Here is a 55,806-nt window from a genome sequence, read left to right on the forward strand (position 1 = left end):
CAGCATGGCGCGATCGGCTTCGTAGAGGCGTTTCAGGTCCTGTGTGCGGTGGCGGCCGCTGAGCGAATCGGCGCGCACCACCGCGCCATAGCCGCAGCCATGCACGATCTTGTAGCGTGCGCCCCTGAGCAGTGCCCGCGCATAGAGGTCGTAATCCTCGCCGAGGCGCAGGGCCTCGTCGTAGCCCAGGCCATGCCGGTCGAGGAAAACGCGCCGCATCACCGGTTTCAGGAAGCCGATCTCGCCGCGCGAGGCGCCGCGCCGGGAAATATTGCCGTCGACGAAGCCCTCGACGGTGAGGAAACGCGGGGCCGCCTCGAAGCTGGGCACCTGCGGTTCGGCGCCGGATGCGCTGCGTTCGTCGATGAAGACGATATTGTCGGCGACGAAATCCCAGTCCTGCCCGTCCACCATGGCGTCGAAACGGCCGCGCAGGAAGAAATCGTCCGCATCCAGTATGGCAATGAGCGGCGCGCGTGAGTTGGCGATGGCCCGGTTCCTGGCCCGGGCCGGCCCCTGGTTGCGGTCGAACCGGATGATCTGGAGCCGGCCGCTGCCGTCATCGGCGGCCAGGGACGCTTCGGCCGTGGCATCGTCCGACGCGTCGTCCACCACGACGACCTCGCTGACGCGCATCTCGCGCAAGGCCGAGGCGACCGCCCGCGAAATCGTCGCCTGGGCGTTTCTGGCTGCGATGACGACGCAGACGGTAGAAGATGCCATGCCGGGCTCCTGCTTGCAGCATTCAAGATCGGCCGCCTCGCTGCGGCCGCCACATGCCCCTCGCCCACCGGTCGATGGGACGACCGGCGGGAGCCCATTCCCAGCTTCGCAAGGCGATTTGATGACGAGGGGCCGTCAGGCCGCAAGCCGCGTCGCGGTCAGGGCAGGCGGGAGCGTCCGACACCCGGCATGGAGGAGGTCTTGCCTTCCTGCTCTCCGCTCACTTCCGTTACAGCCCCCTTGCCGCTGGAAGCGCGGTCGCCGTGCCTTCCGGGCGCGCCGGAACGCCAGAGCATGAACAGCACCGCCATGAAATAGCCGATCTGGATGAGCACGCCGCAGATGACCGTGTTGAGGACGGTCGTCCAAGCGGATTGCGTTATCGCGTAGCTTGCAATGGCAAAGGCGAGCATTGCGATGACGAAGCCACGGAGGAACAGCGGAAATGACATGCTATGTCTCTAGGGTCGCCATAGCTGTAGTTTCTTTGCGCAAATCGCACTCCCGCCCCGCCGGGCATAGATTTAACTTGTCCATCGGCATATTCAGACTCGCTAATTTCAGGGTCTGAAGCCTCAAATTCCCCATCGCCCGTGCATTGGACAATATAAGATTTCCGGCAACTGGGCGCAACACGGTGCGCACCGCCGCCCGCATCAATGCCTGATCATCGGATCTAGCTCGGATGATCGATCCGATGCCGAATGGATTTTTCCGATCGCCGGAGCTTCGACTGCCTTTCAAAAAACCGCTTCGCTTCCACTCGCGCAAAAGCGGTATAGCGAAGATAGATATGGAAAATTTAAGCCAAGGACGACTCCGAAATTCGCATCCCGGCGTTAAAATACAAATACTCTCTACGATAATATCGAATAATACATAGTTCAGATTAATATATATGCAAATTATCCCAAAATATTTCCGGCATTTATAAAATATGACCAAAATATAGACTGGCCTGCCGAATTTTATCACAAACGCGACATATCCAGCGCCAATTGTTTGCTCGCTGCGGCGCAGCATTCAATCACATGACTAATTTCGCGGAGCAGCAAGACATGAGGTACGCCGCCAGATTGGCCAGCAGATTCTCGCCCCGATCCCGGGCGGACAGCCCTCCGGTGGTGGGTGGGCCCTTCAAGCGTGGTTTCGACATTGCCGGCGCGCTGGTCGGCATCGTGCTTTTCAGCCCGCTGCTGCTGATGCTGGCGGCGCTGGTGAAACTCTCCGACGGCGGCAGCGTGGTCTACGGCCATCGCCGCATCGGCCACAACGGCACGGTGTTCCGATGCTGGAAATTCCGCACGATGGTGGCGAACGGCGACGAGGTGCTGGCCGCGCATCTGGTCGCCAATCCACGCGACCGGGAGGAATGGAACGCAACCCGGAAGCTGCAGAACGATCCGCGCGTCACCCGGGTCGGTGCCGTGCTGCGCAAGCTCTCGCTCGACGAACTGCCGCAGATCGTCAACATATTGCGCGGCGAGATGAGCTTCGTCGGGCCCCGTCCGGTGGTGAAGGACGAGCTGGAGCTTTATGGCAAGGCCGCCGCGATCTACCTGCGGTCCCGGCCCGGGCTGACAGGGCTGTGGCAGGTGAGCGGGCGCAACGATGTGTCCTACGAAACCCGCGTGGCCTTCGACAGCCATTATGTCGAGAACTGGTCCCTGGGGGCCGACCTCAAGATCCTCGTCCGCACCGTGCCGGCCGTGTTCTCCTCGCGCGGAAGCTATTGACACCCCCGCTGTTGACCCCCGCTGGCACGGAAGTCCGCAACGCAAAAGGAGGGTGGGCCGTTGAAGTTCCTCCCCGGCATTCGTCTTTCCCCATTGTCCATCCGAAGCCTAGTCGGAGCCGCCATCCTGCTGCTGGCGGCGCTCGTCGCGCCGGCGGCGGCGGCCGACGACGACTACAGGCTGGACACGATGGACCGGCTGCGCGTGCGCGTTGCCGAATGGCAGAGCGCCGAGGGCGCCTTGCGCGACTGGACGGCCTTGAACGGCGACTATGCCGTGGGCCCCTCGGGCGACATCTCCATGCCCTTCGTCGGCCAACTGGCCGCGCGCGGCAGGACGACGGCGGAACTCGCTTCGGCCATAGGCGAGCAGCTCCAGCAGAAGCTCGGCCTGCCCGATCGGCCGGAGGCGTCGGTGGAGATCGCGGAATTCCGGCCGATCTTCATCGCCGGCGACGTGCAGACGCCGGGAAAATATCCCTATGATCCGCAACTCACCGTGCTGAAGGCGCTGAGCCTGGCGGGTGGCCTGCGCCATTCCGAATCCGGAGGGCTGGGCGGCCCGCGCGACTTCGTCAACGCCCAGGGCAACTACGGCGTGCTGGTGGCGCAGCGCGACGGCCTGCTCGCCCGCCGCGCCCGACTGGCCGCCGAAGCGCAGGGCAGGAGCGACATCCAGTTTCCCGACGAGCTGAACAAGAGCGACGGCGGGCGCAAGCTGATGAACGACGAGAAGGCGCTGATGGCGGCGCGGGACAAGCGGCTGCGGCTGCAGCTTTCCGGGCTCGACGACCTCAAGAAGCTGCTTCAGTCCGAAATCGAATCGCTCCAGCAGAAGATCGCCACGCAGAACCGCCAGCTCGATCTCGCCCGCAACGAACTGAAGAGCATCGGCAATCTGCAGCAAAAGGGGCTGGTGGTGAACCAGCGCATCCTGACGCTCGAGCAGAGCAACGCCGAGCTGGAAGGCAAGATTCTCGACATGGAAACGGCAAGCCTGCGCGCCAAGCAGGACATCGCCAAGGCGACCCAGGACGCGACCAGCCTGCAGAACGACCGCGAAACCGGGATCGCGCAGGATCGCCAGCAGACCGAATCCGACCTGAACGAGTTGAACCTGAAGATGGGCATGTATGCGGGGCTAATGACCGAAGCGCTCAGCCGGGCGCCGCAGGCGGCCGCCAGCGCGGCCTCTCCTGGCTCGACGCCGACCGTGCGCTACAGGATCGTGCGCAGCGCGAACGGCAAGTCGGCCGAAGCGGATGCGCAGGAAGACACCCCCGTTCTGCCCGGAGACGTGGTCAAGGTTGAGGTCGCCGCCCCGCAGGCGGACTCCAACTGAGACCGGCCGCGCCTTGCCGGCGCGGCGCGAACGCGCGATGAAGATTCCCAAGGCCCTTCTGGTCGATCCCGAGCGCAATCAATGGTACGGCTGCGCTGCGGTTGCGCTGTCCATCTTCGTCTTCGCCTATTCGACGCGGTTCGGACAGGTCTCCATCCTCGCCTACTATGCCTGCTGGCTGCCGCTTCTGCTGGTAGACCACCGGCGCATGCTCGACCGCTGCTGGCGCTTCGGCTGGATCATGGGCTTCGCGGCGCTCGCCTGCCTTTCCGTGTTCTGGTCGGCTGCGCCTGCGGTCACCGCGCGCGCCGGCCTGCAATTGCTCTCGCATGTCGTCTGCGCGCTGATCGCAGCGCGCACGGTCGGCGTGCGCTCCCTGTGCCGGGGCGCCGTCGCCGGCATCTGCGTCGTGCTTTTGTATTCCTTCGCGTTCGGGCAATACAATTACGATCCGCTTGACGGCACCTACAGCTTCGTCGGTGCTTTCTCGTCGAAGAACCAGATCGGGCTCTACGCCTCGCTCGGCATCTATTTCGCCTTTTCCAGCCTGTTTATCCTGCGCGAGCGCACGGCATGGCGGCTTTTGGCGCTCGTCTGCGGCACGGTTTCGGCCGTGGCGCTGGCCAAGGCACAGTCCGCCACCTCGGTCCTGGCAATCGCGGCGACCCTGGGCGTGGTCGCCTGCCTCATCTTCGCCATGCGGTTCCCGCCCCCGATCCGCAAGGGCGCGCTGGTCGCGGCTGCGATGACGGCGTTGGTCGCTGTTTTCGCGGCGGCCAATTTCGGTGCATTCGATCTCGTGCTCGGCGCATTCGGCAAGGATTCGACGCTCACCGGCCGCACCTATCTGTGGTCGCAGGGCTGGGCCGCCGCAGCGCAGGCACCGGTTTTCGGCGTCGGCTACCAGGCCTACTGGGTGCAGGGCTTTTCCGAGGCCGAGCGCCTGTGGGAAGAGTTCTACATCGGCTCGCGCAGCGGCTTCCATTTCCACAACACCTATATCGAGGTGCTGGTCGAACTGGGAGCGGCAGGGGTGGCGCTCATCGCCCTGCCCATGATCCGCGTTCCGCTCGGGTTCCTTTCGCGCCTGGCCAGCACGCGCCGGGACCCGGCCTCGCTGGTCGCGTTCGGTATCGCCTGGATGTTCCTCATACGCTCGTTCGTCGAGGTCAACGTCATCAATCCCTATGTCGTGGGCAGTTTCCTGCTCTACTATGCGGCCGGACTGCTTGCCTCGCCCATGCGCGACCGGCATGCCCTTGCCGCCGCCGCACAGCATGATCGGCTGCGAAGGGCCGCCGCATGAACAGGCTGTTCGGGGTGCAGTACCTTCGGGTGATCGCGGCGCTGGGCGTGGTGGCCTTCCATGCCGCCGAACGCGCGGGCGGCCATTTCGTGATCGGCGCCGCCGGCGTCGACATCTTCTTCGTCGTCAGCGGTTTCATCATGTGGGTCATCGCCGAGGTCCGGCATCCGTCGCCCGCCGCGTTCCTGCGCGACCGGGTCGAACGCATCGCGCCCGCCTACTGGTTCGCGACCGGCGTGATGGTGGCGGGAGGGCTTGCCGGCCTGTTCCCCAACATGCGGCTCACCGCCCTGCATGTCTTCGGCTCGCTGGCTTTCCTGCCGCACAGATCGCCCAGCGACGGGCAGATCTGGCCCGTGCTCGTGCAGGGGTGGACGCTGAACTACGAGATGTTCTTCTATGCCCTGTTTGCCCTGGCGCTGGCGCTCGCGGCAGATAGGCGCCTGCTGGTCCTGGCATGCCTGTTTGCAAGCCTGGTCGCGATCGGGCTTGTGTTTCAGCCGCAGGGCGCCCTTCTCAAGACCTATACCAGCCCGTTGCTGCTGGAGTTCCTCATGGGCTGCTGCATCGGCAGATTGTGGCTGGAGGGCAGGATGCCGCCCGCCGTGGCGGCAGGTGCGCTCGTCTTCGCCGCCGTCGCGGGCTTCGCAATCGTCGGCATCACCTATGCGGGCTTCAACGCCTTTGTACTCGGCCCGCTGGCCGGCGCGGTTCTGATCGGCGTTCTGGCATTGGAAAAATGCGGCCTCATGCCGCGCTGGGCCATGGCCGGATATCTCGGCGATGCGTCCTATTCGATCTATCTGTGGCACACGATGGCGATCTCGGTGGTTGCCAAGCTGGGCGGCCTGCTTTCCTGGTCGCCGGCGCTCGTCTTCGGGGTAGCCGTGATCTGCGGCACCGCGGTCGGGCTGGCAGCCTACGAGTTCCTGGAAAAACCCATCGCCGGTTTTCTCAAATTGCGCAGGATCGCGGCTTGAGCTGCGGCGGCGTCATCGACGACTTCAAGAATTTCGGCGGGCCGGATCCGTTCTGTGCCGAGATATGCCGGTGCCGGTTTGTTGCCTTACGTTTCCAGCCGCAGTTCCACCCGGTCGGCCGGAAAACGCGTCACGGAACAGTGCACCGGCACGCCTTGGAGATCCGCATTCACCGAGCGCGCGACCAGCACGATCGCGCCCGGCGCCAGCTTGAGGTCGCCGGTCTCGACCTCGTCGGCATGGCGGGCCTCGACCGTGGTTGAAACGCGCCGGTAATCCGCGATACCCGCAAGCGCCAATGCGTGCGTGATGGAACCGGTCTGCGAAAGCTGGTCGGCGATGTCGGGAAAGCACGCCGCGCCGAACCATAGGGTCGCGCGGGAAACCGGGATGCCGTTCGCCATCCCCAGCATCTCGATCCGCACCAGGGGAGCGCCGGCGGAAAGGCCGAGCGCCGCGGCGATCGCCGCCGGAGCGGCCTCCTGTGCGTGATGCAGGAGCTTGCTGTTCACCTCGCGGGCCTGGCCTTCCAGGCCGGCGGAAAACCGCGTCCGCTCGCTGATCGGATAGACGAGCCGGTCCGGGCTGCGCACATAGGTGCCGCGTCCTTGCTCGGAATGCAGCACACCTTCATAGGCCAGCACCGAAATCGCGGCCCGCACCGTGTGGCGATTGACGCCGAAGCGCTGCGCCAGTTCCGTTTCGGGCGGCAGCCGCCCCTGTTCGTCCGCAAGGCCCGAGCCGATGCCGCTGCGGATCCGGTCGGCAATCTGCCGCCATAGCGCAACGCCGACGCCCCGCTGCAATCGAACCGGCTGATGCATTCTTGCTTCCTCTTTCCCGCAGGCTGTCATGCCGCCGTCATGCAGACGCGGTAGCAAGAAGGCATATCATCTACTTGTCTAGATTAATAGACAAATAAGGAGCTGAGGATGCACCAGGAGCCGGATGCCTCACGCCGGGAAAGGATGGCGGTGCTGTCGCGCTGCGATGCCGCCAGCCTGCACAGGCTGTGGGGCCGGATGGGCATGGGAGCCGTCCACAAGCCGCTGCGCGGCCCCGAATCCGGACTGGTCATGCTGCGCGGCCGCATCGGCGGCACCGGCGAGCCATTCAACATCGGCGAGGCGACCGTCACCCGCGCCAGCGTCCAGCTCGAGGACGGTTCGGTCGGCCATGCCGTGGCGCTGGGGCGTGACAAGGGCAGGGCGAGCCTTGCCGCCGTCATCGACGCGTTTTGCCGTGACGCCGCGACCGCAGCCCGCATCGATGCCGAGATGATCGCGCCGCTGCGGCGCGAACTCGATGAAGCGGATGAAAAGCGGCGGGAGCAGACGGCTGCGACCCGCGTCGACTTCTTCACCATGGTGCGCGGAGAAGACTGATGCCTGCCGAAGCGATTGTCCTGGAGGGCGGATTTGCCGACCCTGTGCTGGATGCCCAGTCCTCGTTCCGCACGCTGATGGACGCGATGGCCCGGCCGGCCACCACCTTCAAGCTCCAGCCCCGTGCCAAGCCCCCCCTGCCGCTTTCGCCGGCGGCAGGCGCCATTGCCTGCACGCTGATCGACGCCGACACGCCGTTCTGGCTCGATGCCGCGCTTGAAGGCGACGCCCTGCGCGCCTGGCTGGCTTTCCACGCCGGTGCCGCGCCGGCCCCGGGGATGGCGCAGGCCGCCTTCGCCCTGATCGGCGACCCCGCCTCGATGCCGCCGCTTGAGCGCTTCGGGCAGGGCACGCAGGACTACCCCGACCGCTCCGCGACGCTGATCCTGCAGCTCGACGACCTCGAAGGCGGCGTGCCGCTGGTCTTCGAGGGACCCGGCATCGACGGCCGCGCCGTCATCGCGCCGCGCGGCCTGCCGGAGGGTTTCGCCGCGCAATGGGCCGAAAACCGCGCCCGCTTCCCGCGCGGCGTCGACCTGATCCTGACGGCGGGCGACGCCATCGCCTGCCTGCCGCGCTCGGCGCGTCTCATTCCGGCGGAGGGCTGACCCCCATGTATGTCGCAGTGAAGGGCGGCGAGGCCGCCATCGACAATGCCCATCGGCTTCTGGCGGACCGCCGCCGCGGCGACCGTTCCGTGCCGGCGCTCACCCTCGACCAGATCGCCGGACAGCTCGCGCTCGGCGTGGACAGGGTGATGGGCGAAGGCTCGCTCTACGACCGCAGGCTGGCGGCGTTGGCCATCAAGCAGGCGCGTGGCGACCTGATCGAGGCCATCTTCCTCGTGCGCGCCTATCGCACCACCCTGCCGCGCTTCGGGGCCAGCGAGCCGGTCGATACCGGTGCCATGTTGGTCGAGCGTCGCATCTCCGCCTGCTACAAGGACCTGCCGGGGGGGCAACTGCTCGGGCCGACATTCGACTACACCCACCGCCTGCTGGACGACGAACTGGAGGGCGACCCGTTCGTGGCCTGTGGCGAGACGCGGTCGGGCGCGGCCGAACAAGTCACGCGGGTGGCCGACATTCTGGGTCGGGAAGGCCTGATCGAGGACGACGCCTCGGTCGATCCCGCGGCCGAGCCGGGCGACATCAACCAGACGCCGACCTCCTTTCCGCTGCCGCGCGCCATGCGGCTGCAATCCCTGGCGCGCGGCGACGAAGGCTTCCTGCTCGCGCTCGGCTATTCCACCCAGCGCGGCTATGCGCGCTCGCATCCCTTCGCCGGCGAAATCCGCATCGGCGAGGTCGATGTCGAGATGTTCGTTCCCGAACTCGGCTTTTCGGTGCCCATCGGCCGCGTGCAGATCACCGAATGCCAGATGGTCAACCAGTTCAAGGGTTCGGCCAAGGCCCCGCCCCAGTTCACGCGCGGCTACGGGCTGGTGTTCGGCCAGTCCGAGCGCAAGGCCATGGCGATGTCGTTGTGCGACCGGGCGCTGCGCGCCGAGGAGCTGGGCGAGGACATCGTCGCCCCGCCGCAGGACCAGGAATTCGTCATCTCGCATTGCGACAACGTGCAGGCGACCGGCTTCGTGGAGCATCTGAAGCTGCCCCACTATGTCGATTTCCAGGCCGAACTCGGGCTCGTGCGCACCATGCGCGCCGAATATGAGCAACGCGCGCGGGACGCGGCGTTCGAAGCGAAGGAAGCCGCGGAATGAACGCGCATCACACACAGGCGTCCGGCTACAATTTCGCGTATCTGGACGAGCAGACCAAGCGCATGATCCGCCGCGCGATCCTGAAAGCGATCGCCGTGCCGGGCTACCAGGTGCCCTTCGCCAGCCGCGAGATGCCGATGCCCTACGGCTGGGGCACCGGCGGCGTGCAGGTGACGGCGGCGATACTGGGGCCGCACGACGTGCTCAAGGTCATCGACCAGGGCGCGGACGACACCACCAACGCCGTCTCCATCCGCAAGTTCTTCGAGCGCGTGGCCGGCGTGCGGACCACCACCCGCACGGCTGAGGCGTCCATCATCCAGACGCGCCACCGCATTCCCGAAACGCCGCTCGGACAGGGGCAGGTGCTGGTCTACCAGGTGCCAATTCCGGAGCCGCTGCGCTTCCTCGAACCGCGCGAGACCGAAACCCGCAAGATGCATGCGCTGGAGGAATACGGGCTGATGCATGTCAAGCTCTACGAGGACATCGCCCGCAACGGCCACATCGCCACCACCTACGCCTATCCCGTCAAGGTCGAGGGCCGCTACGTGATGGACCCTTCGCCGACGCCGAAATTCGACAATCCGAAGATGCACATGTCGCCTGCGCTGCAGCTTTTCGGGGCCGGGCGCGAGCGGCGCATCTATGCGGTGCCGCCGCATACAAAGGTCGTCAGCCTCGATTTCGAGGACCATCCCTTCGAAGTCCAGCGCTTCGAAAAGCCCTGCGCCCTGTGCGGCGCCGAGCAGGTCTATCTGGACGAGGTCGTGCTCGACGACCGCGGCGGACGCATGTTCGTCTGCTCCGATACCGATCATTGCGAAAGCCGACAGGCCGAGGGCCATCGCGGCGAACTGGCCGGGGAAGCCGCGTGATGACCATCGCCGCTCCCCTCCAGCATGCCGAGGCAGGCACCGGCGAGCTGCCGCTTCTGTCGGTCAGGTCGGTGACGAAGCACTATGGCGACCGCATCGGCTGCGCCGATGTCGGCTTCGACATCTGGCCGGGCGAGGTGTTGGCCATCGTCGGCGAATCCGGTTCCGGCAAGACGACGCTGCTCAACTGCATCTCCACGCGCCTCGCCCCGAGCGCGGGCACGGTTTCCTACCGCATGCGCGACGGCGTGATGCGCGACCTCGACCGCCTCGGCGAGGCGGAGCGCCGCTTCCTGCTGCGCACCGACTGGGGCTTCGTCCACCAGAACCCGGCGGACGGGCTGCGCATGACGGTTTCGGCCGGCGCCAATGTCGGCGAACGGCTGATGGCGGTGGGCGAGCGCCACTACGGCCGCATCCGCGCCACCGCCACCGACTGGCTGGGGCGGGTGGAGATCGCCGAAGACCGCATCGACGACCAGCCGCGGGCCTTTTCCGGCGGCATGCGGCAGCGCCTCCAGATCGCGCGCAACCTCGTCACCGCGCCGCGCCTCGTCTTCATGGACGAGCCGACCGGCGGGCTGGACGTCTCGGTGCAGGCGCGCCTGCTCGACCTGCTGCGCGGGCTGGTGGCCGACCTTGACCTTGCCGTCGTCATCGTCACCCACGACCTCGCCGTGGCGCGGCTTCTGTCGCACCGCATGCTGGTGATGAAGGACGGGCGCGTGGTCGAGCACGGCCTGACCGACCGCGTGCTGGACGACCCGCAGGCGCCCTACACCCAGCTTCTCGTCTCCTCGATCCTGCAAGCCTGAGGTCCGGCCATGTCTCCCGTTCTCATCGTTTCCGGCATGGCGAAGACCTTCACCATGCATCTGCGCGGCGGCGTCGAGCTGCCGGTGATCGGCGGCGCGTCCTTCGCGCTGGACCCCGGCACATGCGCCGTGCTCGGCGGCCCTTCCGGCGCCGGCAAGAGCTCGATCCTCAAGATGGTCTACGGCAACTATGCCGCCAGCGCCGGGCAGATCCTGGTGCGGCATCGCGGCCGGCAGGTCGATCTCGCCGCCGCCGCGCCGCGCACGGTGCTGGACATCCGCCGAGAGACCATCGGCTATGTCAGCCAGTTCCTGCGCGTGGTGCCGCGCGTCGGCGCGCTCGACATCGTCGCCGAGCCGCTGGTCGAGCGCGGCATGGACAGGGAAGGGGCGGCGCAGCGGGCCGGCGAGCTGCTGGCGCGCCTCAACCTGCCGCAGCGCTTGTGGAACCTGCCCCCGGCCACCTTCTCCGGCGGCGAGCAGCAGCGCGTCAACATCGCGCGCGGCTTCATCACCGATCATCCGATCCTGCTTCTGGACGAGCCGACCGCCTCGCTCGACGCCGCCAACCGTGCCGTCGTCGTCGAGATGATCGAAGAGAAGAAGCGGGCCGGCACGGCGCTGCTCGGCATCTTCCACGATGCCGACGTTCGCGGCCGGGTCGCCGACACCGTCATCGACGTCACCGGCTTCGCGCCGGCCAGAAAGGCGGCCTGACCATGCCGCGCCTGTCCGAAACGCCGCTGGTCGATCCGACCGCGCTTGTCGAGAACTGCACGCTCGGCCGCTACACCGAGGTGGCGGAATTCTGCCGTCTCGCGGAGACGGAACTCGGCGACTATTCCTACATCATGCCGAACGGCCAGACCTGGTGCGCGACCATCGGCAAGTTCGCCAACATCGCGGCTTGCGTGCGCATCAACGCGACGCATCACCCGATGGGACGCGCCACGCTCCATCACATCACCTACCGCGCCGGCGATTATTTCGACGACGCCTCGGACGAGGAAGGGTTCTTCGCCGCGCGGCGGGCCCGGCGCGTGACCATCGGCCACGATACGTGGATCGGCCACGGCGCCACCATCCTGCCCGGCGTGACCATAGGCGACGGCGCCGTGGTCGGCTCCGGCGCCGTCGTCACCAGGGACGTCGCGCCCTACACGATCGTCGCCGGCGTTCCGGCCCGGCCGATACGCGAACGGTTCCCGGCCGCGATCGCCGCGCGCATGCGGGCGCTGGCCTGGTGGGACTGGGACCATGCGCGGCTGCGCGCAGCCCTCGAGGATTTCCGCGACCTCGAGGCGGAGGCCTTCCTCGATCGCCATGAGGCGACCCCGGCCACCGTCGAGCTGTGAACCGTCACGGATCTGACATGAACCCTACATCTGGCCGTCATCCGCCGGCGCTAACCGGTCGGTGAATTCCTGGAAGCCGGGGCGCGGGACCAGAACCGGTCCGGGTCCAAACGAGGGAGCGATCTCGTGAACGCCATTTCGATACGGAACCTGTCGAAGACCTTCGGCAAGAAGCGCGCGCTCGACGATGTCAGCGTCAACATCGCCAAGGGCGAGATGGTTGCCCTGATCGGCGCATCGGGTTCGGGCAAGAGCACGCTGCTGCGCCACATCTGCGGCCTGGATACTGCCCAGCCCGGCCAGAGCCAGGTCCATATCCTTGGTCAGTCCATCCAGAGCCACGGCAAGCTGGCGCGCGGCGCCCGCCTGCTTCGCCGCAACATCGGCGTCGTGTTCCAGCAGTTCAATCTGGTCGGCCGCTTGTCCGTGCTCTCCAACGTCCTGCTCGGCAATCTCGGCGGCATCTCCGCCTGGCGCGGCACGCTCGGCCTGTTCAATGCCGAGGAAAGGCGCCTGGCGCGCGAGGCGCTGGCGCGCGTCGGCATAGCGGAGGTGGCCTGGCAGCGCGCCTCGACGCTGTCGGGCGGCCAGCAGCAGCGCGCGGCGATCGCCCGCACGCTGGTCCAGCGCTCCGAGATCCTGCTGGCCGACGAGCCGATCGCCTCGCTCGATCCTTCTTCCGCGCGCCGCGTCATGGAGGTCCTTGCCGCCGTCAACCGCGACGGCATCACCTGTGTGGTCTCGCTGCATCAGGTGGAATACGCCCGCCGCTACTGCCCGCGCACCATCGCCCTGCGCGACGGCCGCATCGTCTTCGACGGCCCGTCCGTCCAGCTCACCAACGACATGCTGGTCGAACTCTACGGCGCCAATTCCGAGGAGCTGATTTTGCCGGATGCCCCGATGCAGCCGGCAAAGACCGGCCGGGTCGCCAGGCCCCGCCTTACCCCTGCCTTTGCCTGAACCCGAACTCCAACAGGGAAGTCTTGTCATGAACGCCTTCTTCAAGTCCGCCGCGGCCGCCGCAATCGCCCTGATGCTGACCGGCACCGCCTATGCCGAGGAAATCAACTTCGGCATCATCTCCACCGAATCCCAGCAGAACCTGAAGCCGAAATGGGAGCCCTTCCTGGCCGATTTCGCCAAGGCCACCGGCCTGGAGGTGAAGCCGTTCTTCGCCTCCGACTATGCCGGCGTGATCGAGGGCATGCGCTTCGGCAAGATGCAGATGGCCTGGTACGGCAACAAGTCCGCCATGGAGGCCGTCGACCGCGCCGACGGCGAGGTCTTCACCCAGTCGGTCAATGTGGACGGCAATCCCGGCTACTGGTCGGTCATCCTGGCGCCCAAGGACAGCAAGCTCAACTCGGTCGAGGACCTGCTGAAGTGCGACAAGTCGCTCAACTTCGGCCTGGGCGACCCGAACTCCACCTCCGGCTTCCTGGTGCCGACCACGTTCGTCTTCGCCGCCAACAATGTCGACCCGAAGACCTGCTTCAAGAACGTCACCAATTCCAATCATGAGACCAACGCCATGGCGGTGGCCAACGGCCAGCTCGACGCGGCGGCCAACAACACCGAAAACCTCGCCATCCTGGAAAAGAACAATCCGGACGCCTTCGCCAAGGTGAAGGTCATCTGGAAGTCGCCGCTGATCGCGTCCGACCCGATCGTCTGGCGCAAGGATTTGCCGGAAGAGACCAAGGCCAAGATCAAGGATTTCTTCCTGAGCTACGGCACCGGCAAGACGAAGGGCGACGAGGCCACCGAGAAGAAGGTGCTCGCCGGCCTCGACTGGGCGCCGTTCAAGCCGTCGAACGACGACCAGCTCCTGCCCATCCGCATCATGGAACTGACCAAGCAGATCGCCAAGGTCCAGGCCGACGACAAGCTCTCCGAGGCCGAGAAGAAGGCCGAGATCGAGAAGCTCGAGGCCGAGAAGGCCGATTTCGAGAAGAAGCTCAAGTCGATCCAGAGCTGATCGCCCCGGCCCGCCGGGCTGATATCGCGCACTGGCCGCACTTCGAATGGGAGTGCGGCCGGCTTGCCGCAGCCGAGAAAATGTCATGACCGGAACAGCCAAATCGAACGCCGCAGGGCAGATGCGCCCGGAAGTCGAACGCGACTGGACGCGCAGCATCTGGAACGCGGTGACCTGGACGGGGCTGGCGCTCCTGCTGGCCTGGAGCTGGGCGCCCGCGGATATGTCGCGCTGGACCTTCCTGTTCAGCGACGCCGGCAACATGGCCACCTACGCCCGCGGCTTCCTGCGGCCGGACTTCGCCGAATGGCGCTACTATCTGCAGGAGATGGCGATCACCATCCAGATCGCGCTGTGGGGCACCTTCCTCGCCGCAGTGCTGGCGATCCCCTTCGGCATCCTGTCGGCGCGCAATATCGCGCCGTGGTACGTCGTCCAGCCGGTGCGCCGGCTGATGGACGCCTGCCGCTCGATCCATGAACTGGTGTTCGCCGTGCTGTTCGTGGTGGCGGTCGGCCTCGGGCCCTTCGCCGGGGTAATGGCGCTGTTCGTCCACACCACCGGAATTCTCGCCAAGCTGTTTTCGGAGGCCGTCGAGGCGATCGACGCCCGTCCGGTGGAGGCGATCCGCGCAACCGGCGCCTCGCGCCTGCAGGAAGTGGTGTTCGGCGTGGTGCCGCAGGTGCTGCCGCTGTGGATGTCCTTTGCGCTGTACCGGTTCGAATCCAACGTGCGGGCCGCAACGGTGCTCGGCGTCATCGGCGCGGGCGGCATCGGCCAGGTCCTGTTCGAGGCGATCCGCGGCTTCTACTACCCGCAGGCCTCCGCGATGCTCATCATCATGCTGCTGGCGGTCTCCCTGCTGGACCTCTTGTCCCAGCAATTGCGCAAGCTGTTCCTGTGATGCGGTACGCGCTCTACTTCACTCCGCACCACGACCATCCGCTGACCCTCGCCGCGGCTGCCTGGCTCGGCCGCGACGCCTTCAGCGGCGAGGAGACGCAACTCGCCGATATCGGGGACCTTGCTGCCGCTGACCTGTCCCGCTGGACCGCCGAACCGCGCCGATACGGATTTCACGCCACGCTCGTCGCCCCGTTCCGTCTGGAAACCGGTCTGGCGCAGGAGGATGTCCTGCGCGCCGCCGCCTCGCTTGCCGGACGTTGCGCGGCGTTCGCCATTTCGCGCCTGGAAATCGCCCGGCTTGAAAATTTCCTGGCGCTGGTGCCCGCGCAGGCGAATGCGGATGTCGAAGCGCTGGCAGATGCCGCCGTCGACCATTTGCAGCCTTTGCGCGCCCCCTTGAGCGAATGCGAGATCGCGCGCCGCAACCCCGCCCGGCTCTCGGCGCGCCAGCGCACCTATCTGGAGCGCCACGGCTATCCTTACGTGAAGGAAGAGTTCCGCTTCCACATGACGCTGAGCGGCCCGCTCGCGCCGGTCGAGGTTGGCCGGATCGAGCCGGTCCTGAAGGCGCTGCTGGCGCCGGTGCTGGCATCGCCGGTCGCCGTCGGTTCCGTCTCGCTGTTCGTCGAGCCGGCGCCCGGCGCCCCGTTCACCGTTCTTGCCACCCATCGTTTGGGCTCCGCCGGAGCCGGAAAGCATGCCTGACATGACCAGAGAAACCATCCTCACCAATGCGCGCATCGTGCTGGAAAACGAGGTCGTCGCCGGCTCCGTGCTGTTGCGCGACGGGCTGATCGCGGCCATCGACAGCGGCCGCTCCGCAACCGGCGAGGACATGGAAGGCGACTATGTGATCCCCGGCCTTGTCGAGCTTCACACCGACCATCTGGAGCAGCACTACGCGCCGCGCCCCGGCGTCCTGTGGGACAGCATCGCCGCATTGCAGGCGCATGACGCGCAGGTCGCCGGCTCCGGCATCACCACCGTCTTCGACTGCCTGCGGCTTGGCTCCGACGAGGATGGCGGCTTCAAGAAGGGTGAAATGCGCGCCATCGCCGACGCCTTGGAGACGGCCGCCGCGCAGGACAGGCTGCGCGCCAGCCATCTCATCCACCTGCGCTGCGAGGTGTCCGCCGCAGACGTGCTCGAGCATTTCGAGGATTTCCGCGAGGACCCTCACGTCAGGCTCGCCTCGCTGATGGATCACGCGCCCGGGCAGCGCCAGTTCCAGACGCTCGACCAGTACACGCTCTACTACAAGAAGAAGCGCGGCCTGAGCGACGACGATTTCGAGCAGTTCATCGCCAGGCGGCTGCGGGATTCGGCGCGCTATTCCGCACCTCACCGCAGGGCCATCGTCGAGGCCTGCACCGAGCGCGGCATCGCGCTCGCCAGCCACGACGACGCGACGCTGGAACATGTCGACGAATCGAAGGCCTTCGGCGTTCGCCTGGCCGAATTCCCGACCAGCATGGAAGCTGCCCAGGCGTCGCACGAGGCGGGCATGGCCGTGCTGATGGGGGCGCCGAACGTGGTGCGCGGCAAGTCGCATTCCGGCAATATTTCGGCCAAGGCGCTGGCCGATGCGGGCGTGCTCGACGTGCTGTCCTCCGACTACGTGCCGTTCAGCCTGATCCATGCGCCGTTCGTGCTCGCCGACGGCGAGAGCGGCATGAGCCTGCCGCAAGCCATCCGGCTGGTCAGTGCGACCCCGGCGCGCGCCGTCGGGCTCGATGACCGCGGCCGCATCGCCGAAGGCCTGCGCGCCGACGTCGTGCAGGTGCGGCGCGCCAGCGGCGTGCCCGTGGTGCGGTCGGTCTGGCGCGAGGGACGCCGCGTTGCCTGAAGCGGGCGTCCGCCAGGGCAGCGGAACCGTGCTGGTAGTCGTCGGGCCGAGCGGAGCCGGCAAGGACAGCCTCATCGGCCATGCCCGGCAGGAACTGGCGGAAGACCCGGCCGTGCTGTTCGTGCGCCGCACGGTGACCCGCACAGCCGTGGCCGCCGCGGAGGATCACGACTGTCTGTCCGTCGACGAATTTGCCGCCGCGCTCGAGGCAGGGCGTTTCGCGGTGAGCTGGGACGCGCACGGCCTGCGCTACGGCATACCGTCCTGCGTGCGCCGGCATCTGGGGCAGGGTGGCGTCGCCGTCGTCAACGGCTCGCGCGCGGCGCTGCCGGACATATGCTCCGCCTTCGGCAGGGTCACGGTCGTGCACGTCACCGCCCGGCCCGAAATCCTGGCCGCCCGCCTTGCGGGGCGCGGACGCGAATCCGAGGCCGAAATATTGCGCCGCCTGCGCCGCAGCGCCATCGACCTGCCGCATTGCCCAGAGCGGCTGGAGATCGACAACAGCGGCGCGTTCGAGGTGGCGGCCCAAGCCTTCGTGGCGGCGATCCGCAAAGCCGCGGCCGGAGGACGCATTAGGGATCGATAGCCGGTGTGATTGACGTGCTGGCGAACAGCCCCCACAATTATACCGACGCACGGGCTCGCTCGGCGGACAGCACCTTGCGGCCAGGATTCCATGAGACACCAGACAAGCCTGATCGATCGCCTGCGCGTGGAACGGCACCAGTTCAACCGTGCCGATCGTGCCGTGGCCGACGTGGTGCTGGACGACATCGAGGCGGCAACGCGCATTTCGATCAAGGACCTGTCGTCGCGGGCGCAGGTCAGCGAGCCGACCGTCATCCGCTTCTCGCGCCGCATGGGCTGCGACGGCTTTTCCGATTTCAAGATCCGTCTCGCCCAGGACTATGCCATCGGGCGCATGTACATCAAAGCTGAACGAACCACGCCGGCCGAGACAGGCAGCGACGTCGCCGACCAGGTGTATGAAGCAACCACCCAGGCGCTCGCCAGCGCCTTCGCGCAGCGCGATACCGCAGCGCTGGAAAAGGCCGCGGAGATCCTTCATCGCGGCCGGCGCATTTTCTGCTTCGGCGTGGGCGGCAGCTCGGCCAATGTCGCCCTCGAGGCCGAGAACCGGTTTTTCCGCCTGGACATGGCGGTCTCGGCAACGGCCGATTCCTACAAGCATCGGGTTATCGCGTCGACCGTGGACCCGCAGGACGTGCTGCTGATCTTTTCCGTCACGGGCCGGCCGCGCTCCCTGGTCGACGGCGCCGAGATCGCCACTTCGCTCGGGGCTTCCGTGATCGCCGTGACCGACCCTTCGAGCCCGCTGGCCGCCAAGGCGTCGATCGTCGTGCCCTTGATCGCCTTCGACGAGGAGAAGTTCTTCTACATGCCCAATCGCGGGCGCTACGGGCAACTCTTCGTCCTGGACTGCCTCGCGACGCTGGTCGGGGCCTGGCGGCGCAACACCGTCGGAAAGAAGCTCTGGCGTGCGCGCTCGAACCTGGTCTCGCTGCACGGCACGACGGACAGCCAGCCCGTCGGCGACTAGGTATTTTTACTACATTTTTCTGAGGCTATTCCGCGCCGCGGCGACTCGCATCGCCGTCGAGCGCCTTGCGACGTGTGCGGGCGCAGCCGGTTGCCCTGAATGTTGGCGAAGAAAACGCCTGAAAACGGCCGTTCCGACGCAGAAGCAACCGCTTCGCATGCGTGTGGCAGGGGTGTTGACAGGCGCGTAGGAAAACTACATCCTTGCGGGCGAAACCCTCTCCTCAGGATCGCCGGAAAATGCCGATTGCAGATAACACCATCGTATCGTTTCGCTTCGACGAGGTGGTCGTTCCCGCCCATCCGGGCGTCATCAATTCCGACAGTCTCGCCAAGCCGCTGCACATGCTGCCCGTCGGCGGCAAGGCGAGTTGGAGCGTCCAGTTCGACGAGCTTCCCAAGCTCATCCTGCGCATGACGCTGGCCGACGGCACGGTCGGCATCGGCGAATTCTACCGCGACCATGAGTGGCCGCGGATCGAGGCGATCTGCGCCAATCTCCTGGGCCAGAAGCTCACCGACTTCCCGCTGCAGAAGCTGCCGCTGCCGCTCTGCCGCGAATATGACGGTTTCGAATGCGCCATCTGGGATGCCTATGCGAAGTCGCTCGGCGTTCCCATGCATCACCTGCTGGGCGGCGCGGTGCGCGATCGCGTCGCCGTCAGCGCCTGGTCGAGCCACCGCACGATGGACGAGGTCGGTCCGTGGGTGCGCCGCTATCGCGAGCAGGGCTACGACGTCATCAAGTTCAAGTGCGACCTGGAGGACGACGTCGCCGGCTGGTGCGCCCAGATCAAGCAGCACGCGCCGGGCATGAAGGTCATCTTCGACCCGAACCAGCGCTGGGAGAATTCCGGCAATGCGCGGCCGATCATCCGCGAACTGGAGGCCGTGGGCAATGTCCTGCTGCTGGAAGACCCGCTGCCGCGCTGGATGATGCTGGATTTCGCCGAGCTGCGCCGTTTTTCCTCGATCCCGATCGTCCTTCATGTCTCGCTGCCTTACGTCTATCAGGGACAGCGGCCCTACGAAGCGATCAACGCGCTGGCGCACAACGCCGTCGACGGGTTCAATTTCAACGGCGGGCTGGCCGGCTTCCAGTCGCTCGACCACATCGCCGCCACCGCCGGGCTCTATTGCTGGCACGGCTCCGAGGTCGACCTCGGCATCCTGGAGGCCATGTATGTGCATCAGTCGGCCGCGGCGCGGAGCTGCGTGTGGCCGGGCGACATCTTCGGGCGGATGATCCGCTCGCACGACCTGCTGGAAACCCCGCTCGCTTTCGAGCCTCCGCATGTCCGCATTCCCGGCGACGGCCCGGGGCTCGGCGTCAAGCTCGACGAGGCGGCGCTCGATCGCTTCCGCGTCGGCGAACGCACCATTTCCTGACGGGGCCGAGAATGCGCTGGGAAAAACTTACAACCGCAGAGTTCGCGACGATCGACAGGTCGACGCCGGTCGTGCTCAACGTCGCCGCCATCGAGCAGCACGGCCCGCACCTCGCGATCGAGACCGACGCCGTCATCGGCGGCTATTTCCTCGACAAGGCGGAGGAGCGGCTGGGCGACGAGGTCCTCATCCTGCCGGCCGTCAAGGTCTGCTGTTCCGAGCACCACATGGAGTTCGCGGGCACGCTCAGCGTGCGCCACGAAACCTTCCTCGCCTATGTCGGCGACATTCTGGAGAGCGTGGTCAGGCACGGTTTCCGCAACATCGTCCTGTTCAACAGCCATGGCGGCAACCAGGCGGTCGGGCAGGTCCTGCTGGAAACGTTCGGGTCGCGCCATCGCGAGTGCCGCGTGGCGTTCCTCACCTGGTGGCGGCTGGCCGGGCCGGAGCTGGAGAAGATCCGCGAAAGCGGCTTTGCCGGCGTCAACCACGCATGCGAGTTCGAAACCTCGCTGATGCTCGTTGCCGCACCCGGCGACGTCCGGGTCGACAAGATCGGCCCGATGTCCTATGCGCCAACCCTGGAATGGGCGAATGCCGACATGATCCGCGCCAATCGCGGGTCGCTCTTTCGCACCATGCACGCCATGTCCAATGGAACCGGCGTCGTCGGCGATCCCTCGCTGGGAAGCGCCGAGAAGGGCGAACGCATCACGCACGCTGTGGTGGAAGAACTCGTCAGGGTCGTCCGGACGTTGTCCGCGCAGGCGTGATCGATCGCAACATCAACTGACCACAACGCAAAGGGGAAGAGGTCATGTGGGAAAGAATTACTGCGGCTGCACTTGGTGGCGCGGCCATCCTTGTCGGAGCATTTTCGCCCGCCTTCGCGCAGGAACGCGGCGGCGTCGTCAATGTCGCGACGATCGGCGAGCTGAACACGCTTGATCCGATGATCGCCACGGGCGACCTGCTCGGCATGGTCACCCAGCATTTCTTCGAAACGCTCTACACGTTCGACGCGGACTGGAACGTGACGCCGCTGCTGGCAGCGGAACTGCCGGAGGTCACCGAGGGCGGCAAGGTCCACACGATCAAGCTGCGCCAGGGCGTGACCTTCCACGACGGCACGGACATGACGGCCGAGGACGTGGTCGCCTCGCTGAAGCGCTGGTTCAGCGTCGCATCCCGCGGGCAGCTCGTGGCGGCCAAGCTCGACAAGGTCGAGGCCGTGGACGACTACACCGTGCGCATCACGCTGACCGAGCCCTTTGCGGCGCTGAACTCGCTGCTGGCCTTCAACAACTCGGCGGCCGTCATCCTGCCGTCGGAGAAGATCGCCGACACGCTGACCGAATATGTCGGCACCGGGCCCTACATGATCAAGGAACGCCGGGTCGACCAGTACCTGCAGCTCGTGCGCTTTGACGGCTATGCCGCCCGCGAGGGCGAGCCGGACGGCTTCGGCGGCGCGCGCAAGCAATATCTCGACGAAATCCGCTTCGTGCCCGTGCCGGACGCCAACACGCGCGTGGAAGGCGCCATCGCCGGCCAGTACGACTATGCCGACCTGCTTCCGGTCGAAGCCTTCGACAGGCTCCAGGGCCAGGCCAAGACCGAGCCGCTGGTGCTGGACTCCTTCGGCTGGCCGATGTTCATCATGAACAACAAGGAAGGGGTGATGACCAACCCGGGCGTGCGCAAGGCCGTGCAGGCCGCGCTCAACGCCGAGGACATGCTGGCGGCCGCCTTCGGCAAGCCGGAATTCTACAAGGTCGACGGCGCGATGTATCCGGAAGGATATCCGTGGCGCAACGATGCCGGCGTCGAAGCCTACAATCAGGGCGACCCGGAAAAGGCCATGGCGCTGGCCAAGGAGGCGGGCTACGACGGCTCTCCGATCCGCATCCTGACCAGCCGGCAGTATGAGTTCCACTACAAGATGGCGCAGGTCGCCGCCGAATACCTGAAGGCCGCCGGCTTCACCGTCGACCTCGGCGTGTTCGACTGGGCGACGCTGGTCCAGCGCCGCGCCGAGCCGGGCCTGTGGGACATCTTCATCACCCACAGCCCGTTCCTGCCCGACCCGACGCTGATCGCGCCGCTGCCGGCGTCCTATCCCGGCTGGTGGGCGAGCGAGGAGAAGGAAAAGCTCCTCGGCGCCCTCAACACCGAAGTGGAGATGGACAAGCGCCTGGCCATCTGGGCGGATCTGCAGAAGCGGATCTACGAGGAGGTGCCGTTCTACAAGGTCGGCGACTTCAGCTCGCTGTCGGCCAAGTCGCCGAAGCTGAAGGGCTTCTCCGGCTCGGCATGGCCCTACTTCTGGAACGCGTATCTCGAGCAGTAGATCCCGGGCATCGGAAGCCGGGGACGCGCGGCGTCCCCGGTTCATCTTGGCGACGAACAGGAGACGATCGATGGCACGATACGTTCTGCAGCGCTTTCTCGGCATGCTGAGCGTCATGTTCGTCGTGGTCACGATCGTCTTCGTGATCGTGCGAGTTGCGCCCGGCGATCCGGCGGCCGTCATGCTTGGACCCGACGCCACACCCGCCGACATCGAGGCGCTGCGCGTGCGGCTGGGCATTGATCAGCCGCTCGTCATGCAATATCTGTTCTTTCTCGGCCAGCTTCTGCGGGGCGATCTCGGCCAGTCCATATTCCTCGACATGTCGGTGACCAGCGCGCTTCTCGATCGCGCGGAGCCCACCACGTTCCTCACGCTGTTCTCGATCCTGATCGCCAGCGCCATCGCGCTGCCCGTCGGCATCCTGGCGGCCTATCGCAGGGGCACGTTCTTCGACCAGGCCGTCACCACATTGACCATGCTGGCGGCCAGCATCCCCAGCTTCTGGCTCGGCCTGATCCTGATACAGGCCTTTTCCGTCCGGCTGGGCTGGTTTCCCGTTGCCGGCTATGGCGGCCCGGACGCGTCCTTCCTGACGCGCCTGCACCATCTCGTCCTGCCGGCGGTGGCGCTCGGCGTCGTGTCCTCGGCGCTCATCACGCGCTTCACCCGGGCCTCGATGCTCGACGTGCTGAACGACGACTATGTGCGGACCGCCCGTTCCAAGGGCATGAGCGAATTCCGCGTCGTGCTGAAACATGCGTTCAAGAATGCGCTGATCCCCGTCCTCACCGTCATCGGGCTGACGGCCGCCCTGCTGGTTTCGGGCGCCGTGGTCACCGAGACGGTCTTCAGCCTTCCCGGCGTCGGCAATCTCGTCGTCTCGGCGGTTCTGCGGCGCGACTATCCGGTGATACAGGGCGCGCTGCTGGTCATCGCCGCGATCTATGTTCTCATCAATTTCGGCATCGACATGCTCTACCTGCTGATCGATCCGCGGGTGCGCTACTGATGGCCACGCAAGAGACACAAGCCGCACCGCGGCTTCACACGCTGATCCTCCAGCGCAAGACGCTGGCCATCGGCCTTTTCGTCCTGTTCGTCATCGCGCTCCTGGCGGTGCTCGCGCCCTGGGTCGCGCCGCATTCGCCAAGCCGCCTCTCGATCGTCAACCGGCTTCGGCCGCCGGGGGGAGCATGGCTGTTCGGGACCGACGAGTTCGGCCGGGATGTCCTCAGCCGCACGATCTATGCGGGGCAACTGTCGCTGGTCGTCGGCGCGGCGGCCACGGCGTTCGCCTGCATCGTCGGAATCACGCTCGGCATCGTCGCAGGCTTCTTCCGCAAGGCCGATGCGGTGATGTCGCGGCTGGTCGACGCGATGATGGCGTTTCCCGATATCCTGCTCGCCATCGCCCTTGTGGCCGCGCTCGGTCCTTCGCTGGCCACCGTCATCGTCGCGCTCGGCATCGTCTATGCGCCGCGCCTGGCGCGGATCGTGCGCGCCTCCACGCTGGTCATCCGCGAATTGCCCTATGTGGAGGCCGCCCGTGCGCTCGGCGTCCCGACATGGCGCATCATGACCCGGCACGTGCTGCGCAACCTCATCTCGCCGATCCTCGTGCAGGCGACGTTCATCTTCGCCTACGCCATGCTGGCCGAAGCCGGCCTTTCCTTCCTCGGTGTCGGCGTCAGCCCCGAAATCCCCACCTGGGGCACGATGATCGCCTCGGGGCGGCAATATATCGGCCAGGCGGACTGGATGACCGTCTTTCCGGGCGTCGCCATCGTTTTGACGGTGCTGTCGCTGCAGCTCGTCGGCGACGGCCTGCGCGATCTGCTGGATCCCCGGCTGCGAAAGGATCTTTGATCATGCTGGCCGAAAACCGATCGGAAGCATCGCTCGACAAGGACACGATCCTGAAGGTGGAGGATCTGCGCACCCATTTCGTCATGGGAAAGCGCACGGCCAAGTCGGTGGATGGCGTGACCCTGACGGTGAGGCGCGGCGAGACGCTGGCGGTGGTCGGCGAGTCCGGCTCCGGCAAGTCGGTGACCAGCCTGTCCGTCATGCGGCTTCTGGCCGATCCGGGCCGCATCGTCGGCGGCAGCATCCTCTACCGGATGCGCGACGGGTCGGTCGTCAACATCGCCACGCTGAGCGCCAGGCGCATGCGCCGCATACGCGGCAAGGAGATCGCGATGATCTTCCAGGAGCCGATGACATCGCTCAACCCGCTCTACACGGTGGGCGACCAGATCATGGAAATGGTGCGGCTGCACGAGCCGGTGTCGCGCAGCCAGGCCCGGGCGCGCGCCCTGGAAATGCTGGAGCTGGTCGAAATTCCGGCGGCGGCGAAGCGGCTGGACCAGTATCCGCACGAAATGTCGGGCGGAATGCGCCAGCGCGTGATGATCGCCCTGGCGCTGGCCTGCCGCCCGGCGCTGCTCATCGCCGACGAGCCCACCACGGCGCTCGATGTCACCATCCAGTCGCAGATCCTCGACCTCATGCGCCGTCTCCAGCGCGAGATCGGCATGAGCATCCTCTTCGTCACGCACAATCTCGGCGTGGTCGCCGAAACCGCCCATGAGGTGGCGGTGATGTATGCCGGGCGCGTGGTCGAGCAGGCGCGCGTGCAGGAGCTGTTCGCCCGGCCGCGGCACCCCTACACGAAGGGGCTGCTGGCCTGCATTCCCGATGCCAAGCGCGACCGGGCACCTGACGGAACCCGCCGCATGCTTGACCCGATACCCGGCAGCGTGCCGAGCGTGCTCTCGCTGCCGGCCGGCTGCTCCTTTGCCGCGCGATGCCCGCTGGTCGAACCGGCCTGCGAAATCGAGCCGCCGGCGCTGCGCGAAGCGGCTGCGAATCACCTGACACGCTGCCGGAGGCACGAACTCCTGTGAGCTCTTCCATGCATCCCCCGACAGAAAAGCCCGACGTGCTGCTGGCTGTCCGCGGACTTGAAAAGCAGTTCGCCACGAAGAGCGGCACCGTCAAGGCGGTCGACGATGTGTCCTTCGAGGTCCGGCGCGGCGAAATCCTCGGCATCGTCGGCGAATCGGGCTCGGGCAAGACGACGGCCGGCCGCGCCATCCTGCGTCTCGTGGAGCCGACTTCCGGCGAAGCGATCTTCGACGGCGTCGATCTGTTCAAGCTCTCGGAAAAGGAGCTGCGCGCCTATCGCCGGCGCTTGCAGATCATCTTCCAGGACCCCTATTCGAGCCTCAATCCGCGCATGCGCGTGGGAGACATCATCGGCGAGGCGATCGATACGCACGCGCTGGCCAAGGGCCAGGCACGCAAGGCCAGGATCGAGGAGCTGCTGGTGCGCGTCGGCCTTTCGGCAGAGCATGCACGGCGCTACCCCAATGAATTCTCGGGCGGCCAGCGGCAGCGCATCGGCATTGCGCGGGCGCTTGCGGTGGAACCGGAACTCATCATCGCCGACGAACCGGTCTCCGCCCTCGACGTCTCGGTGCAGGCGCAGGTGTTGAACCTGATCCAGCAGTTGCAGCGGGATCTGGGGCTGACGATGGTGTTCATTTCGCACGATCTGACCGTCGTGGAGTATCTCTGCGACCAGATCGTCGTGCTCTATCTCGGCAGGGTGATGGAGAAGGGGCCGGCGCAATCGCTCTACGCGGCTCCGCGCCATCCCTATACGCGCGCGCTGCTGGCCACCGCGCCCGTTCCCGATCCGGCCGCCAGGCGCGAGCGGGTCATCCTGCATGGCGACATACCGAGCCCGCTCAATCCGCCTTCGGGTTGCGTCTTCCGCACCCGCTGCCCGCATGCCATTGATGCCTGCGCGCAAACGGTGCCGGCCAGCGAAGAGGTCGGACCCGGCCACAGCGTCGCCTGCATCCGGCAGGCGGAACTCGCCAACTGAAAGGTTCCCAAGAGATGACGCCATCCGCCCGGCTCGAAGCGCTCGGTCTCGTCCTGCCGCCGCCGCCCGTGCCGGTGGCGAATTATGTTCCCTATGTCATCGACAAGGGCCTCTTGTATCTTTCGGGCCAGGGTCCGCGCGAGACCGATGGAACCCTGCGCACCGGCAAGGTCGGCGGCGATGTCGGGATCGAGCGCGCCTATGACGATGCCCGCCTGACCGGGCTGAACCTGATTGCCGTGATCCAGTCGGCGCTGGGCGACCTCGACCGCGTGGGGCGCGTCGTCAAGCTGCTCGGCATGGTGAACGCGACGCCCGACTTCGCGCACCATCCGAAAGTCATCAACGGCTGTTCCGATCTGCTGGTCGACGTCTTCGGCGACCGGGGGCGCCATGCCCGCTCCGCTGTCGGCTTCGGTTCGCTGCCGGACAACATCACCGTGGAAATCGAAGCCATCGTCGCCATCCGGGCATAGATTCGGCGTCCCGGCCCGGCGTCGTCGGCGCCGGCAGGCGAATGGCGCGAAAGCCCATCCGAAGCGCAGGGGGCCGGGGCCCCTGACGTGATATTTTAGCGATAGCTGCTGGAATATCTAACCAATTGATATGAAGGAATGTTTCCGTCGCCAGCCCAATTTCGGGGGCCGTGTTTTTCCGTGCCCGGGCTTCGGAAATTAACCTTTTGTTAACTATTTCCTCGATACACCGTAGGAACCGAAAATTAACCAAGATGAACGACGTGTTAACTCAACCCAGGCCGATCCGCCTCAAGGGGCGATCCTTCCTTGCGCTCGCGCTGACGCCGGAACTTCCCTTCGAGGACTGGCTGGCACGTCTCGATGACCTGGCCGCCCGCTCGGCCGGCTTCTTCCTGCGGCGCCCGGTTGTGCTCGACGTCGACGGGCTGGACATCGATCGCGCGCAACTGCGCGAACTGGTCGATCAGCTCGGCCGGCGCAATGTGCGAATCATGGGCATCGAAGGCGCGCGCCCCTCATGGCTCGGCGCGGATCTGCCCCCGGCCATGACCGACGGGCGTCCCGCCTCCGATTTCGAGGCGCCGGTCGCAGAGGAAAGCGACGGCATCGACGATGTCGCCAGCCTCGCGCCCTGCGAAGGGCAGCCGGCCAGGGCGGTGCCCTCCCTCGTCGTTACCGAGCCCGTGCGCTCGGGGCAGTCGCTTTTCTTCCCCGAAGGCGACGTGACCGTGGTCGGGTCGGTGGCATCCGGCGCGGAAGTCGTCGCCGGCGGGTCGATCCACATATACGGCACGCTGCGGGGCCGGGCGATGGCCGGCACGACGGGCAACGCCTCCGCGCGCATCTTCTGCCGCAAGCTCGAAGCGGAACTGATCGCCATCGACGGTTTCTACAAGACCGCCGAGGACATGGAGCCCGACCTGCGCGGCAGGGCGGTCCAGATCTGGCTCGAAGGCGAAGCGATCAAGGCAGGGACGCTCGGCTGAGCCGAGGCGTATCCGGACAAACAGGAGAGGTGAATGGGCAAGGTCATCGTGGTCACATCGGGCAAGGGCGGCGTCGGCAAGACGACGTCGTCCGCGGCGCTTGGCGCCGCCCTTGCGCAGAATGGCGAGAAGGTCGCGGTCGTGGATTTCGACGTGGGCCTGCGCAATCTCGACCTCGTCATGGGGGCCGAAAGGCGCGTGGTCTACGACCTCGTCAACGTGATCCAGGGCGAAGCCAAGCTTACGCAGGCGCTGATCCGCGACAAGCGGCTGGAGACGCTCTACCTGCTGCCGGCCTCGCAGACGCGCGACAAGGAAAACCTCACGCCGGAAGGCGTCGAGAAGGTCATCGGCGCCCTGAAGAAGGCGTTCGACTGGGTCATCTGCGACAGCCCGGCCGGCATCGAGCGCGGCGCGACGCTGGCCATGCGCCATGCCGACGTGGCCATCGTCGTCACCAACCCGGAAGTCTCGTCGGTGCGCGATTCCGACCGCATCATCGGCCTGCTCGATTCCAAGACGCTGAAGGCGGAGAACGGCGAGCGCATGGAGAAGCACCTGCTTCTCACCCGCTACGACCCGGCCCGCGCCGAGCGCGGCGACATGCTGAAGGTGGACGATGTCCTCGAAATCCTGTCGATCCCGCTGCTCGGCATCATTCCGGAAAGCACGGACGTGCTGCGCGCCTCCAATGTCGGCGCTCCCGTCACGCTGGCGGACAGCCGCAGCGCGCCGGCGGTCGCCTATTTCGACGCCGCGCGCCGGCTCAAGGGCGAAGAGCTGCCGGTCGCGATTCCGGGCGAAAAGCGGGGCTTCTTCGGCAAGATTTTCGGAAGGAAAGCGGCATGAAGTTCTTCCAGCTCTTTTCCCGGCCCCAGTCGGCCCCTGCCGCGCGCGAGCGCCTGCAGGTTCTGCTGGCCCATGAGCGCGCCTCGGTGGGCGATTCGGACCTCGTCAACAAGCTCCGCGACGAGATCATGCGCGTCATCTCCAAGCACATGAAGATCGACGACGAAAAGGTCAGCGTGAAGATGGAGCGCGGTGCGCAGGTCTCGACGCTCGCCGTCGACATCGAGATCCCGTTCGATGCAAGCAAGAAGAAGGCGGCCTGAAGGCCGCCTCACACCTGGCCGGGGCTAATCCCCGACCATGACGACCGGTTCGCAGGCGACCGGGAAATTCACCGAGCGGGCGATGAAGCACATTTCATGCGCCTTGTGGTGCAGGTCCAGGGCCTTTTGGAGGCCGTCCTGCGCCGTGATCGTCACGCGCGGACGCAGCGTCACCGCGGTGAACTGGCCAGCCCCGCCGGTCTCTTCCGCCATCACGCCTTCGGCCGCGTCCTCATAGGCGGTGACGACGATGCCGGCCTGCGCGCACAGGCCGAGATACCACAATTTGTGACAGGCCGAGAGCGAGGCGACCAGAAGCTCCTCGGGGTTCCAGCGCGCCGGATCGCCGCGGAAGGCGGGATCCGACGAGCCGTCGATCGCCGGCTTGCCCGCCGCCCGGATCTCGTGGTCGCGGCGATAGCCGCGCCAGGAGGCGGTGCCGTCTCCCGCATTGCCGGTCCACACGACCTGTACTTCGTAACGATGCTGTTTCGTGCCCAACTCGCCCTCCCGCGTGATTGCGGCCGCGTCCCGTCCCGCCTGGAGCGAAGTGTCCGGAACAGGGACGGCTTGACAGAACCTTGAGATCATATCATTGGTAAAGCGCTTTAGTAAAACGCTTTACAAGCGCTTCAACCAAGGGAGGAGGCAGCGTGAGCGACAAAGCTGCCAGCCTCAAGGACGTCGCGGGGGCCGCCGGGGTTTCGGTGACCACGGTGTCGCGCCTGCTCAACGGCTCGCTTGCCCTGCCGGAGGAAACCCGCAGGCGGATCGAGGACGCCATCCGCGACCTCAACTACCAGCCCAACCCGCACGCCCGCCGCCTCAGCCGCGGCCGCTCCGACACGATCGGCCTCGTCGTGCCCGACATCGCCAACCCCTTCTTCGCCACCTTCGTCGCCGCCGTCGAGGAGGAAGCCGACAGCCGCGGGCTCGCCGTCTCGCTGTTCGCCACCCTCAACCGCACCGGGCGCGAGGTGGCCTATCTGGAAATGATCGGGCGCAAGCATGTCGACGGGCTGATCTTCGTCACCAACCATCCCGACGACGGGCAACTCGCGGCGCTCATCAACGCGGCCGGCCGGGTGGTGGTGACGGACGAGGACGTGCCGGGCGCGGATGCGCCGAAGCTTTTCTGCGACAACGATCAGGGCGGCTATCTGGCGGGCCGTCATCTGGCCGGCCACGGCCATAGCCGGGTGCTCTTCGTCGGCTGCGTGGAGGACATGATCAGCGGCCGCCGCCGTTTCGACGGGCTGCGCCGCGCGCTGTGTGAATTCTGGCAGGCGGACATCGTGCCGGCGAGCTATCGGGGCTCCTACACGATAGAGTTCGGCCGCGAGGCGGCCCGCCGCTTCATCGCCGAGGGCATGCCGGCTACCGCCATATTCGCGACCTCGGACGAGATTACCATCGGCATGATGGAGGTGTTCCGCGCCGAGGGCGTGTCGGTTCCCGGCGATGTCTCCCTCGTCGGCTTCGACGACGTCGCGCCCTTCCATTTGTTTGCGACGCCGGTGACGGCGGTGCGCCAGCCCGTCAGCGCCATAGGCCGGCGGTCGCTGGGGCTGCTTGTGGAAACGGACTGGCAGAAGCTTGCGGCGCCCGCGCCGCAGGAACTGATGCCGGTCGAACTCGTCGTGCGGGAATCCGTTGCCCCGCCCGCGAAACGATAAGCCGGCAATGGAAAAAACCCTACGGAGGAAACCGACCATGACCTGGACTACGACACGCAGAACCTTCGCAGCCGCTCTCGGCTTCACCGCGCTCACCCTCTTCGCCGGCACGGTGTCGCCCGCCGCCGCGCAGGACCAGAAGACCTACGCGCTGGTGCAGATCAATCAGCAGGCCATCTTCTTCAACCAGATCAACGAAGGCGCCCAGAAGGCGGCCGACGCAGCCGGCGCCAAGCTGGTGATCTTCAATGCCAACAACGAGCCTTCCGCCCAGAACAGCGCGATCGAGACCTATATCCAGGAGAAGGTGAACGGTCTCATCGTCGTGGCCATCGACGTCAACGGCATCATGCCGGCGGTCAAGGAAGCAGCCGACGCCAACATCCCCGTCGTGGCCATCGACGCCATCCTGCCGGAGGGCCCGCAGAAGGCGCAGATCGGCGTGGACAACGCCAAGGCCGGCGCCGACATGGGCGCCCACTTCCTCGACTACGTGAAGGCCAACATGGACGGCAAGGCCAAGATCGGCGTCGTCGGCGCGCTCAACTCCTACATCCAGAACGTGCGCCAGAAGGGCTTCGAGGACGCCATCAAGGACAAGGACGGCATCGAGACGGTGGCCGTGGTCAACGGGCAGAACGTGCAGGACACCGCGCTCGCGGCGGCCGAGAACCTCATCACCGGCAATCCCGACATGAACGCCATCTACGCCACCGGCGAGCCGGCGCTGCTGGGCGCCATCGCCGCCGTCGAGAGCCAGGGCAAGCAGGACCAGATCAAGATCTTCGGCTGGGACCTGACCGCGCAGGCCATCTCGGGCATCGACAAGGGCTATGTCGCCGCCGTCGTCCAGCAGGACCCGGCCGGCATGGGCGAGGCCGCCGTCAAGGCGCTCGACACCCTCACCAAGGGCGGTGAGGTCGGCAAGGAAATCGCCGTGCCGGTGACCATCGTCACCAAGGACAACGTCGAACCGTACCGGGCCGTCTTCAAATGACCGGAAACCACGCAGCAATGCCTGCCGCGGCCGGGGGGATTTCCCCCCGGCCTGCCGGCGGGGAAGCCGGCAACGCCGTGCCGCGCATCTCGCTGCGCGGCATCGTCAAGACCTTCGGCTCGCATCAGGCGCTGCGCGGCGTCAACCTCGACATCTTTCCCGGGGAATGCCTGGGCCTTGTCGGCGACAACGCCGCCGGCAAGTCGACGCTGACGAAGATCATCTCCGGCACCTACATCCCCGACGGCGGCACCATCGCCATAGAGGGCCAGCCGGTGGTGCTGTCCGGCCCCGCCGACGCGCGCGCCCGGAACATCGAGATGGTGTTCCAGGACCTTTCGCTTTGCGACCATATCGACGTGGTGGGCAATCTCTACCTCGGGCGCGAGCGCACCAGGGGGCCGTTCCTCGACCACCAGGCCATGCTCGACGGCGCGCGGCACATGCTCGAGGCACTCGAGATCCGCATCCCGCGCCTGACCGCCAAGGTCGAGAAGCTGTCCGGCGGCCAGCGGCAGGCCATCGCCATCGCCCGCGCCGCCGCCTTCGAGCCCAAGGTGCTCATCATGGACGAGCCGACCTCGGCGCTCGCCGTGGCCGAAGTGGAGGCCGTGCTCGCGCTGATCAACCGCGTCAAGGCGCGCGGCGTCTCCGTCATCCTCATCACCCACCGCCTCCAGGATCTGTTCCGCGTCTGCGACCGCATCGCCGTCATGTATGAAGGCACCAAGGTCGCGGAACGCCGGATCGGGGAAACGAACCTCGAGGACATCGTGAAGCTCATCGTCGGAGAAGGCGCACAGAAATGACCGTCTACACCGAACGGGCGAAAGGCTCGGCGCTCGCCGACATCCTCGCCGAGAACGCCCAGATCCTGTCCATTGCCATCTTCTTCGTCGCCTGCATCGTCTTTTTCGCCGTCGGCTCGAGCACGTTTCTCACCACCGGCAACATTTTGAACATCCTGCGGCAGGCGGCCCCCATCCTGATCGTGGCCGTGGCCATGACGCTGGTCATCATAACCGCCGGCATCGACCTGTCGGTCGGCTCGCAGATCGCGCTGGTCAACGCGCTCGTGGCCATCCTCATCGCCGCCGGCATTCCCTGGCCCATGGCGGTGCTGGCCATGCTGGTGCTCGGCGCGCTGCTCGGGCTGGCCCAGGGCTGGTTCGTCGCCTATCAGGACGTCCCCTCCTTCATCGTCACGCTGGCGGGCCTGTCCATCCTGCGCGGCCTGGCGCTCTATCTGACCAAGGGCTATTCGATCCCCATCGAAAACGTGCCCGGCTTCTTCGTGCTGGGGCGCGGCGAACTGCTCGGCATTCCGGTCCCCGCCCTGATCGCCGTGGTTGTCGCCGTCATCGGCTATGTGGCGATCCGCTCGACGCGCTACGGGCGCCAGGTGGTGGCGGTCGGCTCCAACATGGAGGCCGCGCGCCGCGTCGGCATGCCGGCGCGCTGGATCGTCGCCTCGGTCTACATGGTGTCCGGCATCTCCTGCGCCGTCGCCGGCCTGCTGATCGCAGCGCGCCTCGGTTCCGGCTCGTCCAACGCGGCCGTCGGCTTCGAGCTGCAGGTCATCGCGGCCGTGGTGCTCGGCGGCACCTCGCTGATGGGCGGGCGCGGCACCATCCTCGGCACCGTGCTGGGCACGCTCACCATCGCGGTGATCGGCAACGGCCTCATCCTCATGCACATCTCGCCCTTCTTCACCCAGATCGTCACCGGCGCCATCATCCTGATCGCCATCTGGCTGAACACGCGCATCTTCAACGCCAAGTTCCGGCTGCCGGGCAGGGCGGGAGGCAAGGCGAAATGACCGCCGCTCCGCTCTCGCAAGCGCATGTCCGCTCGGGCAAGGTGATGACGGTCGCCGGGCTGGCCGCCGCGTCCGATCTCGGCATGACGCTGATGCACGAGCATGTGCTGAACGACTGCCTGTGCTGGTGGCACAGGCCGAAGGAGCCGGAGCGGCAATATCTGGCGGGCGGCTTCGTGTGCATGGAGATCCTGTCGGAGCTGCGCCAGGATCCCTTCGTCAACAAGCACAACATCACGCTCGACGACGAGGCGCTGGCAGTCAAGGAACTGAAGCAGTTCGCGGCGGTCGGCGGGCGCACGCTGGTCGAGCCGACCTGCCAGGGCATCGGCCGCGACCCGCTGGCCATGCGCCGCGTGTCGGCGGCCACCGGGCTGAACATCATCATGGGCGCCGGCTACTACCTCGCATCCTCCCACCCGGCGAAAGTGGCGGCGATGTCTGCAGACGACATCGCCGCCGAGATCGTGCGCGAGGCGGTGGACGGCGTGGACGGCACCGACGTCAGGATCGGGCTGATCGGCGAGATCGGCGTCTCCGCCGACTTCACCAAGAGCGAAGAGAAGTCGCTGCGGGGCGCCGCCCGCGCGCAGAAGCTGACCGGCCTGCCGCTGATGGTGCATCTGCCCGGCTGGTTCCGTTTCGGCCACAAGGTGCTCGATATCGTCGAGGAGGAGGGGGCCGAACTGCGCCACACGGTGCTGTGCCACATGAACCCCTCGCATGACGATTTCGCCTACCAGTCGTCGCTGGCGGCGCGCGGCGCCTTCATCGAATACGACATGATCGGCATGGATTTCTTCTATGCCGACCAGCAGGTGCAGTGCCCCAGCGACGACGAGGCGGCGCGCGGCATCGTGCGCCTGATCGACGCCGGCTATCTCGACCGCATCCTGCTGTCGCACGACGTCTTCCTGAAGATGATGCTCACCCAATATGGCGGCAACGGCTATGCCTTCGTGCCGAAGCACTTCCTGCCGCGGCTGAAGCGCCACGGGGTGGCGGATGCAGCGCTCGCGAGGCTGATGCACGACAATCCGCGCTCGGTGTTCGACGCCACGGCCTGAGAAAGCCCTTTCCCCCAACTACAGAAAGCGAATGTAAAAATGACAAAAAAGGTTCTTCTCGTCGGCGAAAGCTGGATCAGCTCGGCCACGCACTTCAAGGGCTTCGACCAGTTCGGCTCCGTGACCTTCCACCTCGGCGCCGAGCCGCTGGTGAAGGCGCTGAAGGGCTCCGAATACGAGCTCACCTACATGCCCGCGCACGAGGCGGCCGAGCAGTTCCCCTTCGAGATGGCGGGGCTCGATGCCTATGACGCCGTCATCCTGTCCGACATCGGCGCGAACACGCTGCTCCTGCCGCCGGAAGTCTGGCTGCGCTCGCGCACCGTGCCGAACAGGCTGAAGCTGCTCAAGGCATGGGTGGAGAAGGGCGGCGGCCTGCTGATGGTCGGCGGCTATTTCTCCTTCCAGGGCATCGACGGCAAGGCGCGCTGGCGCCGCACCCCGGTGGAGGACACGCTGCCCGTCACTTGCCTGCCCTATGACGACCGCGTCGAGATTCCCGAGGGCACGGCGGCCGAGATCGTGGCCGAGGAGCATCCGGTGATGGCCGGGCTGACCGGCCAGGCATGGCCGCCGCTGCTGGGCGTCAACGAGGTGGAACTGCGCCCGGGCGCCGAACTGGTCGCACGCCTTCCGCAGGACCAGGGCGGCTTCCCGCTGCTGGCGCTGGGCAGCCACGGCAAGGGCCGCACCGCCGCCTGGACCTCCGACATCGGCCCGCACTGGCTGTCGCCGGAATTCTGCGACTGGGAGGGCTATGGCCGTCTGTGGAAGAACATCCTCGGCTGGCTGACGACCGAACAGCGCTAGGCTTCGTCACGCTTGCGCCAGGATCGCGCTCATCTCCCCGATGCTCGGAAAGGCGCCAAGCGTGCCTTTCCGCGACACGGTGAGCGCGCTCGCCCGTGCCGCGTGCACAAGCGCCAGTTCGTCCAGCCGGGTGCCGCGCAGCGCCGCCGAGGCAAGGGCGGCGCCCATGAAGGTGTCGCCCGCGCCGGTGGTGTCCACGGCATTGGCGGATATGGCCGCCACGCGCACCGCAATGCCGCCGCTGCTCAGCAGCGCGCCGTCGGCGCCGAGCGTCAGCACCACGTCGCGCACGCCGCGCGCATGCAGCGCCGCGGCTGCCGCCTCGCCGGAAGCGCCGGTCAGCGCCAGCGCCTCGCCGACATTGAGGAAGGCTATGTCCACCAGCGGCCACAGCTCCCCGAAGCAAGGCCTGAGCGGCGAGGGATTGAAGGCGGTGACCATGCCGCGCCGGCGCGCTTCGCCGAGCAGCGCACTGGTGGTCTCCCCGCTCAGATTGCCTTGCAGCACGGCAAGGTCGCCGGGCCTCGCCTGCCCGAGAGCGGGCAGCGCATCCTCCGGCGCAAGGTTCTGCGCCGCGTCGGTGGTGGTGACTATGGCGTTTTCCCCGTCGGGCCTCGTGAATATGATGGAGAAGTCGGTGGCCCGGCCTTCGAGCCGCACCAGCCGGCATTCCAGCGGCTCCGCCTCCAGCCGCTCGGCGATGCTGCGGGCGCGGAAACCCTCGCCGACCGGGGCGATCAGCGTCGTCGGCAGGCCGCAGCGGGCCATCACCACCGCCTGGTTGGCGCCCTTGCCGCCGATGTCGGTGGAGCCGTGGCCGCCGAAGATCGAGGCGCCGGCCGTGGGCCATTGATCGACCCGGACTGTCTCGTCCACCGCCACATTGCCGATGACATAAGCGTGCATGACCACTCTACCAAAGGACCCTGAGATGCAGGAAATTTCGGACAACAGCGCGAGCGCCATAAGGGAAATATTCGGGCGCGACAAGGCGCTGATCGGCATGATCCATTGCCCCGCCTTCCCCGGCGCGCCGCGCTACCGGGGCGCGCAGATGGACACCATCTACGATGCCTGCATGCGCGATGCCGAAGCCCTGATCGAGGGCGGCATGCACGGGCTGATGATCGAGAACCATGGCGACGTGCCCTTTTCCAAGCCGCAGGACATAGGCTGCGAGACGGCCGCTTTCATGTCGGTCGTCACCGACCGCATCGCGCGCGCCATCGGCGTGCCGCTCGGCGTCAACGTGCTGGCCAACGCCCCGATCCCGGCCTTCGCCATCGCCATGGCGGGCGGCGCGAAATTCATCCGCGTCAACCAGTGGGCCAACGCCTATGTCGCCAATGAGGGGTTCATGGAAGGCCGCGCGGCCGAAGCCATGCGCTACCGTTCGGCACTTCGGGCCGAGTACATCAAGGTCTTCGCCGACAGCCATGTCAAGCATGGCAGCCACGCCATCGTCGCCGACCGCTCCATCGCCGAGCTGACGCGTGACCTCGCCTTCTTCGACGCCGACGGCATCATCGCCACCGGCCAGCGCACCGGCAATGCCGCCACCGTCGAGGAGATCGAGGAGATCGCCGCCGCCACGCATCTGCCGCTGCTCGTCGGCTCCGGCGTGGACAAGGACAATGTCGTGGAGATACTCAAGCGCACCAGCGGCGTCATCGTCGCGTCCTCGCTGAAGGTGGGCGGGGTGTGGTGGAACCCGGTCAACATCGAGCGCGTGCGCGCCTTCCGCGCCGCAGCGGAGCCGGCGCTGGGCGCCTGAGCGCAAGCCGGGCGGGATGCGGCCGGACTGGTGTCACGCCGCCCATGGAGAAGACGCGATGAGAGAAGCTTACATCGATGCCGGACGGTTCCTGGGCAGGCTGGAGGCCTTCGCCGGGATCGGCGCCACGCCAAAGGGGGGCGTCAACCGCCAGGCGCTCTCCTTGCAGGACCGCCGCGCCCGGGCTCTGCTGGCGCAGCTCGGGCAGGCGCGCGGCTTTGGCGTGCATCAGGACGCCATCGCCAACCTGTTCGTGCGTCGTGAGGGCAGAAACGCTTCGCTGCCGCCTTTCCTGATCGGCAGCCATCTCGACAGCCAGTTGACGGGCGGCCGTTTCGACGGGGCGCTGGGCGTGCTGGCCGCCTTCGAGGTTCTGGAGGCGCTGGAGGATGCCGGTATCGAGACCCCGGTCCCGGTGGAGGCCGTGGCCTGGACCAACGAGGAGGGCAGCCACTACCAGCCCGGCTGCATGGGCTCCATGGCCTTCGCCGCCGGCGCGATTCCGGAACGGTGGTCCGCTCTGCGCGGCCACGACGGTTCCTCGTTCTCCGAGGAATTGCGGGACACACTGGCAGCCCTGCCCGAAGCGGCGATGCGGCCGCTCGGCTTCCCCATCGGGGGCTACCTGGAGTTGCATATCGAGCAAGGCCCCTCGCTCGAACGCGAGGGAATTCCGATCGGGATCGTGGAGGGCATCCAGGGCACGCGCTGGCTGGAGGTCGAGATCACCGGCCAGGCGGCCCATGCCGGCACCACGGCGCTCGCATTCCGCCGCGACGCCATGGCCGCGGCCGTGCGCGCACTGGACAGGCTCTATGCCGCGATCATGCCGCACGACGCGCGCGCCCGCTTCACGGTGGGAAAGCTGACGCTCGAACCAGGCGCGGTCAATGCCATTCCCGAAAAGACCGCGCTCACCATCGACCTGCGCCATCCCGAAAGTGCCGAACTCGACCGCCTGGAAGCCCTGATCGCGGATGCATTCGCCGAGGCAGCGGCCGCCGGCGGCTGCGCCGCGACGCTGCGCCGCATCTTCGACATGCCGCCGGCGGAATTCTCTCCGTCGCTGCTCGACTGCCTGGGCGCGGCGGCGAAGGGGCTCGGCCTTGCCTCGAAGCCGATGCTTTCCGGCGCCTTCCACGACGCGCTCTTCATCAACCGGGTCGCGCCCGCGGCGATGATCTTCGTGCCGTGCCGCGACGGGCTCAGCCACAACGAGGCCGAATATGTCGAGCCGGACCAGGCCGTTGCCGGCGCGCAGATGCTGCTTGCCTCGACGTTGAAGGCGCTGGAGGCGCAAGGGCGCGGCCCGCTGCCGGTCACCGGACCCGCATAGGCGGTTTCGCTGCCCTCTATCCTTTCGCGCCGGGCATGACAGGTTCGACGCAGCCGTCGAGCTGCGCCAGGATGGCTTCGAAGGGCAGGGGCGCACCGAAGCCGATCAGCACGAGGACATTGTCGGCGTCGATGCCTTCCGGCGCCTGTGCCATCTGCTCGAACGAAAGGCGCGTGCCGACGAGATGCAAGGCAAGGCACCGGCCATCCTTCGCGCGCAAAAAACCCTTGGCGCGGTAGATGCCGGAGGGCAGGGCGGCCAGCACCTGCTGCAGGCGCTTCAGATCGACCGCGCCGTCTTGCCGCCAGATCGCGCTGACCGCCTGCTCGTGGGCAGGCTCAGCAGCGAAGGTCGAGGCGACCCCGCGCGACAAAATTTCGCCGGCGAAGAGGATGTCGAAGGGCACGCGCGCATTCGTCGTCTCAACGATACGCGAGTCCGGAAAGGTCCAGCGGGCGCGCCAGGCGTCGAGCTTTTCGCGCCCGACCAGATCGGTCTTGTTGAGGACGACAAGGTCGGCAGAGCCGGTCTGCGCTTCGGCGAGGCCGGGTGCGGCGGCGATGGCATCGTCGAAGCCCGCGGCATCGACCACCACCACGATGGCATCCGCGCGCAGGCGTGAGGCGAAGCGCGCATAGCGCACCGTATCCATGATGCGGGCGGGATCGGCCACGCCGCTGGCCTCGATGACGATGTGGTCGATGTCGGCGCGGGCGGCCAGCAGATCCTCGAGCTGCTCGACAAAACCCTGGTTCAGCCCGCAGCACACGCAGCCGTTGGACAGGCTGTAGAGCCCGCCCTCGGTGGAGGCGATCAGCGCGGCGTCGATGTTGACGGCGCCGAAATCGTTGACCAGCACGGCGACCTTGAGCCCATGTCCGCCGCTCAATATGTGATTGACCAGCGTCGTCTTGCCCGCGCCCAGAAAACCGCCGATCACCGTGACCGGGACGGGCGCGGCGCTCCTCGTCACCACAGGACCGGCGCCTCGCCGTGCCAGACGGCGTCGGACCTGTCGTTCAGCCGGTCGTGCACGAGCTGGCCCTGCATGAAGGTCAGGTCCACTTTGGTGGAGTGGATGTTGCCCTGCGGCTCGACCTCGAACAGGTCGCGGTCGAGCACGATGATATCGGCCGACTTGCCGACCTCCAGCGAGCCCGCCTCGTGCTCGATGCCCATCGACCAGGCGCCGTTCTTCGTCATGACGTCGATGGCCTGCTTGAGCGAGATCGGCTCGCCGAAGCGGCCCTCCGCCTCGCCCCACGGATTGGCGCGGGTGACCATGGTTTCCAGCGCGATCCACGGATCGAGCGGGCTGACCGGCCAGTCGGTGCCGATGACGGCGACGCCCCCGGCCTCCAGAACGCCCTTGATGTTGTAGGCGCGCTTGAGCCGCTCGGGGCCATAGCCGGAACGGGCGCCGGAGACGAATTTCGACGGATACCACGACACCGGCGAGAACTCGGCGGTGACGTTGAGATCACGGAAGCGCCTGAGATTGCCGCCGTGCAGGATGGTCGAGTGCGCGCATTGATGGCGCACGCCGAGCCCGCCCGGCCGCCGGCGCGCTTCCTCGACCGCGTCGAGGAAGGTGTCGGAAGCCCCGTCGCCCGTGCAGTGGGCGATGACGCGGATGCCCTGGCGGTCCATGTCCCAGATCATGTCGGCAAGATGCTCGGGCGTCAGGTTGATCTTGCCGCTCCAGGCCGCGTTGCCGCCGTCCCACGGCGTGATGAGATAGGACGAGCGCGGCTCGACCGTGCCGTCGAAGTGGAATTTCACGGCGTTGGCGTTGAGCCGGGCGGAGCGGTAGTAATGGCGCTCGCCGGCCAGCAGCTCCCAGCGCCGGCGCACCGGAAAGATGTCGTCCTGCCAGCTTATCGCGGCCTCGACGCGCAAGGTCAGCTCGCCGGCCTGGTCGAGCGATTGCAGCGCATTCAGCCGGTTCTCGCAGACATGGACATATTTGGTGGAGACCACGCCGCGCGCAGACTGGTAGCGCACGCCGTCGCGATAGGCGGCCTGCAGCACCGGCACCGGGGTAGGGGGCATGGCCGCATGGATCAGCGCATAGGCGCCGTCGATCAGCAGGCCGGTCGGCTCGCCGCTTGCCGGATCGCGTTCCAGATAGCCGTTGGCCGGGTCGGGGGTGCCGGCCTCGATGCCGGCGCGGCGCAGCGCCTCGGAATTGACCATCATGGTGCCCCACATGCGGTCGAGCAGCGCCACGGGCCGGTCGGGCATCACCGTGTCCAGCCAGTCCCGGCCGGGCACAAGGCCCGCCTGCCGGAAGGTGTAGCGCACGAAATACTGGCCGTAGATCCATTCGCGGTCCGGGTGCCGGGCGGCGTAGGCCTGCACAGCGTCGCGCACCTGATCCGGCGTCGGGTCGACGATGCCGATGTCGAGGTCCTGCGCATAGCGCGGCGCCAGTGCAAGGTCGGGATGGGTGTGCATGTCGTAGAGGCCCGGCATGACGAAGCGTCCGGCGAGATCCATCACCTTGGTCTGCGCGCCGATCAGGTGCTCCACGTCCGCGCGCTCGCCGCGCGCGACAATGCGTCCGCGCGCCACAGCGAGCGCGGAACACCAGGGCAGGCCCGGATCGCCGGTATAGATGCGGCCGTTGACGAGCACGAGGTCGGCAAAGGCGCTGCGGGCCGCGTGGCTCGGGCGGTGGTCGTAGAGAACGCGCATTCGCTTCACCTGTCGGGCTTGGGCCGCTGCCTCAGTAGCCGGTGCTCGGAATCCACCATTCGCGGCCGCGCACCGTGGTGACATATTCGGGCCAGCGCAGGCCGACCGGCGCCTCGTAATCGGCCAGCGGCGCGATCCACTTCGTGCCGCCGATGCCGCCTCCGGTACGCTCCTCGAACTCCCGGCGGGCGGCAGCGCGCAATTCGGCGTTCTGCATCAGCTCCAGCATCGAATGGGCGATGGTCTTCGACGCGCAGACAACCATCGGGTCGATGGTTTCGGGAATGCCGCCCAGCGCGTTCATCACCCAGTCCGGATAGGCGTAGCCGGCCGGGCCGGTCAGCATCGGGCGGGCGATGTAGAGGCGCGCGGTGGGGGCGTGCCAGCACATGTCTGTATAGTCGTCGGAGGTGTAGTTGACCTGCGAGGGCGGCAGGTCCCGGCGCAGGATGCGCTCGGCCTCCTGCGGCTCGACCAGCTTCTCGCAGTCGGGCAGGAAGGGCTCGGCCATCGGCTCCAGACCGAGATTGGCCTGGATCTCGCGGGCGATGTTCTTGGCATTCTCGCCCCATTTCGGCGCGCCGACCGCGGCGAGCTTGCCATAGACCAGCTCGGCCATGGCATGGTTGGCCAGGCCGGGGCGCGACTTCGACACCCAGATCCTTTCCACGCGGCAGTGGGCGAGCCTTGCGGCGGCCTCGGCGTTGCGGTCGAGGATCAGCGCCGCCTGCTCGGCCATCTCCACCGTCGGCACGCGGATGATGTACTGGATCTCGGCAAGCCGCGCCGGCAAATTGTCGGCGGTAGCCTGCCCGGCCGTCAGGATCGCCTCGCTGATCGACCAGCCGCCCATATGCGGCAGCATGGAATCGCGCAGCGCCTTGGAGGTGCTGTACATCAGGAACAGCGCGTCGTTGGCGCCCGGCGCGCGCACGGCGCTGTGCGCCTGCGGGATGGGCAGGCCGTCGGCGCGCTTCAGCCACGTCTCCGGCTCGTCGCAGACGAAGCGGTAGACCATCGCATAGGCCGCGCCGCAATGCGTGTCCCAGTTCACCGTGTTGCACAGCGGCAGCATGTAGCAGGGGTGGAAGCTGATCATGGCGTCGAGGCCGTCATAATAGCCCTTGGCCGCGTGGATCGGCTTGGAGCCGCGCACCTTCTCGGCCGGCTCGCCGAAGAACTTCAGCGTGCCGGGAATGTCGTGGGCCTGCATGGCCGCCTTGGCGGCGAGCAGGCCGCCGAAGGCGCTCATGCCCAGCGCCGAGTGCGGGTCGGTGTGGCCGCCGGCATGTTCGTTGAGGCCGGCGCGCGGCGCCCTGACGGTGCCGGCCGCCTGGCAGTTGCCGGGCACGGCGTCATATTCGGCGTATGAGGCTATGACCGGGCCGCCCTTGCCGTTGGACCATGATGCGGCGAAAGCGGTCGGCATGCCGCCGGAGCCTTCCTCGACGACAAAACCTTCGGCGCGCAGGCGCTTCACATACCAGGCAGCGGATTCGTATTCGCGCCAGGCGGTCTCGCCCTTGTGCCAGATCTCGCTGGTCCACTTCGACAGCTCGGCGGCGTTCTTGTCCACCCAGTGCGTGGCGCTTTCCTCGGCAGCTTTGCGCGTCATCGTCGGCTCGTCGTTTCCAGGCGCCCGGGCGAGCGGCTCCCGCGCACATAGGGATGGCCCGTCGGGGATGACCCGTGGCGTCCGCTCGGTCTGCGAGCAAACCAGTGAAACGCTTGCGCAAAAAGTGATATGTTTTATCGTTTCGTGAAAATTCCATTCACGCGTCCGGGCAGGAGAGGGGCGGTTGCGGGTTCCATCGACACAGGCGCTGCGCGCACTCGACAGCTTCGCCCGGCACGGCAGCGTGTGGCGGGCGGCGGAGGAGCTGCACCTGACGCGCAGCGCCGTCAGCCACCAGTTGCGGCTTCTGGAGCGCGACCTCGGCTTCGACCTGCTGGAGCGCGTCGGCAAGGGCGTGGCGCTTACCTCGCGCGGCCGGCGCTACGCGCACGACGTGCACAAGGCGCTGACCATGCTGGGCGAGGCGGGCGCGCAACATGGCGACGGCATCGGCGGTTCGTTCCGGGTAAGCTGCACGCCGGGCTTCGCCTCGCTATGGCTGTGCACCCACATTGCCGCCTTCCAGGAAATGTATCGGGACGTGTCGCTGTCCATTCTGACGCCGCGGCGGCTGGACGATGTGAGCAGCCCGGAAGCCGACGCCTTCATCGCCTTCGGCGACGGCAATTGGCCGAACCGCAGCGTCGAGATCCTGTGCGACGTGCATTTCACGCCGCTATGCAGCCCCGCCTTGCTCAACAAGCTCGGCGGCCTGTCCAGGCCGGCGGACGTGCTGCGCACCAACCTCCTGCATCTCGGCGACCATGAGGACTGGGCGCGCTGGCTGTCGCTGACCAAGGTGGAGAACGCCGATCCGGCCGGCGGCATCGTCTTTTCCGACATGAACCTGGTGTTCTCGGCGGCGATCGCCGGCCAGGGCATCGCCATGGGCGACGAACTGACCGGGCGCAAGGCGCTGAGCGAGGGCCGGTTGGTGCGCCCCTTCGACGTCGCCATCCGCTCGCTGCGGTCCTATTATCTGGTTGTCGATCTGGTGAAGTCCGATCATCCGGTGCTGCCCGCCTTTCGTGACTGGCTCCGCTCCAGCCTGGCGGACGCGGCAGCGGAAGTGCGTGGCGCCTATGGATAGGTGCGACCATAGGTGAAGCGAATTTGCCGATAAGGCGAATATAATTCGGTTGCCGTGAGGTGACTGCGCGCATACGCTTTTCACACGCAGGTGAGGTCGTACGCATGCAGCACGCCGCGCGGGCAGCCGAGATCAAGGCAACAGGGATCGGCAAGAACTTCGGCTCGTTCCGGGCATTGAAGAATCTCTCGCTCGATATCGGCCGCGGCGAATTCGTGACGCTGCTCGGCCCTTCCGGCTCCGGCAAGACGACTTTTCTCATGATCCTGGCCGGTTTCGAGGCGCCCAGCGAGGGGCGCCTGTTCAGCGACGGCGTCAACATCACCGACCGCCCGGCCGAGCAGCGCTCTTCGGGCATGGTCTTCCAGGGCTATGCGCTGTTTCCGCATATGAGCGTGGCGGACAACATCGCCTTTGCGCTCAGGGTGCGCCGCAAATCCGAAGCCGAGATCAGGCGGCGCGTGGCCGAGATGGTCGAGCGGGTCGGCCTGCAGGGCCATGAGCGCAAGAGGCCGGCGCAGCTTTCCGGCGGCCAGCAGCAGCGCGTCGCGCTGGCGCGTGCGCTGGCCTTCGAGCCGGGCGTGCTCTTGCTCGACGAACCCTTCTCGGCGCTGGACAAGAGCCTGCGCGGCCAGATGCAGGCGGAGATGAAGCGCCTGCACCAGGAGACGGGCACGACCTTCGTCTTCGTCACCCACGACCAGAGCGAGGCGCTGGCGCTGTCGTCGCGCGTGGCAATCTTCAACCATGGCGAGCTGCTGCAGGTGGGCACGCCGCAGGAGGTCTACGAGCGTCCCGGCAATCGCTTCGTGGCCGAGTTCCTGGGCGAGATCAACATGTTGCCGCTGCGCGACGTGCGCCCCGACCGGGACGGGGTGAGGGGCCTGTGCGAGGACCGGGAGGTCGCGCTGCGCTGCGCCGAGCGCGACGTGGCGGGCGAGGCCCTGCTGGCGATCCGCCCCGAGCATATGTCGATCGCGCGCGAGCCCGGGCCGCAGGAAAACGGCATCGCCGCGACCGCGACGGCCTCGACCTATCTGGGCGCGGCGACGCGGCTGGAGCTGACGACGCGCGGCGGCGCCAGGGTGACGGTCTCCGTGCCCACCGAAACCGCCCGGCTCGCGCTGGGCGATGGCAGCGCCGTGTGGCTGACCTGGCCGGCAGACCGCGGCTTCCTGTTGCCGGGCACTGCATAGGAGACCGCCGGAGGGGTCTTGGACGACAGCCGCATCAACGACGACAAACGACAAAAAGGGGAAACGCCATGAACGACGCCTTTCAGAAAGACTGCCTCGAAATCCTCGCCGAGAAGGTGAAGCGGGGCGAGATCACGCGCCGCCGCTTCACCCAGCTTGCCGCCATGCTGCTGGCCGGCGCGCCGCTGGCGTTCAGGACCACGCAGGCTTCCGCGCAGGCCAAGCAACTCGTCTTCGTCAACTGGGGTGGCGATGCGGTGACGGCCTACGACAAGGCCTACGGCCAGCCCTTCGAGAAGGAGACCGGCATTCCGGTCAAGCAGGACGGCTCGGGGCCGACGGAGGGCGCCATCACCGCCCAGTTCAAGAGCGGCGCGCCGAGCTGGGACATCGTCGATGCCGATCCGTTCTCGGCCATCACGCTGGGCAAGCAGGGCATGATCGAGGAGATCGACTATCAGGTCGTCGACAAGAACAAGATGCGCCCGGGCTTCGGCTGGGACTACGCCGCCTCCAGCTATTTCTACTCCTACGTCATCGCCTACGATTCGGAAAAATACGGCGACCAGGCGCCGACGGGCATGGCCGACTTCTTCGACGTCAAGAAGTTTCCCGGCAAGCGGGCGCTCTACAAATGGGGCAGCGCCATGTGGGAGGCAGCCCTTCTCGCCGACGGCGTGGAGCCGGAGAAGCTCTACCCGCTCGACCTCAAGCGCGCCCATGACAAGATCGCCGCCTTCAAGGACAATGTCATCGCCTATTGGGGCGGCGGCTCGGAAAGCCAGTCGCTGCTGCTGGACGGCGAGGCGTCCATGGCGATCATCTGGTCCACTCGCGGCTCGCTGATCGAGGAGGATTCGGGCGGCCGCATCAAGTTCATCTGGGACCAGGGGCTGCTGTCGCCCGGCGCCATGGCCGTCATCAAGGGCAACCCCGCAGGCCGTGACACGGCGATGAAGTTCATCGCCAGCGCGCAGGACCCGCAGAAGCAACTGGTGATGTTCGACATGCTCGGGCAGGGGCCGGCCAATCCCGCCGCCGACGCGCTGGTCCCGCAGGACAGGCAGCGCTTCAATCCGGTCGATCCCGCCAATGCGAGCAAGCAGATCGCGCTCGATATGGAGTGGTACTCCGAGCATTACGGGCCGGCGCTCGACGAATACACCAAGATCATCTCGGCCTGAGCGCCAGGCGCATGCGGGCCCGCTTCCTCCACCCCGGCGCGGCGCTGTTTCTGGCGCCGCTGCTGGTCTTCCTCGGGCTCGCCTACGCCGTTCCCTTTCTCGGCGTGGTGAAGTGGAGCTTCACCCTGCCCGATCCGGGCCTGGGGCAATACCGCGCGCTGCTCACCGATCCGCTGGTGCAGTCCGTGTTCGTGCGCACCTTCCGCATCTGCGGGCTGGTGACGCTGGCCTCGGTGGCCGGCGCCTACGCCATCGCCTATGTGTGGGTGCGCGGCACGCCCGGCCAGCGGCTGGCGGCGGAATATTGCATCCTGGTGCCGTTCTGGATTTCGGTGCTGACGCGCGCCTTCGGCTGGGTGGCGCTCCTGTCCAACCAGGGGCTCATCAACACCTGGCTGCGGGCCACCGGCATGCTGAGCGAGCCGCTTCCCATGGTGCGCAACGAATTCGGCGTCATCGTCGGCATGACGCATTTCCTCATCCCGTTTGCCGTGTTTCCCATCGCCTCGGCGATGCGCGCCCTCGACGAGCGCGTGCTTTTGGCGGCCCGTGGCCTGGGGGCCGGGCGCACGCGCATCTTCTGGTCGGTGTTCGTGCCGATGACCATGCCCGGCGTCATCGGGGCCGCGCTCATCGTGTTCGTCTTTGCCCTCGGCTTCTTCATCACGCCGGCGATCCTCGGCGGCGGCCGCAGCGTCATGGTGGCCGAACTCGTCTATTTGCGCATCTTCCAGAGCCCGGACTGGGGTTTGGGGGCAGCCATCAGCATCACCCTGGTCGTCATCGTGGGGGCGCTTTCGGCGGCGCTGTTCCGCTACCTGCGGCCCTCGCAGATGGCGGGCTGAGATGAACGGCTATCGTCCCGGCCCCGTCGCGCTGCTCTGCGCCCTGGTGGTGGCGGTCTTCCTGCTGATGCCGCTGCTCGCGGTGGTGCCGGTCTCGTTCACGCCCTCGCGCATGCTGTCCATGCCGACGGGGGCGCTATCGCTGCGTCACTATCGCACGCTGATCAACGATCCCCGCTGGCTGGACAGCATCCTGCTCTCCTTGCGCGTCGGCGTCGTCTCCAGCACGCTGGCGACGCTGTTGGCGCTTGCCTTCAGTCTCGGCATCTGGATGTTCAGGCCGCGCTTTGCCGCCGCGCTGGTCGGCTTCGTTTTGCTGCCCATGATCGTGCCGCCGGTGGTGTCGGCCATCACGCTCTACTTCCTCCTGACCTGGCTTTCCGGCGTCGGCGGCTTCGCCGGCTACGACACCTGGCCGGGCGTTGTGCTGGCGCATGTCGTGGTCACGGTGCCCTTCGCGGTGGTGCTGATCCTGGTGTCGCTCAGCCAGGTGGACCGGCGCATCGACCTCGCCGCGCGCGGCCTCGGCGCCTCCACCTGGGAGCGGGCCACGAAGGTCATCGTTCCCAACATCAAGTTCGGCATATTGACCGCATGGCTCCTGTCCTTCGTGCTGTCTTGGGAAGAGATCGGCGTCACGCTGTTCATCACCAGCGTCAACGCCATCACGCTGCCGCGCCTGATATGGATGGGCCTGCGCGACAATATCGATCCGGCGATCGCGGCCATCTCCGTGATCCTGATCCTGATTACCGTGACGGTGCTGACGGCCCGCATCGTCCACAGGCGGGCCCGCGGGCGGGAATGATTTCCGGCCGCTATTTGTCCCTGCCAGTCTCCCGGAAATATGCTAGCGTGCCGGCGCGTTTTATGGCTGTCCGGTATCATTCCGTTTTCGTTTGAGGGCGATCCGCCAAGGAGGATTGCGAGCGTCGGTGCCATCCATCGGCCGAGCGCCTGGCGCAGCGGACTCCGTCAGGCGGAGCCGTCCCCGACGGAATGTCTCCGCGCAGTCATGATGCGCGCCAAATCATGGGAGGATGACATGAAAGCTTCGTCGATTTGCTATCCGGCAGCGGTTCTTCTGGTTCTCGTCGGCATGGTGTGGGGAATTCAGATGGCGATGTCACAGGACCATTCGGCCATGCCCGCGCACGCCCACCTGAATCTGCTCGGCTGGGTTTCGCTTTTCCTCTTCGGAATATTCTATCAATCCCATCCGGCCATTGACCGGAGCGGGCTTGCCCGCGCCCAGGTCTATGTGTGGATTCTGGGAACGGTGGTCCTGACGGTCGGGGTCGGTCTCGTCCATACCGATCACCCTGTCGGCGATCCGATCGCCGCGGTCGGCTCGCTGATCGTGCTTCTCGGAATGCTTCTGTTCGGATGGCTCGTGCTGAAGGGCCGGAGCGATGAGCAGACGGCCGGCAGGCGCCTGACGCCTGCCGAATAGAAGCGGCCTTCATCCAGGACCGGTCTTGTCTGCGGTTGCCGGACCGGCAGCCGCAGGATCGGCTTTGCGTTCCGGAACGCCCTGTCGATCCTGCTCCGGTGCTCGCCGGGTCCGTGCGGAGCTTACCCTGCGTTACCACGAAGGACGTTGAAAATTGGAATATGCACGCTACTGTCAACGCATGCTGCGGCCGGGCCGCATGCCCGGCGGCGGCCGCAGAAGGAGAAAACTCCCTGCGGATTTCAACGCAAATGCGGCGCCATGCGCCGGGAGGAGGGCAGGAATGCTGAAATCCATGCTGAAGGCGACCGTGTTCGCCACGACCCTGGCGCTGGGCGCGGGCGCGTTCCACGTCGCGGCCCATGCCGAGACTGTGTACAATCGCGGCAGTTCCGCCGAGCCGGAATCGCTCGACCCGCACAAGACCTCCACCGTCTACGAGGCCCATGTCCTGCGCGACCTGTTCCAGGGGCTGGTGATGCAGGACGTCAAGGCCAACCTCATTCCGGGCGCGGCGGAAAGCTGGACGGTTTCCGATGACGGCACCGTCTACACGTTCAAGCTGCGCAAGGACGGCCAGTGGTCGGACGGCAGCCCGGTAACGGCCGCCGACTTCGTCTATGCCTTCCAGCGGCTGGAAGATCCGGCCACCGGCGCTGAATACGCCTCGATGCTCTATCCGATCAAGAATGCCGAGGCGGTGAACTCGAAGGGCGCAAAGCCTGAGGAGATGGGCGTCAAGGCCATCGACGACCACACGCTCGAAGTGACGCTGAATGCGCCCACGCCCTATTTCCTGGAGATGCTGACCCACCAGGCGACCTATCCGGTCAACAAGGCCGCCATGGACAAGCTGGGCGCCGACTGGGTCAAGCCCGGCAACCTGGTTTCCAACGGCGCCTACACGCTGGCCGAATGGGTGCCCAACGACCACATCAAGCTGGTGAAGAACCCCAAGTTCTGGGATGCCGACACGGTCAAGATCGATGTCGTCAACTACATCCCCACCGAAGACCGCTCCTCGGCCATGAAGCGCTTCGAGGCCGGCGAGATGGACAGCTATGACGACCTGCCGACCGAACAGCTTGCCGATCTGCAGAGCAAGTTCGGCGACCAGATCCGCGTCGGACCCTATCTCGGCACCTATTATTTCTCGATCAAGACCGACAAGGCGCCATGGGACGATGTCGAGTTGCGCAACGCCATTTCCATGGCCATCGACCGCGACTTCATCGCCGAGAAGGTGTGGCAGAACTCCATGCTGCCCGGCTATTCCATGGTGCCCCCCGGCATCGAGGGCTATACGCCGGCCATGGCAAAATATGCCGACATGCCGCAGATCGACCGCGAGGACGAGGCCAGGAAGATCCTGGAGAAGCTCGGCTACACGCCCGAGAAGCCGCTGAAGATGGAAATCCGCTACAACACGTCGGAAAACCACAAGAACACGGCGGTGGCCATCCAGGAGCAGCTCAAGCCGCTCGGCGTCGAGGTCAGCCTGCTCAATACCGATACCAAGACCCACTATGCCTTCCTCCAGGAGAAGGGCGATTACGACGTGGCGCGCGCCGGCTGGATCGCCGACTACAAGGACCCGGAAACCTTCCTCGGCATCTCGCGCAAGGCGAGCGGCAACAACTATTCAAATTATGACAGTCCCGCTTTCGAGACGGCCATGGACAAGGCGGCCGCCGCCGGCGGCAAGCCGGAAGAGCGCATGAAGGACCTGGCGGATGCCGAGCGTATCCTTGTGGACGAGGTCGGCAACATCCCGATCCTCTACTACAGCTACCACGACATCGTCTCCAAGAAGCTGCACGGCTTCGAGGACAATGTGATGGACGTGCATCCCTCCCGCTTCATCAGCAAGGACTGACGGGAAGGCCGCCGCTTCCCAGGCGAGGCGGCGGCCCGACCGCGCAAGCGGGACAGTTTAGAGCCTTTCATGGCTACACGGGATCATTCTGTTTCTCGTTTGGCGCGCCGATCCACCAGGAAGGGCGCGAAGGTCGATGTGGTGCATCGACCGAGCGGCCTGACGCCGTGGGCGGCCGCCAAACGGAAACCCGAAGGGCCGGGCCGCTTCGGGCCAAATCCTTCGGGCTTCGGCCTCGGCCGATGCACCACATCGACCTCGCCGAATCCCTCGCCCTTGGCCCAAACCCGCTCCGGCAGAATGTTTCCGTCTAGCCATGAAAGGCTCTAGATGCTGCGCTTCGTATTGCGGCGGCTCTTGACCGCCATTCCGACGCTTTTCGTCATCGTGACGCTGGCGTTCTTTCTCATCCGCATCGCTCCTGGCGGGCCCTTCAACCAGGAACGCGGGCTGAACGCCCAGGTCAAGGCCAATCTGGAGGCGCAGTTCGGCCTGGATGAGCCGCTCTGGCTGCAATATGTCAACTATCTGAAGAACCTGCTGCACGGCAATTTCGGCCCCAGCTACAATCTGCCCGACTTCACGGTGGGCGAACTGTTCGCCAAGGGGCTGCCGATCTCGGTGCAGCTCGGCGCCTCGGCGCTGGTGCTGGCGCTGCTGGTGGGCAGCCTTCTCGGCACCTTGGCCGCGCTGAACCAGAACAAGGCGGGCGACTATGCGGTGATCGCGCTGGCCACCGCCGGCGCCACCATTCCCACATTCGTCACTGCGCCGCTGATCCAGCTCGTCTTCGGGCTTTCCTGGAAGCTTCTGCCGATCGGCGGCTGGGGCGACGGCGCCCTCGTCAACAAGATCGGGCCGGTGATCACGCTGGCCCTGCCGCAGATCGCCATCGTGGCGCGGCTGATGCGCGGCTCCATGATCGAGGCGCTGCGCTCGCACCACATCCGCACCGCCCGCGCGCTCGGCCTTTCGGACTGGTCGGTGGTGGTGCGGCACGCGCTGCGTGGCGCGGTCCTGCCCATCGTCTCCTACACCGGCCCCGCGGCGGCGGCGCTGCTGACCGGCTCCATCATCGTGGAGACCATCTTCGCCATTCCGGGCGTCGGCCGCTATTTCGTCGATGCCGCGCTCAACCGCGACTACACGCTCGTGATGGGCACGGTGGTGGTGATCGCGCTCTTCACCATCGTCTTCAACCTCATCGTCGACGTCATGTATGCGGTGCTGGACCCGAGGGTGCGCTATGACTGACGCCACGGTCGAGGCGGCGGCCATGCCGCATGTGGTGGGACGATCGCTCTGGGGTGACGCCTGGGCGCGGCTCAAGGCCAACAGGGCCGCGATGGTGAGCCTGTTCTATCTGCTGGCCATGGCCTGCGCCTGCATTGTCGGCCCGTATTTCGTGCCGCACACATACACCACCATCTATTCGGACTATGTGCGCATCCCGCCCAGCCTGTCGGCCTATCCCAAGGCCGACATGATCCAGAGCGCGCTCGACGATGTGCTCAAGCGCATGCGCGTGGAATTGAAGGAATGGCACCAGGACGGCGACCAGGTCCATGTGACCGTCGCCGCGCAAAGGCCGATCGACGAGCGCTACCTGCGCTATATCGACCGCTCCGACACATTCGACGCCGCAAGGGTGGAAAGCAAGACGGACGACGGCCTGGAGATGACCTTCGCCACCACGGTCAAGCGGCAATATTTCTTCTTCGGCACCGACAATACCGGCCGCGACCAGCTTTCGCGCACGCTTGTCGCGGGGCGGGTTTCGCTGGCCATCGGCCTGCTGGCCGGCGTGGTGGCCGTCTCCATCGGCGTGCTCTACGGCGCCACGGCCGGCTTCATGGGCGGGCGCGTCGACGAGGTGATGATGCGCATCGTCAACGTGCTCTATTCGCTGCCCTTCATCTTCTTCGTCATCATGCTGGTGGTGTTCTTCGGCCGCAATTTCGTGCTGATGTTCCTGGCGGTGGGCGCGGTGATGTGGCTGGACATGGCTCGCATCGTGCGCGGGCAGGCGATCTCGCTTCGCCGGCAGGAATATGTCCACGCCGCCGAGGCGCTTGGGGTCGGCCCGCGCGGCATCCTTTTGCGCCATGTCATCCCCAATCTGCTCGGCCCGGTGGTGATCTACATGACGCTGCTGGTGCCGCAGGTCATCATCCTGGAGAGCTTCCTGTCCTTCCTGGGGCTCGGCGTGCAGGAACCGATGACGAGCTGGGGCGTGCTGATCTCGGTCGGCGCCAAGAACATCGGCACCGCCGACTGGCTGCTTCTGTTCCCGGCCGTGTTCCTCGTCACCACCCTTTTCGCGCTGAACTTCGTGGGCGACGGCCTGCGCGACGCGCTCGACCCGAAGGATCGCTGACATGGAAGCCGCGGCCGTGGACGGCGCCGGCATGGTGCTGGACGTGAAGGACCTCAAGGTGCGCTTCCGCACCCTCGACGGCGTGGTCGAGGCGGTGAAGGGCATCAGCCTGCACGTCAAGGCGGGCGAGACGGTGGCGGTGGTGGGCGAGTCCGGCTCCGGCAAGAGCCAGACCATGATGGCGGCGATGCGCCTGCTCGCCTCCAACGGCGAAGCCAGCGGCGAGGTGAACTATCGCGGCCGCAACCTGCTCGACCTCGCCAAGGCCGAGCTCAACCGCATACGCGGCCGCAGGATCGGCATGATCTTCCAGGAGCCGATGACCTCGCTGGACCCGCTCTACACCATTGGCGACCAGCTCATGGAGCCGATCCGGCGGCATCGCGGCCTCGGTGCCGCCGCGGCGCGCGAAAAGGCGCTGGAGCTGCTGCGGCGCGTGCGCATCTCCGAGCCGGAGCGGCGGATGAAATCCTATCCGCACGAGATGTCGGGGGGGCAGCGCCAGCGCGTCATGATCGCCATGGCGCTCGCCAACGATCCCGACATACTGATCGCCGACGAGCCGACGACGGCGCTCGACGTCACCATCCAGGCACAGATACTCGGCCTGCTGGCCGACCTCCAGCGCCAGCTCGGCATGGCCATCGTCTTCATCACGCATGATCTCGGCATCGTGCGCCGCTTCGCCGATCGCGTCTATGTCATGCGCGCGGGCGAGGTGGTGGAGGAAGGCGCCTGCACGGCGCTGTTTTCCGATCCCCGCCATCCCTACACGAAGATGCTGCTGGCGGCCGAACCGGAGGGAAGCAAGGCGCCGCCGCCGTCCGATGCGCCGGTCGTCATGGAAGGGCGTGACGTCGAGGTCACCTTCCGCACCGGCGGCGGCCTGCTGTCGGGCGAGCCCATGGTGCTGCGCGCGGTGGACAGGATCAGCCTTCGGCTCAGACGCAACCAGACCATCGGCGTCGTCGGCGAGTCGGGCTCCGGCAAGTCCACGCTCGGGCGCGCGCTGCTCAGGCTCCTGCCGGGCACGGGCGTGATCCGCTTCGAGGGTCGCGACATCTCGGACGCCGGCCGCGACGAGATGCGGCCGCTGCGCAGGCAGATGCAGCTCGTCTTCCAGGACCCGTTCGGCTCGCTCTCGCCGCGCATGACGGTGGGCCAGATCGTCACCGAGGGGCTTCTGGTACATGAGCCCGGCCTGGCGGCCAGGGAGCGCGACCGCCGCGCGGTGGAGGCGCTGGCCGAGGTGGGGCTCGATCCCAATGCGCGCAACCGCTATCCGCACGAATTCTCCGGCGGCCAGCGCCAGCGCATCGCCGTGGCCAGGGCCATGATCCTCAAGCCCAGGCTGGTGGTGCTGGACGAACCGACCTCGGCGCTCGACCGCTCGGTGCAGAAGCAGATCGTGGAATTGCTGCGCAGGCTGCAGGCCGACTACGGTCTTTCCTACCTGTTCATCAGCCACGACCTTGCCGTGGTGCGGGCGCTTGCCGACTATATCGTGGTCATGAGGCAGGGGCGCGTGGTGGAGGAGGGGCCGACCCGCCAGATCTTCGAGGCGCCGCGCGAGGCCTATACGCAGGCGCTGATGGAGGCGGCGATCAACCAGACCCGTTTCCGCCCCGAAACGGACGTTTCCGCAGGCGATGCGGATGACCCTTGCCGCGTTCCCCCGTGAATGTGCGAGCGCGCCGGGCCGGAACCCGGCGCGATGAACGAGCCGGCGCAAGGGGTAACGCCCCGAGGGTCAGTGTCCTGAAGGCTTCGCGGCCGGCCTTTCCTCGCCGGCCTCGCGGGCGCGCCTTGCCTCCTGCTCGGCTTCGCTGCGGCGGATGAGTTCGTCGGAGAGCAGGATGACCGGGCGGCCGGCCTTGGCCAGCACGGCGGTTGCCGTTTCGCCGAACATCAATTCGTCGCCCGAGCGCCGGGCCACGCCCATGACGATCATCGACACGTTGCGCGCGGCCTGCCGGCTGATGGCGTCGGCCGGCGCCCCCCTTGCCTGCACGGAGGTTTCGATCGCCACGCCGTAGCGCTCCGCAAGCTGCACGATATCCTTCAGCACGCCTTCCTCGCGAAGATGCGAGATCGTCTCGGCCCGGCTCTTGCCTATGTTGCGCGACACATAGAGCACTCTCACCCGCGCGCGTTCGGTCCGGGCGATGGTCAATGCCAGTTCCGCCCCCCGGCGCGCGATCTCGGTGCCATTGACAGGGACCAGGATCACCGAGTTCGGCCCCAGCCTGGGAATGCCGCTGCGCGCGGCCTTGAGGACGAGGCAGAGCGGGCCGTCGAAGCCGGCGGCGATGTCGTTGAGCCGCCTGGTGAAGCCGGCCTGGGGCGTGAGCGAACGCGCCAGCCCCAGCACGAGGAGGTCGTATCCCTTGCGCGCCTCCTCCGCGACCGTCCTGCCGCAGACCGCGACCTCCTGGCGCGTGGTCAGGTGTACCCGCTCGACCCGCGCGTCTTCCTTCTCCTCCACCGCCTCGGCACTGGCCTTGGCGCCGCGCTTGACCTCGTCCAGATGGTGTTCCGCGCCGCCGTTCTCCGGTTCCTTGCGCTCGTCGGCGGCATGCAGAACCGTGGTTGGCAGGCCGCCGCCGCCGCCGATCAGACCGGCCAGATAGGAGGCGAATTTTCCGGTGGCGCTGTCGTCGACCACCACCAGCAGACGCTGCAGCCTCGCCACGAAGCCGCGCTGGTCGACCTCCTCGCGCTCCAGGCGCTCCTTCTCCGCCGCGCCCATCGGCAGGCGGCCGAGCGCCCAGCGCAGGGTTGGCGGCATCGCCAGCGTGGTGATGACCGCCATGGTCAGGATCATCGTATAGAGCGTGTGCGAAAGCACGCCCATGGAAAGGCCGATGGTGGCGACGATGACCTCGGTGGAGCCGCGCGCATTCATGCCGCAGCCGATGGCGACCGCTTCGCTTCGCGACAGGCCCGCCAGCCTGCCGCCAAGGAACGCGCCGCCGAACTTGCCCAGGCTGGCGATGAGCACGAGCCCGAGGGTGAGCAGCGCCAGCATCGGATCGGCCAGCACGGTAAGGTCGGCCGACAGGCCTGCCATGCCGAAGAACACCGGCATGAACAATGCCGTGATGATACCGCGCAACTGGCCTTCTATATGGTCCGACAGGATGGGGGATTCTCCGACCAATATGCCGGCCACGAAGGCGCCCAGAACCGTGTGCACGCCGATGAGGTCGGTGACCAGCGCCATCACCCCCATCACCAGGAGGATC

Annotated in this window: 57 protein-coding genes (1 of these 57 only partly in view); 47 read left to right on the forward strand and 10 right to left on the reverse strand. The window is 66.7% G+C overall.

The genetic code is table 11. The features are described from left to right. From ACTDI4_RS00005 to ACTDI4_RS00015, 3 genes are all read right to left on the reverse strand, one after another. On the reverse strand, positions 1–723 hold a 723-nt coding region (locus ACTDI4_RS00005; RefSeq protein ID WP_442839162.1), incomplete at its 3' end, for a glycosyltransferase family 2 protein. A 158-nt stretch (positions 724–881) separates the two neighbouring features. Beyond that, a complete protein-coding gene (locus ACTDI4_RS00010; protein WP_442839163.1) occupies positions 882–1,175 on the reverse strand; it encodes an exopolysaccharide production repressor protein in 294 nt (97 codons plus the stop codon). 1 nt (position 1,176) lies between these two features. Further along, positions 1,177–1,746, reverse strand: coding sequence for a hypothetical protein (locus tag ACTDI4_RS00015; RefSeq protein ID WP_442839164.1), 570 nt, complete (start codon positions 1,744–1,746; stop codon positions 1,177–1,179). Positions 1,747–1,781: 35 nt separating this feature from the next. On the opposite strand from ACTDI4_RS00015, the gene ACTDI4_RS00020 reads away from it, so the two are divergent. From ACTDI4_RS00020 to ACTDI4_RS00035, 4 genes are read left to right on the forward strand one after another with little or no spacing between them, the layout of a single operon-like run. Then, the gene (locus tag ACTDI4_RS00020) at positions 1,782–2,459 is read left to right on the forward strand and encodes a sugar transferase (protein ID WP_442839165.1); all 678 of its coding nucleotides are present in this window, start codon (positions 1,782–1,784) and stop codon (positions 2,457–2,459) included. Between the two features lie 60 nt (positions 2,460–2,519). Continuing rightward, positions 2,520–3,800: a polysaccharide biosynthesis/export family protein gene (locus ACTDI4_RS00025; protein WP_442839166.1), complete on the forward strand. Its 1,281-nt coding sequence runs from the start codon at positions 2,520–2,522 to the stop codon at positions 3,798–3,800. A 37-nt stretch (positions 3,801–3,837) separates the two neighbouring features. Continuing rightward, entirely contained in the window at positions 3,838–5,106 is a 1,269-nt protein-coding gene (locus tag ACTDI4_RS00030) for an O-antigen ligase family protein (protein WP_442839167.1), read from the forward strand. After that, positions 5,103–6,086, forward strand: coding sequence for an acyltransferase family protein (locus tag ACTDI4_RS00035; RefSeq protein WP_442839168.1), 984 nt, complete (start codon positions 5,103–5,105; stop codon positions 6,084–6,086). Before ACTDI4_RS00030 ends, ACTDI4_RS00035 begins: the two co-directional genes overlap by 4 nt. Before the next feature lie 86 nt (positions 6,087–6,172). Here the strand turns inward: ACTDI4_RS00035 and phnF are convergent, their stop codons facing one another. Next, complete coding sequence (gene phnF / locus ACTDI4_RS00040) at positions 6,173–6,910, reverse strand: phosphonate metabolism transcriptional regulator PhnF (protein WP_442839169.1); 738 nt, start codon at positions 6,908–6,910, stop codon at positions 6,173–6,175. Positions 6,911–7,018: 108 nt separating this feature from the next. Here phnF and phnG point away from each other — a divergent pair, with 108 nt between their 5' ends. The 25 genes from phnG to minE all read left to right on the forward strand — a co-directional run bounded on the left by phnG (position 7,019) and on the right by minE (position 28,749). After that, positions 7,019–7,471 carry a phosphonate C-P lyase system protein PhnG gene (gene phnG / locus ACTDI4_RS00045; RefSeq protein ID WP_442839170.1) on the forward strand — a complete coding sequence of 151 codons (453 nt, stop codon included), beginning with the start codon at positions 7,019–7,021 and terminating at the stop codon, positions 7,469–7,471. Next, the gene (gene phnH / locus ACTDI4_RS00050; RefSeq protein WP_442839171.1) at positions 7,471–8,079 is read left to right on the forward strand and encodes a phosphonate C-P lyase system protein PhnH; all 609 of its coding nucleotides are present in this window, start codon (positions 7,471–7,473) and stop codon (positions 8,077–8,079) included. The genes phnG and phnH overlap by 1 nt, the downstream gene beginning before the upstream one ends. A 5-nt stretch (positions 8,080–8,084) precedes the next feature. After that, a complete protein-coding gene (locus tag ACTDI4_RS00055) occupies positions 8,085–9,194 on the forward strand; it encodes a carbon-phosphorus lyase complex subunit PhnI (RefSeq protein ID WP_442839172.1) in 1,110 nt (369 codons plus the stop codon). Next, complete coding sequence (locus ACTDI4_RS00060; RefSeq protein WP_442839173.1) at positions 9,191–10,072, forward strand: alpha-D-ribose 1-methylphosphonate 5-phosphate C-P-lyase PhnJ; 882 nt, start codon at positions 9,191–9,193, stop codon at positions 10,070–10,072. Before ACTDI4_RS00055 ends, ACTDI4_RS00060 begins: the two co-directional genes overlap by 4 nt. Continuing rightward, complete coding sequence (gene phnK / locus ACTDI4_RS00065; RefSeq protein WP_442839174.1) at positions 10,072–10,887, forward strand: phosphonate C-P lyase system protein PhnK; 816 nt, start codon at positions 10,072–10,074, stop codon at positions 10,885–10,887. The genes ACTDI4_RS00060 and phnK overlap by 1 nt, the downstream gene beginning before the upstream one ends. 9 nt (positions 10,888–10,896) lie before the next feature. Continuing rightward, positions 10,897–11,604: a phosphonate C-P lyase system protein PhnL gene (phnL, locus tag ACTDI4_RS00070; RefSeq protein ID WP_442839175.1), complete on the forward strand. Its 708-nt coding sequence runs from the start codon at positions 10,897–10,899 to the stop codon at positions 11,602–11,604. Positions 11,605–11,606: 2 nt separating this feature from the next. After that, entirely contained in the window at positions 11,607–12,242 is a 636-nt protein-coding gene (locus ACTDI4_RS00075) for a DapH/DapD/GlmU-related protein (RefSeq protein ID WP_442839176.1), read from the forward strand. A 126-nt stretch (positions 12,243–12,368) separates the two neighbouring features. Beyond that, positions 12,369–13,205, forward strand: coding sequence for a phosphonate ABC transporter ATP-binding protein (gene phnC, locus ACTDI4_RS00080; protein WP_442839177.1), 837 nt, complete (start codon positions 12,369–12,371; stop codon positions 13,203–13,205). A 28-nt stretch (positions 13,206–13,233) separates the two neighbouring features. Then, positions 13,234–14,223: a phosphonate ABC transporter substrate-binding protein gene (gene phnD / locus ACTDI4_RS00085; protein WP_442839178.1), complete on the forward strand. Its 990-nt coding sequence runs from the start codon at positions 13,234–13,236 to the stop codon at positions 14,221–14,223. 85 nt (positions 14,224–14,308) lie between these two features. Further along, positions 14,309–15,127, forward strand: coding sequence for a phosphonate ABC transporter, permease protein PhnE (phnE, locus tag ACTDI4_RS00090; RefSeq protein ID WP_442839179.1), 819 nt, complete (start codon positions 14,309–14,311; stop codon positions 15,125–15,127). Further along, a complete protein-coding gene (locus ACTDI4_RS00095; protein ID WP_442839456.1) occupies positions 15,127–15,834 on the forward strand; it encodes a DUF1045 domain-containing protein in 708 nt (235 codons plus the stop codon). The genes phnE and ACTDI4_RS00095 overlap by 1 nt, the downstream gene beginning before the upstream one ends. Before the next feature lies 1 nt (position 15,835). Beyond that, a complete protein-coding gene (locus tag ACTDI4_RS00100) occupies positions 15,836–16,975 on the forward strand; it encodes an alpha-D-ribose 1-methylphosphonate 5-triphosphate diphosphatase (RefSeq protein WP_442839180.1) in 1,140 nt (379 codons plus the stop codon). Further along, positions 16,968–17,564, forward strand: a complete 597-nt coding sequence (gene phnN, locus ACTDI4_RS00105; RefSeq protein WP_442839181.1) for a phosphonate metabolism protein/1,5-bisphosphokinase (PRPP-forming) PhnN — start codon at positions 16,968–16,970, stop codon at positions 17,562–17,564. The genes ACTDI4_RS00100 and phnN overlap by 8 nt, the downstream gene beginning before the upstream one ends. A gap of 90 nt (positions 17,565–17,654) precedes the next feature. Then, positions 17,655–18,539, forward strand: a complete 885-nt coding sequence (locus ACTDI4_RS00110) for a MurR/RpiR family transcriptional regulator (protein ID WP_442839182.1) — start codon at positions 17,655–17,657, stop codon at positions 18,537–18,539. A gap of 239 nt (positions 18,540–18,778) precedes the next feature. After that, on the forward strand, positions 18,779–19,927 hold the full coding sequence (locus tag ACTDI4_RS00115; RefSeq protein WP_442839183.1) for a mandelate racemase/muconate lactonizing enzyme family protein: 1,149 nt from the start codon (positions 18,779–18,781) through the stop codon (positions 19,925–19,927). An 11-nt stretch (positions 19,928–19,938) separates the two neighbouring features. Further along, a complete protein-coding gene (locus ACTDI4_RS00120) occupies positions 19,939–20,700 on the forward strand; it encodes a creatininase family protein (RefSeq protein ID WP_442839184.1) in 762 nt (253 codons plus the stop codon). Between the two features lie 44 nt (positions 20,701–20,744). After that, positions 20,745–22,277, forward strand: a complete 1,533-nt coding sequence (locus ACTDI4_RS00125) for an ABC transporter substrate-binding protein (RefSeq protein WP_442839185.1) — start codon at positions 20,745–20,747, stop codon at positions 22,275–22,277. Positions 22,278–22,347: 70 nt separating this feature from the next. Then, positions 22,348–23,289 carry an ABC transporter permease gene (locus tag ACTDI4_RS00130; RefSeq protein WP_442839186.1) on the forward strand — a complete coding sequence of 314 codons (942 nt, stop codon included), beginning with the start codon at positions 22,348–22,350 and terminating at the stop codon, positions 23,287–23,289. Next, positions 23,289–24,146: an ABC transporter permease gene (locus tag ACTDI4_RS00135; protein WP_442839187.1), complete on the forward strand. Its 858-nt coding sequence runs from the start codon at positions 23,289–23,291 to the stop codon at positions 24,144–24,146. The genes ACTDI4_RS00130 and ACTDI4_RS00135 overlap by 1 nt, the downstream gene beginning before the upstream one ends. 2 nt (positions 24,147–24,148) lie before the next feature. After that, positions 24,149–25,186, forward strand: a complete 1,038-nt coding sequence (locus tag ACTDI4_RS00140; protein WP_442839188.1) for an ABC transporter ATP-binding protein — start codon at positions 24,149–24,151, stop codon at positions 25,184–25,186. Between the two features lie 8 nt (positions 25,187–25,194). Further along, the gene (locus ACTDI4_RS00145) at positions 25,195–26,172 is read left to right on the forward strand and encodes an ABC transporter ATP-binding protein (RefSeq protein ID WP_442839189.1); all 978 of its coding nucleotides are present in this window, start codon (positions 25,195–25,197) and stop codon (positions 26,170–26,172) included. 14 nt (positions 26,173–26,186) lie between these two features. Next, entirely contained in the window at positions 26,187–26,648 is a 462-nt protein-coding gene (locus ACTDI4_RS00150) for a RidA family protein (RefSeq protein ID WP_442839190.1), read from the forward strand. Between the two features lie 254 nt (positions 26,649–26,902). Next, positions 26,903–27,637 carry a septum site-determining protein MinC gene (gene minC / locus ACTDI4_RS00155; RefSeq protein ID WP_442839191.1) on the forward strand — a complete coding sequence of 245 codons (735 nt, stop codon included), beginning with the start codon at positions 26,903–26,905 and terminating at the stop codon, positions 27,635–27,637. 33 nt (positions 27,638–27,670) lie between these two features. After that, positions 27,671–28,486 carry a septum site-determining protein MinD gene (gene minD / locus ACTDI4_RS00160; RefSeq protein WP_442839192.1) on the forward strand — a complete coding sequence of 272 codons (816 nt, stop codon included), beginning with the start codon at positions 27,671–27,673 and terminating at the stop codon, positions 28,484–28,486. Next, on the forward strand, positions 28,483–28,749 hold the full coding sequence (gene minE, locus ACTDI4_RS00165; RefSeq protein ID WP_442839193.1) for a cell division topological specificity factor MinE: 267 nt from the start codon (positions 28,483–28,485) through the stop codon (positions 28,747–28,749). Before minD ends, minE begins: the two co-directional genes overlap by 4 nt. A 24-nt stretch (positions 28,750–28,773) precedes the next feature. On the opposite strand, the gene ACTDI4_RS00170 is transcribed toward minE, so the two are convergent. After that, complete coding sequence (locus tag ACTDI4_RS00170; protein WP_442839194.1) at positions 28,774–29,250, reverse strand: OsmC family protein; 477 nt, start codon at positions 29,248–29,250, stop codon at positions 28,774–28,776. 152 nt (positions 29,251–29,402) lie between these two features. On the opposite strand from ACTDI4_RS00170, the gene ACTDI4_RS00175 reads away from it, so the two are divergent. From ACTDI4_RS00175 to ACTDI4_RS00200, 6 genes are read left to right on the forward strand one after another with little or no spacing between them, the layout of a single operon-like run. After that, positions 29,403–30,425: a LacI family DNA-binding transcriptional regulator gene (locus ACTDI4_RS00175; RefSeq protein ID WP_442839195.1), complete on the forward strand. Its 1,023-nt coding sequence runs from the start codon at positions 29,403–29,405 to the stop codon at positions 30,423–30,425. 37 nt (positions 30,426–30,462) lie between these two features. Further along, the gene (locus tag ACTDI4_RS00180; protein WP_442839196.1) at positions 30,463–31,422 is read left to right on the forward strand and encodes a substrate-binding domain-containing protein; all 960 of its coding nucleotides are present in this window, start codon (positions 30,463–30,465) and stop codon (positions 31,420–31,422) included. Further along, the gene (locus tag ACTDI4_RS00185; RefSeq protein ID WP_442839197.1) at positions 31,419–32,231 is read left to right on the forward strand and encodes an ATP-binding cassette domain-containing protein; all 813 of its coding nucleotides are present in this window, start codon (positions 31,419–31,421) and stop codon (positions 32,229–32,231) included. The genes ACTDI4_RS00180 and ACTDI4_RS00185 overlap by 4 nt, the downstream gene beginning before the upstream one ends. Then, positions 32,228–33,241, forward strand: a complete 1,014-nt coding sequence (locus tag ACTDI4_RS00190) for an ABC transporter permease (RefSeq protein ID WP_442839198.1) — start codon at positions 32,228–32,230, stop codon at positions 33,239–33,241. Before ACTDI4_RS00185 ends, ACTDI4_RS00190 begins: the two co-directional genes overlap by 4 nt. Next, positions 33,238–34,308, forward strand: coding sequence for a phosphotriesterase family protein (locus ACTDI4_RS00195; protein ID WP_442839199.1), 1,071 nt, complete (start codon positions 33,238–33,240; stop codon positions 34,306–34,308). The genes ACTDI4_RS00190 and ACTDI4_RS00195 overlap by 4 nt, the downstream gene beginning before the upstream one ends. A gap of 39 nt (positions 34,309–34,347) precedes the next feature. Continuing rightward, positions 34,348–35,118 carry a glutamine amidotransferase gene (locus ACTDI4_RS00200; RefSeq protein ID WP_442839200.1) on the forward strand — a complete coding sequence of 257 codons (771 nt, stop codon included), beginning with the start codon at positions 34,348–34,350 and terminating at the stop codon, positions 35,116–35,118. A gap of 6 nt (positions 35,119–35,124) precedes the next feature. Here ACTDI4_RS00200 and ACTDI4_RS00205 read toward each other — a convergent pair whose 3' ends face one another. Next, entirely contained in the window at positions 35,125–36,024 is a 900-nt protein-coding gene (locus ACTDI4_RS00205) for a ribokinase (RefSeq protein WP_442839201.1), read from the reverse strand. Between the two features lie 25 nt (positions 36,025–36,049). Here ACTDI4_RS00205 and ACTDI4_RS00210 point away from each other — a divergent pair, with 25 nt between their 5' ends. Both ACTDI4_RS00210 and ACTDI4_RS00215 read left to right on the forward strand, forming a co-directional pair. After that, positions 36,050–36,892, forward strand: a complete 843-nt coding sequence (locus ACTDI4_RS00210; protein ID WP_442839202.1) for a BtpA/SgcQ family protein — start codon at positions 36,050–36,052, stop codon at positions 36,890–36,892. A 58-nt stretch (positions 36,893–36,950) separates the two neighbouring features. Next, on the forward strand, positions 36,951–38,228 hold the full coding sequence (locus ACTDI4_RS00215) for a Zn-dependent hydrolase (protein ID WP_442839203.1): 1,278 nt from the start codon (positions 36,951–36,953) through the stop codon (positions 38,226–38,228). A 16-nt stretch (positions 38,229–38,244) separates the two neighbouring features. On the opposite strand, the gene ACTDI4_RS00220 is transcribed toward ACTDI4_RS00215, so the two are convergent. From ACTDI4_RS00220 to ACTDI4_RS00230, 3 genes are read right to left on the reverse strand one after another with little or no spacing between them, the layout of a single operon-like run. Further along, positions 38,245–39,201, reverse strand: coding sequence for a CobW family GTP-binding protein (locus tag ACTDI4_RS00220; RefSeq protein WP_442839204.1), 957 nt, complete (start codon positions 39,199–39,201; stop codon positions 38,245–38,247). After that, entirely contained in the window at positions 39,198–40,925 is a 1,728-nt protein-coding gene (locus ACTDI4_RS00225; protein ID WP_442839205.1) for an amidohydrolase, read from the reverse strand. Before ACTDI4_RS00225 ends, ACTDI4_RS00220 begins: the two co-directional genes overlap by 4 nt. A gap of 31 nt (positions 40,926–40,956) precedes the next feature. Beyond that, positions 40,957–42,540: an amidohydrolase gene (locus tag ACTDI4_RS00230; RefSeq protein ID WP_442839206.1), complete on the reverse strand. Its 1,584-nt coding sequence runs from the start codon at positions 42,538–42,540 to the stop codon at positions 40,957–40,959. A gap of 184 nt (positions 42,541–42,724) precedes the next feature. Between ACTDI4_RS00230 and ACTDI4_RS00235 the strand changes: the two genes are divergently transcribed. The 10 genes from ACTDI4_RS00235 (at position 42,725) to ACTDI4_RS00280 (ending at position 54,242) form a co-directional block, all read left to right on the forward strand. Then, on the forward strand, positions 42,725–43,630 hold the full coding sequence (locus ACTDI4_RS00235; protein ID WP_442839207.1) for a LysR substrate-binding domain-containing protein: 906 nt from the start codon (positions 42,725–42,727) through the stop codon (positions 43,628–43,630). 104 nt (positions 43,631–43,734) lie between these two features. Then, positions 43,735–44,826, forward strand: coding sequence for an ABC transporter ATP-binding protein (locus ACTDI4_RS00240; protein ID WP_442839208.1), 1,092 nt, complete (start codon positions 43,735–43,737; stop codon positions 44,824–44,826). A gap of 68 nt (positions 44,827–44,894) precedes the next feature. Next, positions 44,895–46,010, forward strand: a complete 1,116-nt coding sequence (locus ACTDI4_RS00245) for an ABC transporter substrate-binding protein (RefSeq protein ID WP_442839209.1) — start codon at positions 44,895–44,897, stop codon at positions 46,008–46,010. Positions 46,011–46,021: 11 nt separating this feature from the next. After that, entirely contained in the window at positions 46,022–46,855 is an 834-nt protein-coding gene (locus ACTDI4_RS00250; RefSeq protein WP_442839210.1) for an ABC transporter permease, read from the forward strand. 1 nt (position 46,856) lies between these two features. Continuing rightward, positions 46,857–47,663, forward strand: coding sequence for an ABC transporter permease (locus tag ACTDI4_RS00255; protein WP_442839211.1), 807 nt, complete (start codon positions 46,857–46,859; stop codon positions 47,661–47,663). 207 nt (positions 47,664–47,870) lie between these two features. After that, on the forward strand, positions 47,871–48,308 hold the full coding sequence (locus ACTDI4_RS00260; RefSeq protein ID WP_442839212.1) for a hypothetical protein: 438 nt from the start codon (positions 47,871–47,873) through the stop codon (positions 48,306–48,308). 283 nt (positions 48,309–48,591) lie between these two features. Then, positions 48,592–50,184: a peptide ABC transporter substrate-binding protein gene (locus ACTDI4_RS00265; RefSeq protein WP_442839213.1), complete on the forward strand. Its 1,593-nt coding sequence runs from the start codon at positions 48,592–48,594 to the stop codon at positions 50,182–50,184. A gap of 330 nt (positions 50,185–50,514) precedes the next feature. Next, a complete protein-coding gene (locus ACTDI4_RS00270; protein WP_442839214.1) occupies positions 50,515–51,438 on the forward strand; it encodes an ABC transporter permease subunit in 924 nt (307 codons plus the stop codon). Next, positions 51,431–52,561 (forward strand): ABC transporter permease, encoded by a 1,131-nt coding sequence (locus ACTDI4_RS00275; protein WP_442839215.1) that lies wholly within the window; start codon positions 51,431–51,433, stop codon positions 52,559–52,561. Before ACTDI4_RS00270 ends, ACTDI4_RS00275 begins: the two co-directional genes overlap by 8 nt. A 1-nt stretch (position 52,562) precedes the next feature. Then, positions 52,563–54,242: an ABC transporter ATP-binding protein gene (locus tag ACTDI4_RS00280; protein WP_442839216.1), complete on the forward strand. Its 1,680-nt coding sequence runs from the start codon at positions 52,563–52,565 to the stop codon at positions 54,240–54,242. A gap of 69 nt (positions 54,243–54,311) precedes the next feature. Here the strand turns inward: ACTDI4_RS00280 and ACTDI4_RS00285 are convergent, their stop codons facing one another. Then, positions 54,312–55,806: the 3' portion of a cation:proton antiporter domain-containing protein gene (locus tag ACTDI4_RS00285; RefSeq protein WP_442839217.1), read on the reverse strand. 800 nt of this gene lie beyond the right edge of the window; only the last 1,495 of its 2,295 coding nucleotides appear in the window; the start codon falls outside the window, past its right edge — the gene reads right to left on this strand; its stop codon occupies positions 54,312–54,314.

The sequence above is a fragment of the Mesorhizobium sp. PUT5 genome, assembly GCF_052216645.1.
In the GTDB taxonomy this organism is placed as follows: domain Bacteria; phylum Pseudomonadota; class Alphaproteobacteria; order Rhizobiales; family Rhizobiaceae; genus Mesorhizobium.

Coding starts and splice junctions, on each gene's coding strand:
- ACTDI4_RS00010 (WP_442839163.1), bottom strand. CDS start 1,175: ATGTCATTTCCGCTGTTCCTCCGTGGCTTCGTCATCGCAATGCTCGCC.
- ACTDI4_RS00015 (WP_442839164.1), bottom strand. CDS start 1,746: ATGCTGCGCCGCAGCGAGCAAACAATTGGCGCTGGATATGTCGCGTTT.
- ACTDI4_RS00020 (WP_442839165.1), top strand. CDS start 1,782: ATGAGGTACGCCGCCAGATTGGCCAGCAGATTCTCGCCCCGATCCCGG.
- ACTDI4_RS00030 (WP_442839167.1), top strand. CDS start 3,838: ATGAAGATTCCCAAGGCCCTTCTGGTCGATCCCGAGCGCAATCAATGG.
- ACTDI4_RS00035 (WP_442839168.1), top strand. CDS start 5,103: ATGAACAGGCTGTTCGGGGTGCAGTACCTTCGGGTGATCGCGGCGCTG.
- phnF (WP_442839169.1), bottom strand. CDS start 6,910: ATGCATCAGCCGGTTCGATTGCAGCGGGGCGTCGGCGTTGCGCTATGG.
- phnG (WP_442839170.1), top strand. CDS start 7,019: ATGCACCAGGAGCCGGATGCCTCACGCCGGGAAAGGATGGCGGTGCTG.
- phnH (WP_442839171.1), top strand. CDS start 7,471: ATGCCTGCCGAAGCGATTGTCCTGGAGGGCGGATTTGCCGACCCTGTG.
- ACTDI4_RS00055 (WP_442839172.1), top strand. CDS start 8,085: ATGTATGTCGCAGTGAAGGGCGGCGAGGCCGCCATCGACAATGCCCAT.
- ACTDI4_RS00060 (WP_442839173.1), top strand. CDS start 9,191: ATGAACGCGCATCACACACAGGCGTCCGGCTACAATTTCGCGTATCTG.
- phnK (WP_442839174.1), top strand. CDS start 10,072: ATGACCATCGCCGCTCCCCTCCAGCATGCCGAGGCAGGCACCGGCGAG.
- phnL (WP_442839175.1), top strand. CDS start 10,897: ATGTCTCCCGTTCTCATCGTTTCCGGCATGGCGAAGACCTTCACCATG.
- ACTDI4_RS00075 (WP_442839176.1), top strand. CDS start 11,607: ATGCCGCGCCTGTCCGAAACGCCGCTGGTCGATCCGACCGCGCTTGTC.
- phnD (WP_442839178.1), top strand. CDS start 13,234: ATGAACGCCTTCTTCAAGTCCGCCGCGGCCGCCGCAATCGCCCTGATG.
- phnE (WP_442839179.1), top strand. CDS start 14,309: ATGACCGGAACAGCCAAATCGAACGCCGCAGGGCAGATGCGCCCGGAA.
- ACTDI4_RS00095 (WP_442839456.1), top strand. CDS start 15,127: ATGCGGTACGCGCTCTACTTCACTCCGCACCACGACCATCCGCTGACC.
- ACTDI4_RS00100 (WP_442839180.1), top strand. CDS start 15,836: ATGACCAGAGAAACCATCCTCACCAATGCGCGCATCGTGCTGGAAAAC.
- ACTDI4_RS00110 (WP_442839182.1), top strand. CDS start 17,655: ATGAGACACCAGACAAGCCTGATCGATCGCCTGCGCGTGGAACGGCAC.
- ACTDI4_RS00115 (WP_442839183.1), top strand. CDS start 18,779: ATGCCGATTGCAGATAACACCATCGTATCGTTTCGCTTCGACGAGGTG.
- ACTDI4_RS00120 (WP_442839184.1), top strand. CDS start 19,939: ATGCGCTGGGAAAAACTTACAACCGCAGAGTTCGCGACGATCGACAGG.
- ACTDI4_RS00125 (WP_442839185.1), top strand. CDS start 20,745: ATGTGGGAAAGAATTACTGCGGCTGCACTTGGTGGCGCGGCCATCCTT.
- ACTDI4_RS00130 (WP_442839186.1), top strand. CDS start 22,348: ATGGCACGATACGTTCTGCAGCGCTTTCTCGGCATGCTGAGCGTCATG.
- ACTDI4_RS00135 (WP_442839187.1), top strand. CDS start 23,289: ATGGCCACGCAAGAGACACAAGCCGCACCGCGGCTTCACACGCTGATC.
- ACTDI4_RS00140 (WP_442839188.1), top strand. CDS start 24,149: ATGCTGGCCGAAAACCGATCGGAAGCATCGCTCGACAAGGACACGATC.
- ACTDI4_RS00145 (WP_442839189.1), top strand. CDS start 25,195: ATGCATCCCCCGACAGAAAAGCCCGACGTGCTGCTGGCTGTCCGCGGA.
- ACTDI4_RS00150 (WP_442839190.1), top strand. CDS start 26,187: ATGACGCCATCCGCCCGGCTCGAAGCGCTCGGTCTCGTCCTGCCGCCG.
- minC (WP_442839191.1), top strand. CDS start 26,903: ATGAACGACGTGTTAACTCAACCCAGGCCGATCCGCCTCAAGGGGCGA.
- minD (WP_442839192.1), top strand. CDS start 27,671: ATGGGCAAGGTCATCGTGGTCACATCGGGCAAGGGCGGCGTCGGCAAG.
- minE (WP_442839193.1), top strand. CDS start 28,483: ATGAAGTTCTTCCAGCTCTTTTCCCGGCCCCAGTCGGCCCCTGCCGCG.
- ACTDI4_RS00180 (WP_442839196.1), top strand. CDS start 30,463: ATGACCTGGACTACGACACGCAGAACCTTCGCAGCCGCTCTCGGCTTC.
- ACTDI4_RS00185 (WP_442839197.1), top strand. CDS start 31,419: ATGACCGGAAACCACGCAGCAATGCCTGCCGCGGCCGGGGGGATTTCC.
- ACTDI4_RS00190 (WP_442839198.1), top strand. CDS start 32,228: ATGACCGTCTACACCGAACGGGCGAAAGGCTCGGCGCTCGCCGACATC.
- ACTDI4_RS00195 (WP_442839199.1), top strand. CDS start 33,238: ATGACCGCCGCTCCGCTCTCGCAAGCGCATGTCCGCTCGGGCAAGGTG.
- ACTDI4_RS00200 (WP_442839200.1), top strand. CDS start 34,348: ATGACAAAAAAGGTTCTTCTCGTCGGCGAAAGCTGGATCAGCTCGGCC.
- ACTDI4_RS00205 (WP_442839201.1), bottom strand. CDS start 36,024: ATGCACGCTTATGTCATCGGCAATGTGGCGGTGGACGAGACAGTCCGG.
- ACTDI4_RS00210 (WP_442839202.1), top strand. CDS start 36,050: ATGCAGGAAATTTCGGACAACAGCGCGAGCGCCATAAGGGAAATATTC.
- ACTDI4_RS00215 (WP_442839203.1), top strand. CDS start 36,951: ATGAGAGAAGCTTACATCGATGCCGGACGGTTCCTGGGCAGGCTGGAG.
- ACTDI4_RS00225 (WP_442839205.1), bottom strand. CDS start 40,925: ATGCGCGTTCTCTACGACCACCGCCCGAGCCACGCGGCCCGCAGCGCC.
- ACTDI4_RS00230 (WP_442839206.1), bottom strand. CDS start 42,540: ATGACGCGCAAAGCTGCCGAGGAAAGCGCCACGCACTGGGTGGACAAG.
- ACTDI4_RS00240 (WP_442839208.1), top strand. CDS start 43,735: ATGCAGCACGCCGCGCGGGCAGCCGAGATCAAGGCAACAGGGATCGGC.
- ACTDI4_RS00245 (WP_442839209.1), top strand. CDS start 44,895: ATGAACGACGCCTTTCAGAAAGACTGCCTCGAAATCCTCGCCGAGAAG.
- ACTDI4_RS00250 (WP_442839210.1), top strand. CDS start 46,022: ATGCGGGCCCGCTTCCTCCACCCCGGCGCGGCGCTGTTTCTGGCGCCG.
- ACTDI4_RS00255 (WP_442839211.1), top strand. CDS start 46,857: ATGAACGGCTATCGTCCCGGCCCCGTCGCGCTGCTCTGCGCCCTGGTG.
- ACTDI4_RS00260 (WP_442839212.1), top strand. CDS start 47,871: ATGATGCGCGCCAAATCATGGGAGGATGACATGAAAGCTTCGTCGATT.
- ACTDI4_RS00265 (WP_442839213.1), top strand. CDS start 48,592: ATGCTGAAATCCATGCTGAAGGCGACCGTGTTCGCCACGACCCTGGCG.
- ACTDI4_RS00270 (WP_442839214.1), top strand. CDS start 50,515: ATGCTGCGCTTCGTATTGCGGCGGCTCTTGACCGCCATTCCGACGCTT.
- ACTDI4_RS00275 (WP_442839215.1), top strand. CDS start 51,431: ATGACTGACGCCACGGTCGAGGCGGCGGCCATGCCGCATGTGGTGGGA.
- ACTDI4_RS00280 (WP_442839216.1), top strand. CDS start 52,563: ATGGAAGCCGCGGCCGTGGACGGCGCCGGCATGGTGCTGGACGTGAAG.